The 56,893-nt window shown below is 37.8% G+C and carries 58 protein-coding genes, 1 pseudogene and 2 riboswitches (1 of these 61 running past the window's edge); of the genes and pseudogenes, 38 read left to right on the top strand and 21 right to left on the bottom strand.

Going from position 1 to position 56,893, the window contains the following annotated elements:
• The first annotated feature begins 100 nt into the window (after positions 1-100).
• Together ACLHDF_RS10600 and ACLHDF_RS10595 are read left to right on the top strand one after the other, a co-directional pair.
• On the top strand, positions 101-817 hold the full coding sequence (locus ACLHDF_RS10600; protein ID WP_413918803.1) for a DUF554 domain-containing protein: 717 nt from the start codon (positions 101-103) through the stop codon (positions 815-817).
• Positions 818-874: 57 nt separating this feature from the next.
• A complete protein-coding gene (locus ACLHDF_RS10595) occupies positions 875-1,192 on the top strand; it encodes a hypothetical protein (RefSeq protein ID WP_413918802.1) in 318 nt (105 codons plus the stop codon).
• Positions 1,193-1,246: 54 nt separating this feature from the next.
• Here ACLHDF_RS10595 and ACLHDF_RS10590 read toward each other — a convergent pair whose 3' ends face one another.
• On the bottom strand, positions 1,247-1,564 hold the full coding sequence (locus ACLHDF_RS10590; protein ID WP_413918801.1) for an iron-sulfur cluster biosynthesis family protein: 318 nt from the start codon (positions 1,562-1,564) through the stop codon (positions 1,247-1,249).
• Between the two features lie 515 nt (positions 1,565-2,079).
• Between ACLHDF_RS10590 and ACLHDF_RS10585 the strand changes: the two genes are divergently transcribed.
• Genes ACLHDF_RS10585 through ACLHDF_RS10570 form a run of 4 tightly spaced genes read left to right on the top strand, consistent with a single transcriptional unit; the run spans position 2,080 to position 6,858 of the window.
• Positions 2,080-3,774, top strand: a complete 1,695-nt coding sequence (locus ACLHDF_RS10585) for a hypothetical protein (protein WP_413918800.1) — start codon at positions 2,080-2,082, stop codon at positions 3,772-3,774.
• A 14-nt stretch (positions 3,775-3,788) separates the two neighbouring features.
• Positions 3,789-5,012 (top strand): ABC transporter permease, encoded by a 1,224-nt coding sequence (locus ACLHDF_RS10580; RefSeq protein ID WP_413918799.1) that lies wholly within the window; start codon positions 3,789-3,791, stop codon positions 5,010-5,012.
• Positions 5,009-6,151, top strand: a complete 1,143-nt coding sequence (locus tag ACLHDF_RS10575; protein WP_413918798.1) for an ABC transporter permease — start codon at positions 5,009-5,011, stop codon at positions 6,149-6,151. The genes ACLHDF_RS10580 and ACLHDF_RS10575 overlap by 4 nt, the downstream gene beginning before the upstream one ends.
• Entirely contained in the window at positions 6,148-6,858 is a 711-nt protein-coding gene (locus ACLHDF_RS10570; protein WP_413918797.1) for an ABC transporter ATP-binding protein, read from the top strand. The genes ACLHDF_RS10575 and ACLHDF_RS10570 overlap by 4 nt, the downstream gene beginning before the upstream one ends.
• Positions 6,859-6,910: 52 nt before the next feature.
• On the opposite strand, the gene ACLHDF_RS10565 is transcribed toward ACLHDF_RS10570, so the two are convergent.
• The 3 genes from ACLHDF_RS10565 to ACLHDF_RS10555 form a co-directional block, all read right to left on the bottom strand.
• Positions 6,911-8,266: a hemolysin family protein gene (locus ACLHDF_RS10565; RefSeq protein WP_413918796.1), complete on the bottom strand. Its 1,356-nt coding sequence runs from the start codon at positions 8,264-8,266 to the stop codon at positions 6,911-6,913.
• A gap of 59 nt (positions 8,267-8,325) precedes the next feature.
• The gene (locus ACLHDF_RS10560) at positions 8,326-8,691 is read right to left on the bottom strand and encodes a MerR family transcriptional regulator (RefSeq protein ID WP_413918795.1); all 366 of its coding nucleotides are present in this window, start codon (positions 8,689-8,691) and stop codon (positions 8,326-8,328) included.
• Between the two features lie 227 nt (positions 8,692-8,918).
• A complete protein-coding gene (locus tag ACLHDF_RS10555; protein ID WP_413918794.1) occupies positions 8,919-9,119 on the bottom strand; it encodes a hypothetical protein in 201 nt (66 codons plus the stop codon).
• 147 nt (positions 9,120-9,266) lie between these two features.
• Here ACLHDF_RS10555 and ACLHDF_RS10550 point away from each other — a divergent pair, with 147 nt between their 5' ends.
• The gene (locus ACLHDF_RS10550; protein ID WP_413918793.1) at positions 9,267-9,665 is read left to right on the top strand and encodes a VOC family protein; all 399 of its coding nucleotides are present in this window, start codon (positions 9,267-9,269) and stop codon (positions 9,663-9,665) included.
• 5 nt (positions 9,666-9,670) lie between these two features.
• Complete coding sequence (locus ACLHDF_RS10545) at positions 9,671-10,537, top strand: gamma-glutamylcyclotransferase (protein ID WP_413918792.1); 867 nt, start codon at positions 9,671-9,673, stop codon at positions 10,535-10,537.
• A gap of 41 nt (positions 10,538-10,578) precedes the next feature.
• On the opposite strand, the gene ACLHDF_RS10540 is transcribed toward ACLHDF_RS10545, so the two are convergent.
• Positions 10,579-11,454, bottom strand: coding sequence for an aldose 1-epimerase family protein (locus tag ACLHDF_RS10540; protein ID WP_413918791.1), 876 nt, complete (start codon positions 11,452-11,454; stop codon positions 10,579-10,581).
• 139 nt (positions 11,455-11,593) lie between these two features.
• Here ACLHDF_RS10540 and ACLHDF_RS10535 point away from each other — a divergent pair, with 139 nt between their 5' ends.
• Positions 11,594-12,040: a YndM family protein gene (locus ACLHDF_RS10535; RefSeq protein WP_413918790.1), complete on the top strand. Its 447-nt coding sequence runs from the start codon at positions 11,594-11,596 to the stop codon at positions 12,038-12,040.
• 35 nt (positions 12,041-12,075) lie between these two features.
• Here the strand turns inward: ACLHDF_RS10535 and lepB are convergent, their stop codons facing one another.
• From lepB to ACLHDF_RS10520, 3 genes are all read right to left on the bottom strand, one after another.
• Positions 12,076-12,627: a signal peptidase I gene (gene lepB, locus ACLHDF_RS10530; RefSeq protein WP_413918789.1), complete on the bottom strand. Its 552-nt coding sequence runs from the start codon at positions 12,625-12,627 to the stop codon at positions 12,076-12,078.
• A 190-nt stretch (positions 12,628-12,817) separates the two neighbouring features.
• Positions 12,818-13,153 carry a lipopolysaccharide assembly LapA domain-containing protein gene (locus ACLHDF_RS10525; RefSeq protein WP_014461129.1) on the bottom strand — a complete coding sequence of 112 codons (336 nt, stop codon included), beginning with the start codon at positions 13,151-13,153 and terminating at the stop codon, positions 12,818-12,820.
• 377 nt (positions 13,154-13,530) lie between these two features.
• On the bottom strand, positions 13,531-13,869 hold the full coding sequence (locus ACLHDF_RS10520) for a YmaF family protein (RefSeq protein ID WP_268577513.1): 339 nt from the start codon (positions 13,867-13,869) through the stop codon (positions 13,531-13,533).
• A gap of 261 nt (positions 13,870-14,130) precedes the next feature.
• Here ACLHDF_RS10520 and ACLHDF_RS10515 point away from each other — a divergent pair.
• Positions 14,131-14,512, top strand: a pseudogene (locus ACLHDF_RS10515) (DUF1259 domain-containing protein).
• Positions 14,513-14,801: 289 nt separating this feature from the next.
• Here ACLHDF_RS10515 and ACLHDF_RS10510 read toward each other — a convergent pair.
• Positions 14,802-15,554 carry a M48 family metallopeptidase gene (locus ACLHDF_RS10510; protein WP_413918788.1) on the bottom strand — a complete coding sequence of 251 codons (753 nt, stop codon included), beginning with the start codon at positions 15,552-15,554 and terminating at the stop codon, positions 14,802-14,804.
• 253 nt (positions 15,555-15,807) lie between these two features.
• On the opposite strand from ACLHDF_RS10510, the gene ACLHDF_RS10505 reads away from it, so the two are divergent.
• The 5 genes from ACLHDF_RS10505 to ACLHDF_RS10485 all read left to right on the top strand — a co-directional run bounded on the left by ACLHDF_RS10505 (position 15,808) and on the right by ACLHDF_RS10485 (position 20,509).
• Positions 15,808-16,050 carry a hypothetical protein gene (locus ACLHDF_RS10505; protein ID WP_413918787.1) on the top strand — a complete coding sequence of 81 codons (243 nt, stop codon included), beginning with the start codon at positions 15,808-15,810 and terminating at the stop codon, positions 16,048-16,050.
• A 201-nt stretch (positions 16,051-16,251) separates the two neighbouring features.
• Positions 16,252-16,758, top strand: a complete 507-nt coding sequence (locus ACLHDF_RS10500) for a GNAT family N-acetyltransferase (protein ID WP_413918786.1) — start codon at positions 16,252-16,254, stop codon at positions 16,756-16,758.
• 47 nt (positions 16,759-16,805) lie between these two features.
• Positions 16,806-17,960 carry an amidohydrolase gene (locus ACLHDF_RS10495; RefSeq protein WP_413918785.1) on the top strand — a complete coding sequence of 385 codons (1,155 nt, stop codon included), beginning with the start codon at positions 16,806-16,808 and terminating at the stop codon, positions 17,958-17,960.
• 63 nt (positions 17,961-18,023) lie between these two features.
• A riboswitch (SAM riboswitch) is annotated at positions 18,024-18,125 on the top strand.
• 67 nt (positions 18,126-18,192) lie between these two features.
• Complete coding sequence (locus ACLHDF_RS10490) at positions 18,193-18,435, top strand: hypothetical protein (RefSeq protein WP_413918784.1); 243 nt, start codon at positions 18,193-18,195, stop codon at positions 18,433-18,435.
• Between the two features lie 460 nt (positions 18,436-18,895).
• Positions 18,896-20,509 (top strand): M20/M25/M40 family metallo-hydrolase, encoded by a 1,614-nt coding sequence (locus ACLHDF_RS10485; RefSeq protein ID WP_413918783.1) that lies wholly within the window; start codon positions 18,896-18,898, stop codon positions 20,507-20,509.
• Positions 20,510-20,527: 18 nt separating this feature from the next.
• On the opposite strand, the gene ACLHDF_RS10480 is transcribed toward ACLHDF_RS10485, so the two are convergent.
• A complete protein-coding gene (locus ACLHDF_RS10480; protein WP_413918782.1) occupies positions 20,528-21,325 on the bottom strand; it encodes a VOC family protein in 798 nt (265 codons plus the stop codon).
• Positions 21,326-21,478: 153 nt separating this feature from the next.
• Complete coding sequence (locus tag ACLHDF_RS10475) at positions 21,479-21,901, bottom strand: CotG/ExsB N-terminal domain-containing protein (protein ID WP_413918781.1); 423 nt, start codon at positions 21,899-21,901, stop codon at positions 21,479-21,481.
• Between the two features lie 120 nt (positions 21,902-22,021).
• On the opposite strand from ACLHDF_RS10475, the gene ACLHDF_RS10470 reads away from it, so the two are divergent.
• On the top strand, positions 22,022-22,471 hold the full coding sequence (locus ACLHDF_RS10470; RefSeq protein WP_413918780.1) for a GNAT family N-acetyltransferase: 450 nt from the start codon (positions 22,022-22,024) through the stop codon (positions 22,469-22,471).
• 11 nt (positions 22,472-22,482) lie between these two features.
• Here ACLHDF_RS10470 and ACLHDF_RS10465 read toward each other — a convergent pair whose 3' ends face one another.
• On the bottom strand, positions 22,483-23,652 hold the full coding sequence (locus ACLHDF_RS10465; RefSeq protein ID WP_413918779.1) for an MFS transporter: 1,170 nt from the start codon (positions 23,650-23,652) through the stop codon (positions 22,483-22,485).
• 175 nt (positions 23,653-23,827) lie between these two features.
• Between ACLHDF_RS10465 and ACLHDF_RS10460 the strand changes: the two genes are divergently transcribed.
• Entirely contained in the window at positions 23,828-24,022 is a 195-nt protein-coding gene (locus tag ACLHDF_RS10460) for a hypothetical protein (protein WP_413918778.1), read from the top strand.
• Between the two features lie 30 nt (positions 24,023-24,052).
• Here ACLHDF_RS10460 and ACLHDF_RS10455 read toward each other — a convergent pair whose 3' ends face one another.
• A complete protein-coding gene (locus ACLHDF_RS10455) occupies positions 24,053-25,354 on the bottom strand; it encodes an NCS2 family permease (protein WP_413918777.1) in 1,302 nt (433 codons plus the stop codon).
• A gap of 296 nt (positions 25,355-25,650) precedes the next feature.
• Positions 25,651-25,965: a GHKL domain-containing protein gene (locus ACLHDF_RS10450; RefSeq protein ID WP_413918776.1), complete on the bottom strand. Its 315-nt coding sequence runs from the start codon at positions 25,963-25,965 to the stop codon at positions 25,651-25,653.
• Positions 25,966-26,612: 647 nt separating this feature from the next.
• On the opposite strand from ACLHDF_RS10450, the gene ACLHDF_RS10445 reads away from it, so the two are divergent.
• From ACLHDF_RS10445 to msrA, 3 genes are all read left to right on the top strand, one after another.
• Positions 26,613-27,113 (top strand): MerR family transcriptional regulator, encoded by a 501-nt coding sequence (locus tag ACLHDF_RS10445; RefSeq protein ID WP_413918775.1) that lies wholly within the window; start codon positions 26,613-26,615, stop codon positions 27,111-27,113.
• Between the two features lie 202 nt (positions 27,114-27,315).
• A complete protein-coding gene (locus ACLHDF_RS10440) occupies positions 27,316-27,744 on the top strand; it encodes a MarR family winged helix-turn-helix transcriptional regulator (RefSeq protein ID WP_413918774.1) in 429 nt (142 codons plus the stop codon).
• A 154-nt stretch (positions 27,745-27,898) separates the two neighbouring features.
• Positions 27,899-28,861: a peptide-methionine (S)-S-oxide reductase MsrA gene (msrA, locus tag ACLHDF_RS10435; protein WP_413918773.1), complete on the top strand. Its 963-nt coding sequence runs from the start codon at positions 27,899-27,901 to the stop codon at positions 28,859-28,861.
• 27 nt (positions 28,862-28,888) lie between these two features.
• Here the strand turns inward: msrA and ACLHDF_RS10430 are convergent, their stop codons facing one another.
• Genes ACLHDF_RS10430 through ACLHDF_RS10420 form a run of 3 tightly spaced genes read right to left on the bottom strand, consistent with a single transcriptional unit; the run spans position 28,889 to position 32,646 of the window.
• Positions 28,889-30,013: a GerAB/ArcD/ProY family transporter gene (locus ACLHDF_RS10430; RefSeq protein ID WP_413918772.1), complete on the bottom strand. Its 1,125-nt coding sequence runs from the start codon at positions 30,011-30,013 to the stop codon at positions 28,889-28,891.
• 12 nt (positions 30,014-30,025) lie between these two features.
• Positions 30,026-31,111, bottom strand: a complete 1,086-nt coding sequence (locus ACLHDF_RS10425; RefSeq protein WP_413918771.1) for a Ger(x)C family spore germination protein — start codon at positions 31,109-31,111, stop codon at positions 30,026-30,028.
• A 14-nt stretch (positions 31,112-31,125) separates the two neighbouring features.
• Positions 31,126-32,646 carry a spore germination protein gene (locus ACLHDF_RS10420; protein ID WP_413918770.1) on the bottom strand — a complete coding sequence of 507 codons (1,521 nt, stop codon included), beginning with the start codon at positions 32,644-32,646 and terminating at the stop codon, positions 31,126-31,128.
• Positions 32,647-32,848: 202 nt separating this feature from the next.
• Here ACLHDF_RS10420 and ACLHDF_RS10415 point away from each other — a divergent pair, with 202 nt between their 5' ends.
• The 5 genes from ACLHDF_RS10415 to sigI all read left to right on the top strand — a co-directional run bounded on the left by ACLHDF_RS10415 (position 32,849) and on the right by sigI (position 41,329).
• On the top strand, positions 32,849-34,504 hold the full coding sequence (locus ACLHDF_RS10415) for an alkaline phosphatase (RefSeq protein ID WP_413918769.1): 1,656 nt from the start codon (positions 32,849-32,851) through the stop codon (positions 34,502-34,504).
• 755 nt (positions 34,505-35,259) lie between these two features.
• Positions 35,260-35,982 (top strand): LytR/AlgR family response regulator transcription factor, encoded by a 723-nt coding sequence (locus ACLHDF_RS10410; protein WP_413918768.1) that lies wholly within the window; start codon positions 35,260-35,262, stop codon positions 35,980-35,982.
• Between the two features lie 160 nt (positions 35,983-36,142).
• Positions 36,143-39,166: a PAS domain S-box protein gene (locus ACLHDF_RS10405; protein WP_413918767.1), complete on the top strand. Its 3,024-nt coding sequence runs from the start codon at positions 36,143-36,145 to the stop codon at positions 39,164-39,166.
• 75 nt (positions 39,167-39,241) lie between these two features.
• A riboswitch (yybP-ykoY riboswitch) is annotated at positions 39,242-39,336 on the top strand.
• A 97-nt stretch (positions 39,337-39,433) separates the two neighbouring features.
• Entirely contained in the window at positions 39,434-40,249 is an 816-nt protein-coding gene (locus ACLHDF_RS10400) for a TerC family protein (protein ID WP_413918766.1), read from the top strand.
• A gap of 369 nt (positions 40,250-40,618) precedes the next feature.
• Positions 40,619-41,329 (top strand): RNA polymerase sigma factor SigI, encoded by a 711-nt coding sequence (gene sigI, locus ACLHDF_RS10395; protein ID WP_413918765.1) that lies wholly within the window; start codon positions 40,619-40,621, stop codon positions 41,327-41,329.
• Between the two features lie 51 nt (positions 41,330-41,380).
• Here the strand turns inward: sigI and ACLHDF_RS10390 are convergent, their stop codons facing one another.
• From ACLHDF_RS10390 to phaQ, 3 genes are all read right to left on the bottom strand, one after another.
• The gene (locus ACLHDF_RS10390) at positions 41,381-41,578 is read right to left on the bottom strand and encodes an alpha/beta-type small acid-soluble spore protein (RefSeq protein ID WP_303530707.1); all 198 of its coding nucleotides are present in this window, start codon (positions 41,576-41,578) and stop codon (positions 41,381-41,383) included.
• Positions 41,579-41,719: 141 nt separating this feature from the next.
• Positions 41,720-42,232, bottom strand: a complete 513-nt coding sequence (gene phaP, locus ACLHDF_RS10385) for a polyhydroxyalkanoic acid inclusion protein PhaP (protein ID WP_413918764.1) — start codon at positions 42,230-42,232, stop codon at positions 41,720-41,722.
• A 168-nt stretch (positions 42,233-42,400) separates the two neighbouring features.
• A complete protein-coding gene (phaQ, locus tag ACLHDF_RS10380) occupies positions 42,401-42,841 on the bottom strand; it encodes a poly-beta-hydroxybutyrate-responsive repressor (protein ID WP_413918763.1) in 441 nt (146 codons plus the stop codon).
• A gap of 392 nt (positions 42,842-43,233) precedes the next feature.
• Between phaQ and phaR the strand changes: the two genes are divergently transcribed.
• The 6 genes from phaR to ACLHDF_RS10350 all read left to right on the top strand — a co-directional run bounded on the left by phaR (position 43,234) and on the right by ACLHDF_RS10350 (position 48,030).
• Positions 43,234-43,833 carry a polyhydroxyalkanoic acid synthase subunit PhaR gene (gene phaR / locus ACLHDF_RS10375; RefSeq protein WP_413918762.1) on the top strand — a complete coding sequence of 200 codons (600 nt, stop codon included), beginning with the start codon at positions 43,234-43,236 and terminating at the stop codon, positions 43,831-43,833.
• A gap of 81 nt (positions 43,834-43,914) precedes the next feature.
• A complete protein-coding gene (locus tag ACLHDF_RS10370; protein WP_013055938.1) occupies positions 43,915-44,658 on the top strand; it encodes an acetoacetyl-CoA reductase in 744 nt (247 codons plus the stop codon).
• Positions 44,659-44,734: 76 nt separating this feature from the next.
• Complete coding sequence (locus tag ACLHDF_RS10365; RefSeq protein WP_013055939.1) at positions 44,735-45,823, top strand: class III poly(R)-hydroxyalkanoic acid synthase subunit PhaC; 1,089 nt, start codon at positions 44,735-44,737, stop codon at positions 45,821-45,823.
• A 220-nt stretch (positions 45,824-46,043) separates the two neighbouring features.
• On the top strand, positions 46,044-47,432 hold the full coding sequence (locus ACLHDF_RS10360; protein ID WP_413918914.1) for a TrkH family potassium uptake protein: 1,389 nt from the start codon (positions 46,044-46,046) through the stop codon (positions 47,430-47,432).
• Positions 47,433-47,695: 263 nt separating this feature from the next.
• A complete protein-coding gene (locus tag ACLHDF_RS10355) occupies positions 47,696-47,854 on the top strand; it encodes a hypothetical protein (RefSeq protein WP_413918920.1) in 159 nt (52 codons plus the stop codon).
• A 2-nt stretch (positions 47,855-47,856) separates the two neighbouring features.
• The gene (locus ACLHDF_RS10350; RefSeq protein WP_413918761.1) at positions 47,857-48,030 is read left to right on the top strand and encodes a hypothetical protein; all 174 of its coding nucleotides are present in this window, start codon (positions 47,857-47,859) and stop codon (positions 48,028-48,030) included.
• Positions 48,031-48,056: 26 nt separating this feature from the next.
• Here ACLHDF_RS10350 and ACLHDF_RS10345 read toward each other — a convergent pair whose 3' ends face one another.
• Complete coding sequence (locus tag ACLHDF_RS10345) at positions 48,057-49,826, bottom strand: B12-binding domain-containing radical SAM protein (protein ID WP_413918760.1); 1,770 nt, start codon at positions 49,824-49,826, stop codon at positions 48,057-48,059.
• 193 nt (positions 49,827-50,019) lie between these two features.
• On the opposite strand from ACLHDF_RS10345, the gene ACLHDF_RS10340 reads away from it, so the two are divergent.
• The 7 genes from ACLHDF_RS10340 to ACLHDF_RS10310 form a co-directional block, all read left to right on the top strand.
• The gene (locus tag ACLHDF_RS10340) at positions 50,020-50,739 is read left to right on the top strand and encodes a FadR/GntR family transcriptional regulator (protein WP_413918759.1); all 720 of its coding nucleotides are present in this window, start codon (positions 50,020-50,022) and stop codon (positions 50,737-50,739) included.
• 138 nt (positions 50,740-50,877) lie between these two features.
• Positions 50,878-52,398, top strand: a complete 1,521-nt coding sequence (locus ACLHDF_RS10335; protein ID WP_413918758.1) for a nicotinate phosphoribosyltransferase — start codon at positions 50,878-50,880, stop codon at positions 52,396-52,398.
• Positions 52,399-52,433: 35 nt separating this feature from the next.
• Positions 52,434-53,264, top strand: a complete 831-nt coding sequence (gene nadE / locus ACLHDF_RS10330) for an ammonia-dependent NAD(+) synthetase (protein WP_413918757.1) — start codon at positions 52,434-52,436, stop codon at positions 53,262-53,264.
• 185 nt (positions 53,265-53,449) lie between these two features.
• A complete protein-coding gene (locus ACLHDF_RS10325) occupies positions 53,450-54,169 on the top strand; it encodes a (Fe-S)-binding protein (RefSeq protein WP_413918913.1) in 720 nt (239 codons plus the stop codon).
• Positions 54,170-54,186: 17 nt separating this feature from the next.
• Positions 54,187-55,626 carry a LutB/LldF family L-lactate oxidation iron-sulfur protein gene (locus tag ACLHDF_RS10320; protein WP_413918756.1) on the top strand — a complete coding sequence of 480 codons (1,440 nt, stop codon included), beginning with the start codon at positions 54,187-54,189 and terminating at the stop codon, positions 55,624-55,626.
• On the top strand, positions 55,604-56,317 hold the full coding sequence (locus ACLHDF_RS10315; RefSeq protein ID WP_413918755.1) for a LutC/YkgG family protein: 714 nt from the start codon (positions 55,604-55,606) through the stop codon (positions 56,315-56,317). Before ACLHDF_RS10320 ends, ACLHDF_RS10315 begins: the two co-directional genes overlap by 23 nt.
• A 188-nt stretch (positions 56,318-56,505) precedes the next feature.
• Positions 56,506-56,893, top strand: the start of a protein-coding gene (locus ACLHDF_RS10310) for a PAS domain S-box protein (RefSeq protein ID WP_413918754.1). It continues 1,775 nt past the right edge of the window; only the first 388 of its 2,163 coding nucleotides appear in the window; it begins with the start codon at positions 56,506-56,508; the stop codon falls past the right edge of the window.

The raw sequence follows: 56,893 nt of genomic DNA, 5'->3' as shown, positions 1-56,893 counted from the left end.
TGTGTTAAAATTTACTGTGTTTGATACAGCTAGTGCGGAGCAGAGAGGGAGTAGAAAGCATGAAAAAAGAAACGGTATTATTCACAGTAAAGGTGACGACATGTTTATTATAGGAGCATTAGTGAATGGACTAGCAATTGTGGTAGGGACATTAATGGGCAAGCTTGCTCACCGCATTCCTGAAAAGGTCAGCGTGACGGTGATGCAAGTAATGGGTTTATCCGTTATCACGCTTGGTTTGCAAATGGGCTTTAAAAGCCAGCAGTTTTTAATTGTGATTTTGAGCTTAGCCATTGGAGCGGTTATTGGTGAGTTTATTGATTTAGATGAAAAGCTAAACCTTTTAGGCAATATGATTGAACGGAAATTTCAATCACAGCAAAATGACAAGCAAACATTCAGTATTTCACAAGGCTTTGTGACAGGAACGTTAATTTTTGTGATTGGAGCGATGGCGATTGTAGGGGCATTAGACAGCGGAATACGCGGCGATCACAGCGTATTGTTTACGAAAGCGGTAATGGATGGATTTATCTCATTATTATTAACGACTACGCTTGGAATAGGCGTCATTTTCTCAGCGGTGCCTGTGTTTCTTTACGAAGGCATCATTGCGTTATTTGCCACGCAAATTAATGCGGTCGTACCGCAAGGCTTAATGAATAGTATCATTGCCGAAGTCACAGGAGTAGGCGGCGTGTTAATTTTAGCGATTGGGATTAATTTATTAGAAATTATTAAAATCAAAGTTGCGAATTTACTGCCTTCGATTTTAATTGCGGTTGTGATTGTAGTTGTTCAGCATACATATTTTTAAAGTATAGTATACTAACAAGAAAACCCTAAAGAAATGAAGTAAGGAGAAATACTACTTATGAAAGAGAATCAGCAGATTACAGCTCTTATTGCGGCACAAGTAGAGAAGTTAGCACGTCAATTCGGGTATGATTTTTTATCTGAAAAACAAGGTGATCAAACGCTTTGTCAAATTCTTCAGCGAGATGAAGACGGATCTATTTTGGCGACACCGCTTAGTTTTCATTTACATATTAATGAAGATAAAGGAACGGGAGATATCATTTACTACCATGAACAAGGAGAATTTAAGCGCCAGCAGATAAATGTATATGAAGAAAATAGCCTTGTGAACGTTTTATTATTTATCCAAGAGCGGTTGAAGGTCAATCGATAGAAGCGAGTTTACGAACATATGCAAAGAAAAAAGCAGGGGACTTCCTGCTTTTTTCTATGAATTGATATAGCGCAATCCTACGCGGTTATTAAAAATTTGGTTTTGATTTTTGAAGACAAAAGCGCCGGCTGCGTGATCAATCACCAGCTCATTATCGTACACTTCTTCCATGTCATCATCCACAATAAATTCTAAACCTTCAACCGTCACTACTTTTTCGTAGGATTGAAGGCTGCGCTTTGAGATGACTTTCATTTCATAAATCGTATTAACAATATCGCAGCTTCCCCGATCAAAAGAAAGCTGAATCATTTGGTTTGGTTCCACCTTCTGCAAAGCTTCTTTTGCAGAAGGAGTTACGCGTATGTTCATGAGTGTATCCTCCTTTTTCTGTTCTCAAATTAAATTGTATAAAATGTATTTGCGAATACTATATTTGATTTTTATATCATCGGCAAGAAAAAAGCTCTCTTACTATTATTATTTCCCTTTCGACACAGAACAAAACGCTGATTTTTTTATCATGTTTCCATGAAGACTTACATAGATATCACCTGTATGTAAATAAAAAAAGGAGCCTAAATACAGAAAAATTGCACTTAATAACCCTTAGGTGTAAATGCTTAATTGAAGGAATATATTGTAAAAATATAAGAAGTTAAGTCATTCATCTATTTTAATAGATATTGAAATAGTTTTGAATAATTGGTTTTATTTTCAATATATTAGGTGCTTAAGTATAGTGCTTTGCACACGATATTGTACCGAAAGACACCGGTTTATCGGACTAATTATTGTCTTATTTTGTCGAAGTAGTAGAATTTATGGAAACCATTCCTTATCATGTACAAAGTGACTAACAAAATACATAGGAGGTTCTGGTGTAGATGAGTGAGAAAGATCAAAACAGGACAACAGACGAAACAGCGGCTTCGCTAGAAACAGCGCCCGCTCCCAAAACAGCGCCGGCTAAATGGATTATCATTTTAGCGGCTCTAATTGTAGTTATTGGAGGAGCAATTACATTTGCTGCGGTATTTAAAAAATCTCCTAAGCAATTATACTTACTTTCTGAAGTGAATGCGTATCAAAAAGCAGCAGATGAACTAGAAACGAAGTACAGTGAAACGATGGCTTATCAAGAAAAAGCGATGAAGCAGCCTTCTAGCACAAATGCCACCATTAAAGGCGGCTTCAGCATGGATTCACTTGCGTATGATCCAAGCTTTAAAATGATTCAAGATCTTATCAGTAAAGCTGAAATTAAAATTAAAGCGGAACAAGACCCGAAAAAAAGTGAAGGATACGGTTCACTGGCTCTTAATATCGGAGGCTCAAAAGCGCTTGATCTAGAAGGTTTTCAAACGAAAGACAGAATAGGCTTTAAAGCACCGATTCTGGCAAATGAATATTTCTATTTAAACTTAGATGAATATGGACAGGTAGCGCGAAAGTTTGATCCTTCGTATTCAGGTCCTGAAACGCTTGATATTAACACGAGCAATGTGAGTTTAGAAGACTTAAAGTTAACGGAAAAAGAAAAGACATACATTGCAAAAGAGTACGGAACGTTTATTTATGACGAGTTAGACAGCGATTATTTCACAAAAGAAAAAAATGTAGACTATAAAACAAATGGCAAAACGCTTCAACTAACAAGCGTGACGCTTAACATGTCTGATAAAGAAACAAAACAATTTATGGATAAACTCATTGCAAAGGTAGCAAAAGATGACAAGCTTCATACCATCTACGCAGACCATGTATCTAAGCTATTTAAATCTTCGGCAGCGACGAATCCAGAATTAAAAGATATGGCGGATCCAAAAGAATTAAAAAAATCAGTAAAAGAAAGCCTTCAAGACTTCCAAAAAGAAACAAAAGATACGACTTATCCTGGCGGTGTCAAATCGACTGTGTACGTTCAAGATGATGTTGTGGTAGCTCGCGATATGAAAATGGGCGTGAAAAATGCTTCTAATGATAAAGGCGAACTTGACGTAGTGACTAAAAATATTCCATATGAAGATAACAAAACGGCTAAACAGTTCAAAGCAGTCCTAACGGACAGCACTACGGATGATGCGTTTACGTTTGATATGAAAAATAACGTAACGACTGAAAGCGAAAAGCGAAAAGAAAACATGTCTATTCATTTGATAACAAAAGATTCGAAAGATGAAGATACGAATATGACGTTTAAAATGAATTCGGTTATCAACGGTAAAACTGATGCGAAACAAACGGCTGACCGTACGTTCTCTCTAGACTTAGGCAATCAAGAAGACTTAGTATTTAACGGAGAAGTAAAGCAAAATCAAGCGATTAGTGCTTCAAAAGGAAAAGCAGATTATTCATTTGATATTCGTACAAAAGTTGGACCAAAAGCAGATCCAGCAAACGTTACGTTAAAAATTGACTCTGCTTCTCAATTAAAAAAATCAGCAGCTATTCCAGCGCTTGACGCATCTAATGCAACAAATGTAAAAGATGTAACGCCTGAAGATATGCTGTCGATTCAAGAAAATTTTGCTAAAAATGTTCAAGGTCTCATGATGAATATGGGAACCGCTGGTTACTAAAAGGTGCAAAGCAGATGAAGATATATTTCTCTTTGACTCTTTTTACATGTAAAGCTCTATTGAAAAATATAAAATCTCTCATACTGCTATTTATGATCCCTGCTCTGTTTTTACTTGGAGCAGGGATCATTATTAGTCAGACCATGCAAGGTGAGGAGAGAGTCAATCGATTTCCGATAGCGATTGTGGATAACGATCATACCGCGCAAACGAAGTACGTCATCGAACAGCTGGCTGAAGGTAAGCTCCGCAGAATCATGAAGCCTCTTTACACGAATGAACAGAGAGCGAAACAGCTGCTGCAGCAAAATAAAGTGGCAGCCATTGTGACCTTGCCAAAAGGTTTTAGTCACGATATCGCGCTTGGAAAGAATCAGCCTTTACACGTTATTGGAAATAGTAATAAGCCGCTTCAGTCACAGCTGTTTCGCTACGTGATGGAAAGTGCAGCCGACTACACGTCAGCCGCTCAAAGCGGTATCAATACGGTTGATTTCTTTTTAGAAAAAGGAAATGTCTCTGATGAAAATCGACGGGCAGAGTTTAAGAAGAGCTTAGTAACGTTTGGGCTTCATGTATTAGATAGAGGAAGTTTACTTGATGAACAAGTAGAAACAAGTTTCTTTCAACGAGATATGAAGCAATATTATGTCGTGTCTTTTGCTGCTTTGCTGCTTATGATTTGGAGCTACGGGGGATGGCTGCTTGCTAGTGAAACGCAGACTCCTCCTGTGCTCGCGAGAATGCAAACAAGAGGTGTATCTTTTGTCCACATTTATTTAGCGCAGCTGACCGCTCTGTATGTTCTTTTGCTACCGGTATCCATCGTTGTATATAGTGGTCTCATTAAGGGATTAAAACTGCCTGTAACGGGTACGTACGGAGAACTTTTTTTGGCGATAAGCGGAAGTTTGTTTGCTTTTTTATGTTTGTTTTTACTGCTGTTCGTTCTCTTTTTATCACAAAAAGCTTATCAAATAATCGGTTTGCTGTTCATTTTGCTTAGTGCGATTTTAAGTGGACATGTCGTGCCAGTCGTCTATTTACCAGACTGGGCGATCGGTTTTCAGAAATGGTCACTCAATACCCGCGTTTTAGAGCTGTTATTTTATGAATTTGATGGATATAACACAAACGAAGCTTTTCTTTACCTTAAGCCTATTCTCATTACGGCAGCAGGAAGTTTTGCTATTGCTGTTGGCTACGTGATGACCCTACAAAGGCGGTGGAGAAAATGATAAGTGAAAAAATAAAGCAGCTGCTGAAGCGTCCTGTGCTTGTTGTCATGATCTTCTTTTTACCTCTGATAGGAACGATTATTAGCAGCTCGGTTTTAGCAAAAGTAGAAAGTGATTCAAAGATACCTGTTGCTCTTGTCGACCAAGATCATAGCAAAATGTCTACACAAGTGATCCATCGGCTTCAGAAAACAAAAGAAATTCAGTTTCTTTCTGTCAATGAAGAACAAGCTAGAAAGCAGCTGGAACAAAATAAAATTGACAGCATTTTTGTGTTTCCTAACGGATTTCAACAAGAAGTAGAAGCAGGGAATTATCAAGGGGGAATGGATTTGCTTACGCTTCCTTCTTCTATTGCTACAGAAGCGGTTCGAGAAGTCGTGGCGAGTGAAGTGACAAGATTAACGACAAATGTCAAAGCGGCGAATGAAGTGCGTTTTTTATATAAAGTCTATAACATTCATGAAGCGCCGGAATTATGGAAAGAAGCGTATCGTTATACAGATAACCAGTGGAAGCCACAGCCGCTGATGACAATTGATTACGAAGCAGAAGGAAGGAAGAGTACGAAGCAAGCAGGCGTTCAAATGACCGGATATGTCCCGCTGTGGGGGTTCTTTACGCTTTTACTTTGCTGCATCACATCAGATTGGATGATTAAAGAGCGGAGGCATCTTTTTAAACGAATGAAAACGATGCAAAAAGGTCTTCGCGGTTATATTCGAAATGTCAGCGCGGCTTATGTTGTGTTATACGTACTTCAAGCTCTCATCAGTTTTGCTCTATTTAAATGGCTTTATGGATTAGAATCTTACGGTGTGCTGCTGTATATGTGTATCTATGTTATTGTATGCGTTGCTTTTAGCACCTGGCTTGCAAGTGAAAGTCAGCGAGTTGGATCTTATTATATGATCAGCGTCATCATGGTCACAGGACTCAGCATCATAGGGGGGAGCTTTTTTCCGGTAGGAGAGCTTTCTGTAACGATTGAAAAAATAAGTCAGTGGCTTCCGCAGCATCTGCTTCTGTATCAGCATGCATTACCATTTACGTTCATTTGGAAAGAGATAGCTTTTTCCATTGTATGCATAAGTTTGTGCTGGTTTAAAATAGTGTGGAATGTGAGGAGCATCAAATGATTGAAATTAACAATGTTAGTAAAACATACGGAAAAAAACGGTCGTTGGCAAATGTTACGCTGACCGTAGAAAGTGGAGAAGTCATTGGTCTTTTAGGATCAAACGGCGCGGGTAAATCAACGCTTCTGTCTATTTTGTCTACCATTACAGCTCCTTCAAGCGGGAATGTCACGATTGGGGGCTTATCGCTTAAGAAGAATCAAAAAGCGATTCGAGAAGTCATTGGCTACGTGCCACAAGACGTAGCGCTATGGGAAGAGCTTAGCGTAAAAGAAAACATGAAGATGTGGAGCAAAATGACTTCAGGCTCCGTGTCGAATGAACAGCTTCAGTCTCTTTGCTCAGCTGTACAGTTAGAAGGAAGATGGAAGGAAAAAGTGAAAAACTTATCAGGAGGCATGAAGCGAAAGTTGAATATAGCTGTGGCGCTTATTCATGAACCGTCCGTTTTGTTAATGGATGAGCCGACAGTCGGAATTGATTTACAGTCCAAGCTTGAGATCATTCGTTATATCAAACAGCTGGCTGCAAAAGGAAAGACGATTATCTATATCACCCACGATTTGAATGAAATCTTAGACGTGTGTCATCGGTTTGCGGTCTTAAAAGAAGGAAAGCTGGAATTTGTCGGCACGATGGACCAAGCGAGGGAAAAGACGGGAGAAGATGCAGAAGAAAACGTTGTATATAAGCTGCTGCATAATTGAGATCAAGCAATGATAAAAAAAGAGCCGCTTCAGGAAGAAGCGGCCCTTTCTATTATGCTTGTGTAACTTCTTGTTCCGGTGAATGACTTTCAGACTGCACGCGTTCTTCTTCAGGAAGGGCACGTACTTCTACTTCTTTCATTTGATGACCGTCCATTTCTTTTGCGATAAACTCGTATCCAAAAAGTTTGAACGATTCGCTTTCTTGGATATCAATGTTTTGCATTAGCATCCAGCCGCCAATTGTATCAATATCGTCGTTTTCAATTTCGATATGAAGCACTTCGTTGACTTCTTCAAGGAGTACTTTTGAGTTAAAGACAAAGTGCTGATCGCTGATTTTTTGAACAAGCGGCTTTTCATCTGTATCAAACTCATCTCGAATTTCTCCAACGATTTCTTCTAAAATATCTTCAACGGTAACGATACCAGCCGTACCGCCGTACTCATCAATCAATACAGCCATATGCGTCCGTTTCTTTTGCATCGAACGCAATAGGTCTTGAATCGCTACGGTTTCAATTACTTGAATAATAGGGTTCATGTATAGCTTCACGCTTTGCTTTTTTAATGCGTCGTTAATCACGACATCGTTTAGAATTTCTTTAACGTTGACTAAGCCGATAATATTGTCTTTGTCTCCGTCAACGGTAACAGGGTAACGAGTGTAGCGATCTTCTACAGCAAGCTTTAAGAAATCTTCAATGCTATCATCTTCCGAAACAGCTGAAATTTCTGTTCTTGGTACCATGATTTCGCGAGCAACACGATTATCGAATTCAAAAATGTTGTTCACGTACTTATATTCAGACTGGTTAATTTCCCCGCCTTTAAAACTCTCTGATAAAATAATGCGCAGCTCTTCTTCACTGTGTGCAAGCTCATGCTCTGAAGCTGGCTTTAATCCAAACATTCCAGTTAATAAACGGGCAGATCCATTTAGTAACCAAATGAAAGGGAACATGATTTTATAGAATAAAATTAACGGACGAGCAAACAATAACGTAACTGTTTCAGCTTTTTGAATTGCAAATGTTTTTGGCGCTAATTCACCAACAACTACGTGAACAAACGTCACAAGCGCAAACGCGATAATGAATGAAAGAATATGTGTTAAAGATGCAGCAATACCCATTTCTTCAAACAGCGGTTCTAAAATCTTCGCAACAGTCGGTTCTCCTAACCAACCTAGTCCTAAAGCAGTAATCGTAATACCAAGCTGACACGCAGATAAATACTCATCTAAGTGTGTCGTTACGGTTTTAACCGCATTCGCTCCTTTTTTTCCTTCAGCAACAAGTTGATCTACCCGTGAACTACGAAGCTTCACAATTGCAAACTCTGAAGCAACGAAAAAGGCAGTGAGTACAATTAAAATCGCAAAAATAATTAAGTTAATGGTTATCAATGAATATACTTACTTTATAGTGCTATAAAGTAAGTAAACACCTCCTGTAAATAATAAATTTACGACAGCAGCATCAGTAAAGAGTGCAAAAGAGTGACGCTTTCTGGTGAAAGCCGATTCATCATTACTTTTCGATCTTCTTCATTAAGCTTTTCCATAAGCGGTGCAACTTCTTTTAAACTGTCGTTTAGTACGTAAAATTTGGATGCCAATTCGTCTTTGGAGTGGCTATTCTCGGTTTGCTCTACAGAAAATAGAGAAGAAATCTCTTCAAGAGAACGGCCCTCGCGTTTTAATTTTTCAATTAAGTAAAGACGTTTCAGCGCTTCTTCGTTATAAAAGCGATAGTTAGAAGCAGAGCGTTCTGCTTTTAACAAACCAATGTTGGTATAATAGTCAACCGTACGTTTCGTTACATGTGCCATCTCTGCAAGTTCGCCAATTTTATATGTCGCAACCCCATCAGAATACCACCTCCTTTAACTGTATCAACCATCACGTGATGGTTTTTATCTACGTAACTATTTATCTTTTATCCTATCGTAATTAAGTATACGCGTGTAAGATCAAAAAGTTTCATTTTTTTATTAGCATTCAGTATATCTCAAAATAAGGTAGTTTGACAAAGATTTTAAGAAAAAACTCGCTTGTATTAAGCGAGTTTTTTAGTGGGATGACGTACGATAATGTGCATGCGTTCATACATATATTGAATACGTTCTGTATATTCCATGAACTCAGGGCTCATTGGAGATAGTTGATCAGCAATACGATGCATAACAGCAGCTTCTTTCTTTAATGCATCTAAATTTTGAGTTCGGTCGATTCTTGTTTTGAATGTTAACGAAATCATGTTATTTACCTCATCGTTATATTACTTGTTTTGAGGTACTATGTCCGTGACTTTTATCACTCTAGTCAAAGGTGCTAACGTAATTATTTGATGTTTGAAGTCATTTTGTGTAGGATGATTTAAAAAGGGTTTTTATGGGAGAATTAAATGAACTTAAAACGAATGCACCACGTAGCCATTATAGGAAGTAATTATGAACGTTCAAAAGCTTTTTATGTAAATGTATTAGGATGCAAGATTATAGAAGAGACATATAGAAAAGAAAGAGATTCATATAAGCTAGATTTAGAAGTAGCTCCTGGCTATCAAATTGAGTTGTTCTCGTTTCCAAATCCGCCAAAACGTCCTTCAAGACCTGAAGCGTGCGGCTTACGCCATTTAGCTTTTGCAGTTGAAAGCGTCGAAGGTTCCAAACGTGAATTAGAGCAGCGAGGGATTGATGTGGAACCTATTAGGGTAGATGAACTAACGGGAAAAAAATTCACATTTTTTGCTGATCCGGACGGGTTACCGCTAGAGCTTTATGAAGAGAAAAAGGGGGAATAAGTAGTATGTGCAATTATTTATTTGTATACGGAACGCTTCTTGAAGGAGAAGGTAATCATGGATTGCTGCATCATGCGCGCCCTATTGCCAAGCAGGCAAAGACGAAAGGGAAATTATATGACACAAAGCAAGGCTACCCTATGCTCGATATTGACAGTGAGCATGTTGTGTATGGAGAAGTATATGAAGTAACCGATCAGCTTATGTGGAAGGCGCTTGATGAATTAGAAGGGTACATTCACGAAGGTCATGAAGATAATGAATATGATAGAGTTGTTCAAACTGTCGAAACGGACCAAGGTGAATTTGAAGCTGTTGTATATGTAGCAAGAGATCGTTCGCTGCTGCAAGAATTTATCCCAGGCGGAAACTGGCGCGTATGGAAAGAAGACCTATTAACAGGCATGCTGTATTTTGCTTACGGTTCATGTATGGATAACGACCGTTTTATTCAGCACGGCGTTAATCAGCATTTCCAAGACTGTCTCGGCAGAGCTGTTTTTAAAGGCTATACGCTTCGATATAACCACGTTATTCATGACGGAGGACGTGCAGACATGGTTGAAGAAGGCGGAGTTGTTGAAGGGAAGCTATACCGCGTGCCTCCTGAAGCGATTACGTATCTGTATGGAAGAGAAGGGGTAGATAATAACGGCTATCGTCCTGCCATTATCTCTGTGGAGCATGAAGGAAAGATTGTAGATCATGTTCTTACTTTTTTTGTGTTAAATAAAGAAAAAGAAGTCGCACCTCCGGATCATTATTCGACTGAAATTATTCGAGGAGCGACAGGCGTACTTAGCGAAGAATACGTTCAGAAGCTAGTAGAGCAAGTTCATGCGCTAAAAAATAGTGATGTTGTAAATAACTAATATAAAAGCCTATTTGGAGATGTCCAAATAGGCTTTTTGCATTAGCTAAAGGAAACAGAGAACTCTGTTTGAAATACACCGTCTTTTGATAATCGATTAATGCCTAATTTTTCTTTGAAATTTCCGTTATGATCATGCGTATCTGCAATTCCAAACCAAGGCTCGATACAAAGAAACGGAGCGATTGTATGATTTTCTGCATTATACTTTGACCAAATACCTACATACGGGAAATCATGAAACTGAACGTTAATTTGATTCTCATTGACCGACGATTTAATTGTAATTCCGTCAATATGACTAAAAATTAGCGCATCATTTGCAAACAAATCGGCGCTTAGCGGAAGCTGATGCAGGTTTTCTACAGCTCCTTTTTCATGAATAAGCGCATCTTTTAGCACAAATTCTTTCGGCGTAGTTTCAGAAGGCTCTATTTCTAAAAAGTAATCAGAAATCTGCTCGTTTTTACGTAAAGGAATACGAAAAGCAGGATGAGCGCCAATTGAAAAATACATATCGCCTTTATCTTCATTCACTACCTTCCACTGAAACGTTAGGCGGTTGCTTTCCAGACGATAGCTAATTTCAATTGAACATTCAAACGGATATACGTCTTTAAAACGACCGTTTGTGGCAAATCGCAGCCGTGCCGTTTCGGTGGTTTGCTCGATCACGCTGAAAGTAGAATCACGCAAAAAACCGTGCTGAGGCAAAGAGTATACGCGCTGATCAACGGTATACTGATCATTTTTTAATCTGCCGACAATGGGAAACAATACGGGCGATACTCGTCCCCAATAAGCGGGATCTCCGCTCCACATAAACTGCAGGTCTTTTTCTTTATGAAATACTTCTACAACTTCCGCTCCTTTTTCTTGAATGCTGACTTTCATTTCGCTGTTTTCTAGTACAATCATTACAACATCTCCCAAATTATTCTTGTACGCTAGAGCTGTGTCAAACGTACTGGCTTTGCTTATATTATACCCTTCTTGGCAAAAAAGGTATTAATTTCCCTATTTTTGTTCAAATTAAATAGAAAAGGAGGGTTCAGATATGAATCATGCAACATTATTGCTCATTAAATTTGCAGCCGCACTTATTGCGTTTGGTATAGGCATTGATTTGTTTTTTGATGCAACCATCGGAGACATTATTTCCTTTAGCTTACTAACGACAATTTTGACATATCTAGTAGTGGATCGAATTGTACTGCCTCGAGTAGGCAATCGTGATGCCATTATTGTTGAATTTGTTCTAACATATATGAGCGTATGGATTTTTGGAACATTGTTATTAGACAGTTACGTTCAAATTGCTTGGGGAAGTATTATTTCTGCAGCTATTATTACGTTTGCTGAGGTTTTTGTTCACCGCTACTTATCCAACCATATTGAAACAAAAAATATAGCAAGAGCGCGCCCGGCTTTTAAGCGAAAACTAGCGTATGACACAGAATTTGCAGAAGAACAGCATGTAGAAAACAAGGAAAATCCAAAATAAAAAGAAAGCTCAAAAGTGAGCTTTCTTTTTATGTGTTAATGCATAAAAGTCATTTCCTTTAAAGGCCAGTATTTCATATTTACTTCTCCCATGATCGAAGAAACCGGAGTGAGGCCAAAATGCCTTCCATCTCGGCTAATGCGTCTGTTGTCACCTAGCACTAATACGTATCCGTCCGGTATTGTGCCGTCTGGAGACAGTTCGTACGTTGAAAAATTTTCAGTAAATCGCTCGTAAACGGGGACTTTGGATAAATATTTATGAAGATGCGGCTCTTTTTTGACTTTATTATTTATATACAGAACATCATCTTTGTATTCGACGGTTTCTCCTGGTAAGCCGACGATGCGCTTTACTAGAAAATCATTGCTATAGGGAGCTTGCAAAACGACAATGTCAAAGCGCTCTAGCTTGCTGTGTTTATTAATAATAATGCGATTGCCTTCGTGCAAAATAGGCTTCATAGAATCACCTTTTACAGTATAGGGCTGAAACCAATAGTGCTGAATGACCACAGAAAGCAAAACAGTGCCCAGGATAACGCTTGTGTATGTAAGAATTTCACGCTTTAATTTTTTATTGATCATAATGGATGAACACCTTCTTAACGGTAAGACTATCAATTTAAGTTTTTCATAGAGATATAACAGTGTTGATTGTACCATTCAGAACTAAAGTTTTCCATATCTATCTGTTTATGCGTGTATTCCAAGAATATGCTTGACGAAACAAAAAATGAAAAAAGCCATTATCCTAGAGAATAAAGGCTTTTCTTTATTATAACTGAGCGCGCTCAGTTCGAGTAGCTGGTTGATTTGGTTCTTCTTCAACCACAGGCTCAACAGGCTTATGCTGCTTGATTTCTTCTTCTAGTTCAGCAATTCGCTTGTTTTTCTGTTTCACTTGTCCCCTTAATTGAACAATTTTTACAAAGCTCAATGAAGCAGCAACAACTCCTCCAAACACAGCCGTTGTTAAGATGATTAAAATAAGAGGCCATTTTTGTGAACCAAATACATAGTTGAATTGTACCGGATCGTTATTAATTACAGCTAAAACAGCGATGATAAGAGCAAATATAAGTCCTAAAATAAAAAAGCTCTGTCCTTTCATAAGCTGCACTTCCTTTCTTTGCATGGTCATTACAACTTTTATAGCGAAACCATCTTAAGTGTTTGCTATCTTGCTTATAGGTATACGTATCCAGATTTAAACAAAATCAAACATTTTATTGATTATATATATATCTTTCTTTTAAAACACAATATATCTATTAGTGTAGAAGCTTTTTACATATCCAAAGACCTGTTATGGAAGAGTTTTTGGAGGAAAGACCTCGTGTATTCGTTTTTTTGCTTAAGCAGAAGGGGAGGTTTTATTTGAGTTATATATACACAAAGAGACCTTTATCCATTAAAGGTCTCACTTTTACTAAAATAAGAATTAGTACAGAAGCTGAGAAGCTGGCTTAATTCCCATAAATCACTTCATTATCTATCGCCCGGAGCAGGATGGTCTACACCTTTAACATGATGGCGATGCTGGTTGTCTTCACTGGTGTAAAAGTCATAATAGTGAACGTGCATACCGTTTCCAATGGGAATAGCTGGACCGGAGTAAGCTTTGTAATGATGGGTATGTCCGTCTTCAAAAACAACATAGCCCTCTGTGTAGTGAATGTGACTTCCGTCCTCGCTTGGAATTGGAGGAGACGTTACATCGAGGCACTGATGGACATGTCCTGACGCAACAGAAGTGTAGTCCACTGAACCATGGTTATGATGAGGAACAAACCCTGAAATAAAATCGTCTTTTCCTATCTTCTTCATTCTACTTCCCCCTATAAATTTAATTAAAATAAACTGCTTAAGTAAATTTTAAAATCTTTAAATAGGCATTTGAATGTCTCTTTTAGTTAAATTTAAAAATACATGCTATTGATATGAGCAAAGAAAAATAAATATGACATTTTATAATCCGTATTTATAAAATGGGTAGTTTTCCTATGTGTTTTGCCGTTTCTCATAGATAGATTTTGCATATATTTATTTAGGAAAGGACAAGTTATTATACGAAAGGAAGTCAGCGTAATGAATTGGGAAAATAGAAAAAGTCTATGTCAGGAGTTTGCAGGAGTTTGCTAGAATTCTAGGTGGACAAGGCAGCTTAGATGAAAATGGTGTTTGTTTGGTACAAAAGTTTCGTACGCTTCGGTTTAAAATTTTAGGGCGGCCAACACGCTTTCCATTAGTCACTCCTTAATTCTTCACTTTTGAAGATGTAGATAGCAAAGGAAGAGCCTTAAATCTGGGTAAAACCGTGCTTTTGCAAGAAGAGGTAAACCCATTATTAACTGAGCTGAGAAAAAGAGACATTAAGGTTACTGCCGTTCATAATCATTGGTTGTTTGAAGAGCCTAGAGCAATGTATATGCACTTTAAATCCGTAGAGCCACCGTTAGATTTTGCATGAAAGGTAAGAGAAGCATTTAAAGTATTAAAGGGATAAAAATCAGGTTTTTTATAGAACAAGTGTAGCTTTATTATTTAAATGTAAGATTAATAAAAATTTAAACATGTATATTATATATTGGTTTATAAGGTGGAGGGGAATAAAGTTCATAGGTTTTTGATCTGTAATTTTATTTCTACCTCTATCGCTAACTGTAACTTTTGTTATACGAACTTATAAAAAATATTCAAGCATTCCTATCAAAATAAAAAAAGCACGCGTTCACCGCGTGCTTTTTTTATGTATAAACTTAAAATGCATTTAGGTTGTTATCGCTTAACCACTGTTTGCGTTCAGCTGCATCTTCGAATAACTCATCTGCATTTGTAAATTGAGAAGCAATGACATATTCAATTGTTGCAAGAGGAGCTGTTAGCAAACGCCAGTTTAATACAATTGTATTGTCTTGAGTCGTAGCGTATTCTTCACCCAATTCGTCCCACTTAACAGATTCAGGAGCATTGTCTGCTGCTTTTTTAACAGATTTTAAAGCTTCTTGGAACTTTTCATCTGCGCGGCCTTGATACCACTCTGTTAATAGTTGTCCTATGCCTTCATTTGTTTGCTGCTCGTTCCAGCTCTCAGGTACTGTAGCAATGAATTTTGCACGGAATGTCATTTCAGCCTTTGTTACATCTCCGCGAACGATGTTTAAGCGGTATTGACGTCCTAGGTAAGGGAATTTGTCTCCTTCTTCAAAAGAACCAGTTTTAGCTGCAGAAGCTGCTGCTTTAGGAGCCTCTTTTTTAGCTGTTTCTTTTTTTACTGCTTCTTTCTTTGGAGCAGCTGGCTTTTCCTCAGATGGTTGTGAACCGTTTAGTTGTTTTAAAATCCATGTTGCTTTGCGTGCGATGATTGAACGCACATTGTTTTCATTAAGACCTCTCGGGACAATAACTTTTACCCCTTCTTTGTCACAAATTTGCACCGTGATATCGGTTCTATTTGGAACGACTTCAATTTTGTAGTCAATTGTTTGATTGCGTGTTTGATACGTATACATAAAATTTTTCGTACTCCTTTCTACAAATCTTCATTTTATAAGCAAAGGTAGAGTTTGGTCAAATGAAAGAATAATCAGACAGTTATCAACTGCTGTTGCAGCGCCTTGCAGAATGATATGTATTCCAATATTTAGTGGAAAAGCGCCGATAATAATTGCTTCAATTCTTCTTTAGTTTTTACAAAAAAATATAAAAATATGCCGATACTACTAATATAGATTAGACATTCTATGTCTTTAGATGGTATAGGTAATGAAAAAAAAGAGCGTTTCAAAGTTTACATGTGAAATGCTATATGTGATGTTCATAACACTTACTGTAATTGAAGTGACAAATTATTATCTTATTATGAAACAAGAGCAAGCAGCTTCGATTATGCTAGTGATTACATTTCTGTTTGCTTTTCTTACAACTACCGTGTTCTATTTTATCATACGTCGCTCTATAATTGCGGTTGAAAATTTAACGAAAGTAATGAAAGGGGTTTTTTCGTAAGCGGGGATTGATATTTGCTGAGTATAAGAAACTGTAAGTATTGGTTTTTATGATAGCCTTCATAGAAAGAAATAATGAAAATTGACACGTTATAAAAGCAGTTGTATAGTGAGTACGCAAGGCGGCAGTCTGTCTTTTTTAAATCTTAGTAAACTTATAAGTTAAATAAAACATTCAAGCACTACATAAGGAGACGAAGAGATGAAAAACAAATTCCGTTTGGCAACAAATGATGACGCAGATAGCTTGTTGAACTTAACTATACAAGCGTATAAGCCTATTCGAGAGCTAGGTATTCCTTTTTTAGCAGCTACTGCTAACCTTGCCCTCGTCAAAAAAAACATTTCTCAAAACTTTTGCTATGTATATGAAGAAGATGGAAGAATTGCTGCTACAGTGTCTATACGAATGCCTTGGGGAGAACATCCAGGTCCGTTTGCTGTTCCACATATTTGGTGGTTTGCAGTGGCCCCGTCGTTTGCCAGGAAAGGCGTTGGATCTAAGCTGCTGCATCTAGTAGAACAAGAAGTAATAAAAAATATGTTTAAGTCACCGGCTGTGTCTTTAGGAACAGCAAAGGAACATCCTTGGTTAGTTGAGATGTATGAACGAAAAGGATATGTTCAAGCTAAAGAAAAGCCTCTTACAGAAGGTTATACGACCGTATTTCTTTATAAAAAATTCAATGAGGTACACTCTTTGTCGTAAGAAATAGAGTATTGTCCCAAAATAAGAAATGTGAAAGAGTGATAAATATGACAGATCAATTACTACTAAACACGCTAATAGACGTACGCCGTGAGCTGCACCGATTTCCAGAGCTTTCAATGAAAGAGTATGAAACAACTAAACGTATTAAAAAATGGTTAAAGAACTACGATATTTCTGTAGTAGATGCATTCCAATTAAACGTAGGAGTAATAGCAGAAATTGTGGGAGGGAAGCCGGGACCTACTATTGCTATTCGAGCTGATATTGATGCGCTGCCAATTGAAGAAAAAACCAATCTGCCGTTTGCATCTGAAGTGACCGGTGTTATGCACGCATGCGGCCATGATTTTCATACAGCTTCTATAATCGGAGCAGCTATTCTTCTTAAACAGCGTCAACAAGAGCTTTGTGGTACGGTTCGATTTATCTTTCAACCGGCTGAAGAAACGGCTTCTGGGGCGAAAATGCTAGTTGAAAAAGGAGTGCTCGAAGGAGTAGAGGCGATATTTGGAATGCATAACAAGCCGGATCTTCCTGTAGGAACCATTGGTATCAAGTCGGGACCTTTAATGGCAAGTGTTGATCGTTTTGAAATGGATATCAAAGGAGTAGGAGGTCACGCAGGTATTCCTGAAAAAACTATAGACCCGATTGCAACTGCTGGTCAAATTGTTACTAGTTTACAAACCATTGTCAGCCGTAACCTCAGCCCATTTCAAAATGTTGTTGTCAGCATTACTCAAATCCATGGAGGGAGCTCGTGGAACGTCATTCCTGACAAAGTAACGCTTGAAGGAACCGTCCGTACATTTCAAGAAGAGGCGAGAGCAAAAATACCGGCTCTTATGAAACGAACTGCTGAAGGAATTGGAGCAGCTTCTGGAGCTTCAGTAGACGTTAAATGGTACCCATATCTTCCTGTAGTAAAAAATGATGATACGCTAGAAAAAATGGCTATTAAAGCGGCTGAAGACCTTAATTATCAAGTTGTGAAAGCTGAACAATCGCCTGGAGGAGAAGATTTTTCTGTATATCAGCAGCATGTACCAGGCTTTTTTGTATGGATGGGTACGGCCGGTGAATATGAATGGCACCATCCTTCTTTTTCATTAAATGAAGAGGCATTACTTGTAGCAGCTTCTTATTTTGCAAATATAAGTCTTGATTTTTTAAATTCATCTCATTACCCGAAAAATTAAAATATTTTAATTTTTCTATTTACGCGAACGCAATTATTTGATAAAATAAATTTTAAATTAATAAAGTTATCACGAGTGGACGAGAGATCTGGCTCTTTGACTCCACAGCAACCTACGAATGTAAGGTGCTCCTACCAGCAAAGCATGTGCTTTGGGTGATAAAACGGGTGAAAAACTCATTTTGCATCAAAGCAAAATGAGTTTTTTTATTTTTCTAAAAGGAGAGGATTTTATGAGTCATACAGCAGTTGCAGCACATAAAGGGGAAAAAGCATTAAAGGAAGCCGTGAAATTATTAGGAAAGCATTATCAAGTAGCTTATCGTGAATTAGAAACATTCTACGAAATTATAGTCGAAAGCCAAGCTCGTACATATGCTGTAGGCATAGATATTAAGGATGTACAAAAAGCGAATGAACTAGAAATTTATTCATCATGTTGTTCCAAGCTTGAGCGAGTAGGCTGTCTTTTATAGAAGTCTGCTCGCGCCTCTATTTTTTAAGTATTTTTGAATGAAAAGCATGGTTTTTGACAAGTAAAGAATTCCATGGGTATAATCTATATTCACTGAGTTTAAGTATTAATGATAAATTGTCGAAATTTTTACATAAATTAAAGGTTACATTCAAAATGAATTGTGGTATGTTATAAAACAAGAATATTTTATGAAAGGAGCATTGAAATGGAAATGTCTCTTGAACACGGAAACGATGCAGGAAGCGAACAGCTTATTGATCGTATCCTAGACTTTTTAGAAGATGACGAGAAGTAAAACTGAGAGTGTGCGGTCTAGCCGCGCACTCTTTTTTTATCACGTGCGCAAAGTCAGTGCCATACTATGATACATAGGGATAGAATGAAAGGGTCTCTGTCAAAGGGATTGACGAATGGTTTTGTTTGATAGAAAATTTAGAAAAAGGAAAGAGATGAAGAGCATGTTGAACAAAACATCTTTGTATCAAACAAAAGAACAGTTAAAAAAGCTTGTAAGCGAGTTGGTATCTATACCTAGTGTGACAGGAACCATGGCAGAAGTGGAGATGGCTGAATCGATCGTGTCGTACTTATTAAAACTGCCTTATTTTCAAAAAAACGAGCACGTCGAGCTTCATTCGACAGGAGACGGGCGATCGATTGTCACGGCTTTTGTCGAAGGGAAAGATACGAATAAAACTGTTGTACTAGTAAGTCATTACGACGTAGTGGATGTACAAGATTATGGACAGTGGAAAAAGGATGCTTTTCAAGCTGATACATTAACGAGTACATTTTATAAACATATGGAGCAAGTTCCGGCGCACGTACAAAAAGATATGATAAAAGGAGACTGGCTTTTTGGCCGAGGAACGATGGACATGAAAGCGGGTATTGCCCTGCATATCAGTATGATTGAACGAGCGTGCAACGGGGAGTTTGACGGGAACATCCTGCTTCTATCAGTGCCGGATGAGGAAGTAAATTCACTTGGGATGAGAAAAGCAGTACCTGTTCTTTTAGAACTTGCGTGCAAATATAAGCTGGATTTTTCTCTTATGCTAAATGCAGAACCGGTGTTCAGCCGCTATCCTGGAGACCAAACGAACTATGTGTACTCAGGTTCTATTGGCAAGATCATGCCAAGCTTTTTATGCTATGGAAAAGAAACTCACGTAGGGGAACCGCTAGCGGGTTTGAATGCTAATTTACTAGCTTCTTATTTAACAAAAGAAATAGAATTAAACGTTGATTTTTGTGAAACCATAAGAGATGAAACGAGTCCGCCTCCTACGGTACTGATGCAAAGAGATCTAAAAGACGAGTATTCAGTTCAAGTCCCGCACTCTGCCGTTGTATTGTTTAATTTATTTATGCTAAATCGCTCTCTTAAAGATGTAACAGATCTGCTGCTAAAATCCGCCAGCAAAGCGGCTTTGAATGTGAAAAAACATTATCAAAAAGCTGCTAGGCAGTATGCTGAGGGGATGAAGGGGGCATCTCTTGACGTGAACGTATGGACGTATGAAGAACTTTATACTCATGCAGTAAAACAGCACGGGGAAAAATATGTACAAGAAATGGAAGCGGAACTTTTAGCACAAGAGGATGATGACAGAAATAAAACCATTAAATTAGTAAACTCTTTAGCCGGTTTATGTAAAGAAGCAGCTCCGATGATTGTCTTATTTTTTACGCCGCCTTTTTATCCTGCCGTTTGTTCACATAATGATCCGCTTATACAAGGGATTTTGTCTAACGTACAGGCAATTGCAAAGGAACAATTCCAAGTGAAGCTAGTTGAGCAAAGTTATTTTGGCGGGATTTCGGATTTAAGTTATGCTAGCCTGCAGCATCCGCTTTATACTTTTAACACGTTAGTAGCCAATATGCCGCTATGGAATAAAGGATATCATATCCCCTTAGAAGAGCTAGAGAAGCTAAGGATGCCGGTGCTGAACATTGGACCACTGGGAAGAGATGCACATCAATGGACAGAAAGATTAGACGCTCAGTATTCTTTTGAGATTTTGCCTCACTTCATTTATCAAGCTATAAAAGAAGCTCAGAAATAAACATCCGCCTGCGGATGCTTATTTGTTAAATTTAAAAAAGGCTCCTTGTACAGTAAATTGTTGTGGTGTTAGGGCGTGATCCAATTCAACTAAAAATGGGCGCTCTCCAACTTTTTTTAAAGTATCATGGACAATTCCTTGAGTTCCGCTGCAAAAGATAAGGTTTCCCCCATTGATATGTAGCTTTTGACAACATGCATTAATGGAAGAGTCTCTATAGCTTTCTCCAGGCCGAACGTCTAGTAGTTTTGTCCACTTGTTGATAGATTCTTCAAGGTTATGTACAGCACAGTAAATGTTTTTTAGCTGCAGCTGACCGGCTTGGTGGGAAGAAAGAGCCGCTAGCTTTGGTTTGCGCTTTTCTTCCAGTTCACCCCACTCAATAAAGAAAGGAAGAGGAAGGGAATCGAGGTCATCTTCAATAAAACACATTTTCCATTGAAGCTGTTCTCCATCACTGGTTTGACGAGAGCCTTCTACAGGACCTTTTATAGTATAGTTCTTGCGCTGCAGCTCGTTTATTAGCAAATCCATATCATCTGTACGAAGTGCAAATCGACCAAAATGACCAAACGGTGTATGTTCGTTAACAAGCTGCTGAATAAGATCATTATCTGTAATGGTTTGAGCTAATGCCAGATCTCGGAGCCCGAGCCACTCGATATAGCTCAGGTTAAAATAAGCCAACGTATTAAAAGTCCCCCATTTTTCATGGATACCGCCTTTAATGACATTCATTCCGTATTCGTTTAGTTCTTTCTGAGCGCTAATAGGATTAGGTGAAAAATGAACAAGGTGATCAAAAGATAATTGCATGAATAGGCCTCCTTTTAAGAGAGATGCTTTCCATTATTATACTTTATTTTCTCTTTCAAGAAGAGCAAAACGAATGATTATGTAAGATGTAAAATAGAGAGCTTAAAAAAAGCAAGCCGTGTACGTTTGAGACTCGACTTGCTTTTAAGTTATTTAGCGGCGGCAACCATGTCCTTTAAAGTAGCAGCCACATGATTTATTAAACCATGGATATGAGCAGCAAGGCGAACCGCATTGACAGCGGTGACGACGGCTAGAACGGCGAGTAGAGCGATAAGTAGAACGACGGCTAGAACGGCGGGTAGAGCGACGGTTAGAACGACGGCTAGAATGGCGAGTAGAGCGATAAGTAGAGCGACGGTTAGAACGACGGCTAGAACGGCGAGTAGAGCGATAAGTAGAACGACGGTTAGAGCGACGGTTAGAACGACGGTTAGAACGATGGCTAGAACGGCGAGTAGAGCGTCTTCTAGAACTTTTACGTCGAGAAGTTGGCTCTTGATACATAAATGTTTCGAGCTCCGTACAAGAGAGAGATTCTGCTGCTTCTCTAATTTTTTGAGCAGTGATATGCATACAAACACCTCCTTAGGATCTAATCAAGTAGTACATAATACAATATGTACAAGGAAGGCGTTTGGATATAGTGAAAACATGGAATTTGTCTAAATTTACGAATGAAATGGGGTGGGTTTGATGCTTCAAATCCTAGAACATAAAAGAGTGGACATCGCTCTTCAAATAGTAGCTGTGCAAGTAGAAGCCTATCAAGAAGAAGCAAGGCTCATTGGGTTTTCAGACATTCCTCAGCTTACAGAAAACAAAGAAAATATTATGAAAAGCAAGGAAGTGTTTATCGGAGAAATGATTGAAGGTAAGCTAGCAGGTGTGCTATCGTTTGAAAAAGAACATGGGAGATTAACAATTTGCCGCCTCGTTGTGCTTCCCCAGTACTTTCGAAAAGGCATCGGAAGCCGTCTTTTAACACATGTACTTCAAAGATATTCAGAATGTGAATGTATGGTGTCCACAGCCGAGCGAAATACACCTGCGATTAAGTTATACGAAGCCCATCAGTTTTCAATTATAAAACATACTGTAGCTGCTGATAACCTTGTATTAGTGACAATGAAAAAAAACACCTAATACAGGTGCTTTTACGATGAAAGTGTTTGCTCAGAATAATCTAGGGCCGTATGGCGCTGAATCAGAAGTAAAGCAGCTAAAGCGACAATCGCTCCGATAATAAAAGGCAGCGTCATATTAAGTTTAAAGGCAAATGCACCAAGCAGAGGACCAAAAATACGCCCTAAGCTATCCATTGAAGCAGTTAGCCCCGAAGCAGAGCCGTATCCTACTTTGGTTCTCATCGTAATTAATGAGAGAACACAAGGACGAATAAGGGCATTTCCTGCTGTAAATATGCACAGAAATAAGGTAGCATTAGCGGCATTGGAAGATAACAAAATAGACGTAAATCCTATTGCTGAAACCAGCAGGCCAATAGCCATCAGTTTTTTTTCATTTCCTTTTTTAAATCGCTGCAGTACACCGCCTTGAATCAATGCTTGAGTTAAGCCACTCGCCATAAACATCCATCCGATTGTTGTAGGAGTAGCATTAATTTTCGCTATTTGAAAAAATTGAAAAGTAGCTTCTAATCCAGCGAGCGTAAAGGTTGCTAAAAAAGAAAGAACATATAAATACTTCATGGCTCCTTGAAAATCTGACGTGAAGTCATGCCATCTGGATGTCTGTACCTTATCAGCCGTCTCTTTTCGTAAAGATTCTTTTAACGTAAAGAATGAGAACGCTGTCATAATCAGTGACAAGATACCAGAGATAACGAAGGGAACAAACAGGCCGAAAGATGAAAGGACACCGCCTAATGCCGGTCCAAAAATAAAGCCTAAGCCAATCGACATTCCTAATAGTCCCATTGCCCTCATGCGGTTTTCTTCATCTGTACTATCAGAAGCATATGCAAAAGCGCAAGGAATAACAGCTCCTGCAAACAAACCTCCGATGATGCGTGAGGTATACATCAGGCTTAGAGAGTTTTGTGCCACCGAAAAAAGAAAAAAGCTTGCGCTAAAGCCAAGTAACCCCCAAAGTAAAATGGGGCGACGGCCTTTTACATCTGAAAGCTTCCCCCAAAAAGGTGCAGTAATAAAAGATGCGATCGAATAGCTAGCCATTAGTATCCCTAAATTAACTGTGCTTGCACCCGTGGCACGAATAACTTCAGGTACGATTGGAATAATCACTCCAAAGCCGACAAATACCATGAAAATGACAAACATTAACGTTCCAAGCTGTTTGTTCATATGCAATTAAGCCCCTTTCTCTGTAGAACATGCCATGAGTTTAGTATATCAAATACAAAGAAGTTTTTTACGTATATTTGGTAAAAAGCTTTTTATTTACACGTAAAGAAAGTATGTTAATATTTAACTGTTTTGCTAATAATGATATCATTAAAGGGAAAGGGAAGTGAAGCGATTGCCAATATGGATTGTATTTGCTGGAATCATAGGCGGTCTTTTAGGATTTGGAGCGCTAGTGGATTATATAGCTAAAAAGAGAAGTATTGAGCTAGATCCAGAAGAAGGGATAAAGAATGCTTCTGATGCAGAACAAATCTATATGGAGAATTATCTTTATCAAACAAAAGAAAATAACAATCACTTTCAATAAAAAAAGCTTGGAGATGATCTCCAAGCTTTTTTAATGCGGTAAAAAGATGAGCTGATAGAGAAATAAAACAGCAAAGACATAAACAAGCGGATGAACTTGTTTACTTTTCCCTTTTACCAGCTTCATTAACGGATAAGAAATGAAGCCAAGTGCAATTCCTGTTGCAATACTTGATGTAAGAGGCATTGCTAGAACAACTAAAAAGGCAGGGAATGCTTCATCAAAGTCATTCCAATTAATTTTAGCTACAGCACCCATCATTAAGCTTCCAACAATAATTAAGGCAGGTGAAGTAATGGCTGCTACGCCAGAAACCGAGCTTACAACCGGGCTAAAGAACGCTGCAACAATAAACAAAATGGCTACCGTCACACCCGTTAGACCTGTACGTCCGCCTGCTGCCACCCCAGATGAAGATTCAACGTAAGCAGTTGTTGGACTTGTACCAAATAAAGCTCCGATCGTTGTACCAAATGAGTCAGCAAGCAATGCTTGACGCACGCGAGGCATCTTATTACCTTTCATAAGACCGGCCTGTTGAGCTACTCCTACCATTGTACCTGTTGTATCAAAAATTGTAACAAGTAAGAACGAAAAGACAACTGTGTACAAATCATGATGAATAACATCTCCAAAAGCAGCAAAAGGATTTGAAATCATTAAGCCGTCTGGAAGGTGAGGAGCAGCAAATAGACCTTTATCAAATGAAAGCTGTCCTCTAAAGAACGCAATTAATCCTGTAATAATCATACCGAAGAATAAAGCGCCGTTTACATTTAGTGTATATAAAATGATTGTAATCGCAAGTCCAATCAGTGTTAAAACTACTTTTTCTGACTGCAAATCACCAAGTCCAATTAAATTTGATTTATTCGCAACGATAATACCAGCTGAACGAAGACCGATAAAAGCAATAAATAAACCGATACCAGCACTAATCGCGTGCTTTAAATTGTTTGGAATAGCTTCAATTAATTTTTCACGAAACGATGTTAACGATAGGATGATAAAGATAATACCCGCTACAAATACAGCTGAAAAAGCAGTAGCATAATCGATACTTCCATTTGAACCAACAACTAAAGCAGCAAAGTATGCGTTCATTCCCATGCCGGGAGCGATAGCGATTGGATAGTTAGCTGCAAGAGCCATCCATAATGTAGCTACGACTGCTGAAATAATAGTAGCTGTAAATACTTGATCAAAAGGAACACCGGCGCTGGACAAAATAACTGGGTTCACAATTACAATATAAATCATTGTTAAAAACGTTGTAATACCAGCTAAAATCTCCGTTTTAGCATCCGTGTTATATTCTTTTAACTTAAACATAAGTAACCTCCAAAAATAACGAACATTAAAAGCAACATGATATATAATATTCGTTTTTTGCTTTAAATGCAATAGATTTGCATATAAAAAATCAAAAACTAAAAAAGTGATGATAAAAGAGCTAAAGCGAGTGTGAAATATTTCTTTTTTTCGGTGCTTTTTATAGTGTGTACGTATAGAAGAGGCTCATACGAAAAAAAGCCGCTTAGGCTACAGCGGCTATGTTGCTTGCTTTGACGAAACAACTATCGGAAATTTTATTTTAATGGAAAGAGTTAAATCCTGATAGGTATATTCTAAGCGCCCATGGTATTTGGAAACAAGTTCAGAAATAATCCACGTGCCAAGGCCTTCGTGACGTTCTTGCTTTTCTGTAACATGAAAAGAAGTAAACAAATGATCTTGACGCTCCCTTGACAAAGGAGAGCAGTAGAATTGCTGATTTCTAAAATGTAAATGCCACTTCGAATCATGCTTGAAACCGTTACTTTCTTCTTTTCGGAAGAATGAGCGGCTTCTAAAGCATTATGCAGTAAATTCATGATGAGATTCATTTGATCAAGGTGCTTTAACGGTAGCTGCAATAAAGGGGAATCTAAGTGAATATTCATATGTATTCCCCATGAATGTGCTTGATTCTTACTTTGATGCACAACAGAAGCAACGTGAGAATATTCACCTTGAATATAGGAAGCTTGTCGATTTGTACGGCTGTTTTATTTGCGATTGGTTATACGATGTTTACCAAAAGCCGCTGGGTGCTTGGTAAAGGGTAAAAGACTGCTGAAAAGCGGTCTTTTTTGTAGGAAAATAGAATGTGAAAGAGAATGTAGAAAGAACGGAGAGTGAGATAATTGCAGCCTATTATAATAGAAGAGATTCCTCATTCTATAAAAAGTATGTAAAGCACCTCATAAAACTGATGTCTCCAAAGCAGGGATGTACGTCAGATGTGGGTATCCTTCATACCGCTACAAGGAGCTATGTTTTAAAGTGAGTAAAAGGGGGAAAATACATAAAATGGTTATATAGAGAATATTTTGTGTTGGGGAATATCCAAGCGCTGATGAACTTTCAAAGCCCGGCTGCTTTTGGTAGAAGGATTGTACGAGTTTTTCTAAGGAATAATGACAGCATTTTCTTCATTTGTTGAACGTCCGCTTTCTTTGACGAATTCATACTAGTTTTGTCACGTATGAAGGGATTTAAAGGTTTCTCTCGAAATGGCTAGTAAATGAAAAAAATGGAGGGATGGAGCATGACGATGAAAACAGTAGATGTGGCAAGGTCGCTGGGAATACATCCAAGTACGGTATTAAAATGGGTTAAGATGGCGGATATCGAGTTAGAAAGAAATGAATCGGGACACTGTGAGTTTTCAGAAGAAAATATTGAGGCACTTAAGAGCTTTCAAAAAAAACGCAATCGTCAAGCCGTTGTCAAAGTGGTAGAAAAAGTAGTAAAGAAAGAGGAAGTTGTTATATCTGATGAACGTGCGCAAGACATGCAAAAGCAGCTTGATCAGCTTTTTTTGAGACTCATTGAAAACGAAAAGCGTACGGAAGAAAAAGCGGGAGAAGTAGTGACATTTCAAATTTTAGAGCATCGCTCAGAAATTGATCGATTAAATAAAGTAATTACGAAATTAGAAAATCGAGTAGTTGAACTTGAAAGTCAGTTAAAAAACGAAGATAGCTTAAAAGCCAAAAAGCCTGTTCCAAGATGGAGAAGCTTTTTAACCGGTATTTTTAGTTATTAGCAGCAATTTACCATAAGGGTAAATTGCTTTTTTTATGGAATTTTATGAAAAATACATCAATTTGTACAGATTTGTGGAAAAAAATCTCAATAATGGTTGACGAAACGCTTAGTAATTTGATAAAACTAATTAAGTTAAGAAAGTAAAATACTTTCATAAATACATATTCGTTATCATGTGATAACGAAAAGGAGAGTGACAAGTGAAAAAAAGAGAAGAGCTCGTTCAAGAAATGGAGACGCTGTTTCGCTTTGTGTTCAGACAGCTTCGCCAAGAGATTAATGAAGTATACAATTCAGAGCTATCAACAAATGAATTTATGGTGCTTCGTATGCTGGTTGATTCAGGCAGACAGCGATCAACTGATTTATCAAAGTACCTTCAAGTGTCAGCAAGCCACATTACTGCAGTAACCGACTTGCTGTTGTCAAAAGGCTACATTATACGTAAAAGGTCTGAAAGCGATCGACGTATTATTGATATTGAACTGACCAAGGAAGGGCAAGATATTTTTAATGTGATTCAAGAAAAAAAACGAGCGTATTTTCTGGAGCGTTTTGAGCATTTTACAGATAAAGAAATTGAAACGGTAAATAAACTGTTCCACAAAATTAAAGATAATAAAAAATAAAGCGCTTTAAATGTGAAAAAAATAATCAGTGAACATTGGCTTTGCTGATTATTTTTTTGTCTTAAAATGCAAAGAGGACAAAGAGCAAGTTAGTTGGTGAGAACATAAAATCAGCGTATAATAATAGAAAGAACACATGAAGGAGGTCATCTTTTTGACAGAAAAATATGAAGTAGCAACTTTTGCCGGAGGCTGTTTTTGGTGTATGGTGAAGCCATTTGATGAACAGCTAGGGATTATAAAAGTTGTATCTGGCTATACAGGCGGTCACAAAGAGAACCCGACGTACAAAGAAGTATGTTCAGAAACAACGGGCCACTATGAAGCGGTCCAAATTACATTTGATCCAGAAGTTTTTCCATATGAAAAGCTTTTAGAACTATACTGGCCACAAATCGATCCCACGGATGCAGGTGGACAATTTGCCGATCGAGGCGACTCGTATCGGACAGCTATCTTTTATCACAATGAACATCAAAAGGAGCTAGCTGAAGAATCCAAACGCCAATTAGAAGCAAGCGGTCGCTTCGCTGAGCCAATTGCTACACAAATTTTACCCGCAAAACCGTTTTATGAAGCGGAAGAATATCATCAAGGTTACTACAAGAAAAATAAATTCCGCTATGCCATGTATCGACGCGGGTCTGGACGTGATCGTTTCATTAAAGAAAACTGGAAAGACTTCGGACGCGACGAGCAGCTGAAAGCGACCTTAACGCCTATTCAATATGAAGTGACTCAAAATGATGCAACGGAACCGCCGTTTCGCAATGAATTTTGGGATCATACAGAAGAGGGTATTTATGTAGATGTTGTATCGGGAGAGCCATTGTTTAGTTCAACTGATAAATATGATGCCGGATGTGGATGGCCATCTTTCACAAAAGCGATTAATAAAGATGAAGTAAAAGAAAATATGGACGTTAGTCACAATATGGTTCGCACAGAAGTACGAAGCAAAACGGCTAACTCTCATTTAGGTCATTTATTTGATGATGGTCCGCAAGATGCAGGCGGCCTGCGCTACTGCATCAACTCAGCGGCTCTTCGCTTTGTTCCAAAGGAAGATTTAGAAAAAGAAGGATACGGGGAATACGCTGTTTTATTTAACAAATAAGATAGTATGAAAAAAGAAGAGTGTGATTCAACTTAAAGTTGGCTCACGCTCTTCTTTTTGTGTTTTCTTTTGTTTTATTTTTGATCGAATTAGACTATAGAGAAAAAGGAAAGGAATGTAGCCATAAATAAAGTAAAAGCCGGTTATGGATAATCTTGTATTAAGCTGATCGATGGTTTCTCGATCATCAAAGAAAATAGAAAAACCAAGAAGGGCAATGAGAACTAATATGAGAAAAATTGTAGGTGGCTTATTAAATGTTTTACTAAATCCACGAATTGTACACCATACGCTGACAGCAATCGTAGGAAGGACAACTATAAGCCACAGAGCAATTAAAATATATTCAAAACGCTGTAAAAATGGAATTTCAATAATTTTGGCCATCGTTAAAGTCGGCCAGATCGTATGCATTAACTGTCCCTGGCTAAAGTAGGCAAATGACACTAATGCTGTGCACAAATATAAAAAAGTGCTAAACAAAACGCCAAGCTGCCCCCATTTTTGGCTAGTAGCGCCATTTTTTATAAAAGGATAGAAAAAAAGCACGGATTCAAATCCTAAATTCTCAAAGGTCATCACTTTAGTCGAAATCAAAAATTCCCATATCGTGTGATCAAACAAGGGAAATAAATTATTAATGTGCCCATACTTTAACGGGTAAATCAAGGCAAGTGCGAGCGGCAAGGGAAGCATGACCCCAAAGAAAGCAATTCCAGTAATTACACGAAATCCACCGGAAACTGTATAGTATATAATAGGTAAGTAAACAAGTGATACAACCCATGTTTCAAGCTGTGGAAACATCCATATTTGTAAAATCTCTACGTACGTTCGGTAAATTGTTAACGCAAAGATGAAGTAATAAACTGACGCCGCAAGAGTTAAAGCTCCTCCAAGGTATTTACCAAAATACAACCGGTGAATATCGATAATATCGCTGTTTTCACGGACTAATATATTAAAAACCATCGCTAATAAAATACAGATGCTAATTGCAGCAAGAATAATGGATATCCAAGCTTCATAACCAGCTCCTTTAATAATAAGACGCTGAAATCCTAGTATCCCAACGCCAATCTGCGTAGAATGCACTAGAAAAAAAAGAAAAGAAGGGGAAACTTGATTTTCTTCTTTAATTGTATTATGCATCTTTTCTTCCTCCTAGTTGCTAATCCCGGTTTGAATAAGATGAACACGAGCTTTTACTTCAATATTCATATCCGGATATTGGGCTTTGAATTCTTCACTGTTAAACCCGCGTGTTTTACTTCGAACATAATCTGTAAAACAAATGGGATCGACTTTATGCTTTTGAAGTTTCTTAATAAATGCGTCTCCATCTTTTTCAATGTCTTTTTGGAGCGTTTTTTCAACCATTTTAATACGAGCCGGGTCTGTTAAATCCACCCATCCAGGAAACTCTCTTACAAGGCCATCGATAGTTAAGTGCGCGACGATACTTGGATTTTGATGATTTCCTTTAATTTCATACTTTGTTTTAGTGCGCAAGTTTTGTAGAACGATTTCGCTTTCACGGCCATTTTCTTTAATTTTTACAGAGTAGCGGCCGTGCTTTGTTCCGCTTGTTAGCAGCTTAAATAAAAATGTTTCTTTCATTCCGATGGTTGTAACGACTTTTTGGTCTTTAAACAGCGCTAGGCCCTTTAATTTGATGGCATCTTTTTGCTGCGCTAAAACAGGCAAATACGGGTCGCGGTCGTCACTAAAAAAACTGAATAAAAAAATTTGTAAATTGGTGTTAGGCAAATTTTCTGTTCGGATATTTTGTTCAATCAAATTAGAAATAAACTGATAGTCTTTAATCTTCTTTTTTGTAACAGAACTCAATAATTCATGTGCGTTGCCATCTACAATGCTTAATTTAATATTACGTCCAAGGTCTGGATTTCTAGCAATTGTATTTACTAATTCATTTACGCCATGTGTTGCAAATTCTTTTCCCATGACGATGCTCCTTAGCTGCCCAAAAGCGATTGGGAGAGATGATTTATTGTTTAAAAGAAGTGGAATATCAAATGATGAATTAGCAGTAGCCGCAATAATACTTGGTTCTTCCGTTGGGCCGTACTTATAGATAGGGTATAAAATGGTTCCTCTGACTTTATTACTTTGAGGAATATAATCATATCCTATGGAGTTGACTACTTGAATTTCGTCAATTGTTTCACGGTCTGCACAGCTCGTTAAGAAAGTAAGGCAAGTGCATAAAATAAGTATTCTCTTCATGACGTTTCCCCGCTTTACTCATTATCTAAATTACTTTTTCTTTTAGCCTTATTCGCTTTATTAGGGTTATAGCGGAAGCGCTCTAAAGGATGCAAGTAGCTTGGGCGCTTAGCTGTATGACTATACGGCAATCTCAAAAAAGTATCACGGTATTCTCTTGGGCGGAATGGAAAGATAGGAACAAGATAAGGCATGCCCAAAGATTTTAAACGAAGCAGGTGAACCAGCAAGAAACAAAAGCCAAACGTGATGCCGACTAAACCAAACGCAGTAGCAAACAAAATAAACGGAAAACGTAATAACCGGATGGTGTTAGACATTTTAAAAATAGGTGTTGTAAAAGAAGCCAAGGCTGTTAGTGAAACAATAATAAGTAAAATATTGCTCGTTAACGCAGCTTCTACTGTTGCTTGTCCAATAACAATCCCGCCTACGATTCCCAGTGTTTGCCCTACTTTTGTTGGAAGTCTGGCTCCGGCTTCTCGAAGCAGTTCAATAGTAACTTCTAAAAAAAGTACTTCGATAACAGGTGGAAAAGGAACGTTTGTCCTTGAAAAGATAATAGGCCCAAGCAGATCCTTTGGAAGCATCTCATAATGATAAGTAACAATAGCCACATAAAGAGGCGTAGCAAAAATAGAGAAAAAGACGCCTAAAATACGAATAACTCGGAAAAATGAACCTAGAACCCACGGTAAATAGTAGTCTTCAGGTGAAATAAAGAAGTCAAGCAACGTTGACGGTCCCGTAACTGCGTAAGGGGAACCGCTCGAAAAGAAGGCAGCTTGCCCGTTTAACAGGCTAAACAAGACACGATCAATGCGTTCTGTTGTTAAAAAGAGCGGAAACGCCGTAGAAGAATTATCAGAAATTAATTGATCAAGCATCGTACTATCGAAAATGACGTCAAAATCTATATCTTCAAGGCGCTGCGTCATAGTGTCTACGTGCTGAGGATTCGTTACGCCTTCTAAGTAAACAAGCACCACGCGCGTTTTCGATTTATTTCCTACGGTAAGTTCTTTAAAAATAAGGTTTTCGGAAATAACCGTTTTTCTCATTAAGTAGAGGTTGACATCTAAATCCTCTACAAAACCAATTTTAGGACCGACGACGCTGAACTCGTTTTCCGTTTCATTTTCTTTCCGAAATCCTGTATCAAAGCTTTGAACTTTAATAAGAGCTACTAGCTTATCGTCTTTATGCAATTGAAACATCACGTAGCCGCGCAGCATCTTTTCTAAAATTTCCTTTGTATCTTTTGTAATTGAAATATCTTCAATAGGCAGAACATTTTCGACTTCATGTACACTGCTTAACGTGAAGTCTAGTTTTTGAAAAGGCTCGAGTATTTTATCTTCAACACTTTGCATGTTGACCAGCTGCTTAAAATAAGTAATGATGTATTTTCGATGCTGCGAGCCAATGGCTAATGTCATAAAATCACTTGATTTTTTAAATTGGTTAATCAGTTCATCCAGTGATTTTTTAGGCTGATTGTCTGCATTTTTTCTTTTAAATAAATGTTTAAACATAACCGTTCCCCTCGCATGACTTTCTATTACTGGTAGTTTGTTCATGTACTTCCTTTTTATTCGACTATTTTTTCTTAAGAAAAAAGGAAGAATATAAAGACAAACTTTACACTCTTTTACAGTGGATAAACATTGGATTTACGTTTGAATGATAACTTTAGAAATGTCAAAGACAATCACATAAAGGAGCGGGTACATTTATATGAGAAAAAAATTAGCAGGTATTACACTGGCAGGGGCGGTAGCTTTGGCTTCGTTTGGTTTAGGGAATTCACTTATTCAAACGGAAGCAAAAGTGGAGCATAAACCAGCTAAGAAGCCCCAAAATGTCATTATGATGGTAATGGACGGGACGAGCTCAAATGCTACTACACTCGCAAGGTGGTACAAAGGAAAACCGTTACATATGGATCAGCTGATGGCAGGAGGAGTCCGTGCGTATTCGGCAGAATCTGCCATTACAGATTCCGCTCCGGCAGCTACTGCTTTAGCAACAGGAAATAAATCAAATTCAGGTTATGTAGGTGTGCTGCCTTCGGTAGTGAATACGCCTGGGGTTAAACCAGTAGAAAAAGAGGAGCAATTTCGTCCGGTAGCAAACGTTCTAGAAGGAGCCAAGCTTTCAGGGCGCGCGACAGGAATTGTGGCGACATCTGAAATCCAGCACGCCACACCAGCTGGTTTTTCAGCCCATAATTATAATCGTGATGATTTTCAAACGCTAGCCGAGCAGCAAGTGTATCAAAACATTGATGTAGTGCTGGGAGGAGGCAAGCAATCTCTTCTTCCAGGAAAAGAGGATAAAAGTCGAAAAGACGGTGAAAACTTAGTCACTGTATTGAACAAAAGAGGATATGACTTTGTGGAAAATAAAAATGAATTAGAGCAGTCAAACGCTAAAAAAATCTGGGGGAGCTTCGCAGATCGAGACTTAGCATATGATATGGATCGACCACAAACAAAAGCGGAACAGCCAAAGCTATCTCAAATGACAAATAAAGCAATAACGACATTATCAAAAGACAAAGATGGTTTTTTCTTATTTGTTGAAGGAAGCAAACCAGACTGGGCAGCTCATTCGAATGATCCAATAGGAATGATTAGCGATGTGTTAGCGTTTGATGAAGCTGTGGGCAAAGCAGTAGAGTTCGCTAAAAAAGATGGAAATACGATGGTTATTGCGATTGCTGATCATGGAAACAGCGGTCTTTCAATCGGTAATGCCAATACAACCAAAGGGTACGATACCACACCTGTTTCCGCTTATATTGATCCATTAAAAAAAGCAAAAATGACATTAGAAGGTGCTACGTCTAAATTAAAAGAAGATTTATCAAATAAAGAAGAAGTAGCTGCTTTGTATGGTTTATCAAATCTAACTCCAGAGGAAGAATCGCAGCTGACTAAAGCAAAGGATAAAAAAGAAATCAGTGCTACACTATCAAAGTTATTAGCCAACCGAGCAAACCTTGGATTTACAACAGGCGGTCATACGGGTGAGGATGTATTTTTATACTCATACGGCGTAAATCGACCAACGGGGCACTTTGATAATACGGATATTGCCAAACATATGGCTAAGTCAATGAACATTAACTTAAATGAGTTAACAGACGAATTATTTATTGAAGCAAATAAAGCTTTTAAAGGCTCAAATGTAGCGGTTGACTTAAAGGACAAAAATAATCCCGTGCTGGTTGTTACAAACAATAAGCGAACGGTACGCTTCCCAGTCAATAAAAATATTGCTGTTGTAAATGGAAAAGAGATTCAAATGGACAGCGTGGTGGTACAAGACAAAAAAGGTCGCTTCTTTGTATCGAAACAAGCACAGCAAATTGTAAAAAATGAGAAATAAGAAATCGATTTAAAACGGGCCGAAGTATCACTTTCGGCCTGTTTTTTTACAAATAATAGATGGATAATTAGGTTTATTTAACCTTTAAAGAGCAATGAATTGATTTATTTTACAAATAAATAGCTTTGAACTCTTAAAGGAATGGAAGTCTGCACCTTTAAATATACGTAATTTATACTATGAAATAGTATAATAATCATAGTTTTAAAAGGAACTAGTTCGGAATACATATGTAAGTTCATAACGTTGTATGCTAAAATTTTTATAATAAAATGAATAAAAAATACCTAAATTATTATGGTGAAATCATAAATACATGGTTATTAAGGATAATATGTAATTAATTACCTTGAATGAAAAGTAAAAAAAACAATAAAAGTACGGGAGAAAGAACGCAGAACATGTTTTAATAGTAAGAGAAGATAAAATGATTGAAAAGAAGATCGTGTCACCTTTATTGGAAATTTCGAATAAAGATTTTTGGCATGCTGATTTACAGGTTATAAAAAGGGTATTAAATCATTGTTAGGAAAATAAATGACAATAGATAAACGGTTTTTATTTCTTCTTCTAGAAAGCCTACAATTATTGCAATATTCCCCATGAACAATCGTTATACGTTTCATTAACGGTTAGCATCCGTGTAGATCATTCCTCTCAAAATAAAAACACTATAATTATGTGTAGACATGCATAAAACAAAATGGGCAATAGTTCGTACAATACTTTAACATTGTATCCTAGGGGGAGTCAGGATGAACAAAATTAACTTAATTATTGCCGATGATAATGAAGATTCGGTTGAAATTTTAGATTATTTTATAGAACAGCTTCCGGAATTTGAAGTTATTGGAACTTGTAAAGACGGAGAGCAGCTTGTACAAGAAGTGATGGCTAAGAGCCCAGATCTTTTGCTCGTAGACATTAATATGCCTACAGTTAACGGCGTAGATGCTATAAAGAAGTGCCTGCGCATTAAGCCAAATTTAAAGTTCATTTTTATCACCGGCTATGATCAATTTGCTGTGAAGGCGTTTGAACTGTCGGCACTGGACTACATTGTAAAACCGATTGAGAAAACAAGGCTTTATATGGCGCTAGAGCGGGCCAAAAACTCCATTGGAAATGAGAAAAATCAATTAAAAAGACTGCCTGTAAAATTTAATGGATCTACTTATTACATTCCAATTGATCAAATTATTTTTATTGAAAAATCTGGGAAAAAATGTTTAATCTATACTCAATCACGTGTCTATGAAACGTATGAAAATATTAGTGATATCTATATGTATTTGAATCCTTCTGTGTTTAGTCAAACACATAGGTCTTATATTGTAAATTTACAAAAGGTTTCGCACATTACGCCAAAAAATGAGACATATCTTGTTTATTTCTTAGAAATTGAGGAATATGCTCACATTTCAAAATTAAAAATTCAAGACGTTCAAAAACAGCTGCATCAGTTAATGACGAATTAAGAGATGCTGCTGCTTCTAAAAATAATCATGTTGATAAAAGGACGAAGCTTGTGTGAGTTTCGTCTATTTTATATGTCTGCTTTGGGAATGACTGATATCCATATAGTTCTTGTGAGGAAAGTTAGATAGAGAAAGTAAAGTTGAATTGAAAGGAAAGAAAATGATTTCAATTACTGGTCACTATAATGAATTTACGGTATTTCTGGCTGTTATTGTAGGGATTCTTGCCTCTTATACAGCACTTGATATTATGAGCAAAATGATAAACAAACAGCGGAACAATTATTTGTGGCTTACACTGTCAGCGGCTTCAATGGGGCTTGGAGTGTGGGCGATGCATTATATTGCGATGCTTGCTTATTATGTTCCTGTTAGCTTTCATTTTGATGTTGTACTTTCTGTCCTTGCTTTAATAATAGCGATTAGCGGATCACTAGGTGCGTTTTGGACATTTTGGAAATGGGGTACGTCGGTATGGTCAGGACTTATTCTGGGAAGCAGTATTCTCGGTACACATTATATTGCAATGGCGGCAATTGAAACAGAAGCGCACATTCATTATGTCTTGCTATCTGTTTTGCTTTCTATTATCGTTGCTCTGTTCGTTGCATTTTATGCTATGCACTTGTTTTTTCGTTCGAAAAGCGTCAAAGCTAATCCCTTTCTTAAACTTGTCAGTTCTATTTTGCTAGGTATTGGTATTTCAGTTATGCACTTCATTAGTATGTGTGGAATGAAGCTGCATATTGCACATTCGGTTGCTAGAAAATGGGGCCAGTGGCTGCCGTATCAAGCACCGTTTTCCAATATTATTGCAAGTATCACGATTACGCTACTCATTGTCTTCTTGCTTGTTGCTGCTTTTAAACGTCAGGAAGAAGTGAGAGACAGTCAATTAAAAGAAGAGTATTATCAATCTCTTTTTAACTACAACCCCAACATTGTGTGTGCGGTTGATTTGTACGGCAATATTCAAACGATTAATCCAAAAGGAACGGAACTAACTGGATACACGTTAAATCAAATGGAAAAGATTCCATTTTCTCATATGTTCAGAGAAGCTGAAAAAGCTGAAGAATATATGTGGAAATCCCTGAACGGAAACTCTGTTTATTATGAGGCAACGCTAATTCGTAAGGATAATCAGCCTGTATACGTTGAAGTAACGCAAATGCCCATTATTGTCCATGATCAAATTAAAGGCAGTTACGTCATTGCTAAAGATGTGACAGATCGAAAAATGGCTCAACAGCAGCTTATAGATTTACAAAAAGATTTAAAACGCACGCTTTCACAGCAAGATGGCGCTATTTTTAAATTTGTGAAAAGCGGTAACGGGTATATTCATACGATGTGTGAAGGTAACATGGTTAGTCAAATGGGATATGAGGAAATGGACGTGGTCGGCAAAACCCTTGATGAGTTTTTACCTGAATGCCATGCGGAAAAAAGTAAAGTTTATTATGATAAAGCATGGGCAGGAGAGAAAGTGTCATATGAAGGGATTTTGAATAATTTTGCTTACTATACAAAGTTAACGCCTCATATTTACGATGGCAAAGTAAAAGAAGTTATTGGTTCTATGGTAGATATTACAGATCTTCACGAAGCGCGAGAAAAGCTGGCCAAAAGTGAAAGCATGTATCGCTCCGTTCTATCTACGATGTCAGAAGGGGTTGTATTTCATGACCTTGAAGGAAATTTAATTGCTGCTAATGCGTACGCTGCTAAAATCCTGAATGTGGCTTACGATGAAATTCTGTCGGTTAATCCGTTTGGTTTAGACTGGGAAATTATTCATGCTGACGGCACGCCTTTTGCATTAGAAGACATTCCGTCGGTCAGGTGTCTTCATACAAAAGAGCCTGTGCGAAATACAGTCATGGGTATTTATTTAAATGAGAAAAAATTGACTTGGCTTTCGGTGAACGCTGAACCTCTTCAAGAAAGCAAATATTATAAAGGCGTAGTTGTGACATTTTATGATATTACGAAGCAGCAGGAACAAGAACAAGATTTGCTTCAGTCCAATCAGCAAATGATTATAGCAAAAGAAGAAGCCGAAAAGGCAAATCAAGCTAAGTCTGAGTTTTTATCAAAAGTAAGCCATGAACTTCGTACTCCTTTAAACAGTATTTTAGGTTATGCGCAGATATTGGAAGAGCAAGGAGAAAAAGATTTAACGGAAAAACAATTAAATCGTATACGAAAAATTTTAAAAGCAGGTAATCATCTTCTTTATTTAATAAACGAAACGCTTGATTTATCGAAAATTGAATCGGGTCATTTAGCTATTAATCTTGAACCAGTGTCGGTAAAAGAAGCGATTGAAGACGCGCTTAAAATTATGAAACCATTAGCAAAAGATAAGCATAGTATACTTTATACCCGCTTTCACGCTTCTCAGGAAGTCTTTGTTAAAGTAGATGAACTTCGGTTTCAGCAAATTTTATTAAATCTGCTTACCAATGCTATTAAATATTCACCTGCTTATCGCGATATAACTATCTATACTGACATCAATCAACATCACGTAACCATTTCGATTGAAGATAGAGGCTTTGGAGTTCCAGCTTCGGAATTAAATCGGATTTTTGAGCCTTTCTACCGTGTGAATAGACTAGAAAAAGACGGAACAGGTATTGGGTTGGCGCTTGTAAAGCAGCTTGTTGTCTTAATGAATGGAACATGCGGAGTGCGAAGTGAAGAAGGAAAAGGCAGTACATTTTGGGTTCGTTTTCCCTTAGTACATTCACCTGTTCCTGAACCTTTGGCTAACGCAGGTGCAGCAGAGACGTTTTTAGGTTTTTCCATGCCGATATCGATTGTGTATATTGAGGATAACGACACTAATATTGAGCTTATGCAATCGATTCTTTCTCCATATAAGAACGTTAAGCTCTTAGTTGCCAAAACAGGAGAAACTGGCATCGGGCTGATCGAGTCCATTTCACCGGATATAATTTTAATTGATATTGATTTACCTGATATGAATGGTTTTGAGGTATGTAAACAGCTTCAGCTGGAAAAAGAGTTGAAGCATATTCCACGAATTGCCCTCAGTGCAAGCGCAATGCAAAGCGATATCGATCAAGCTTTTTTAGTTGGCTTTAGTGAATACGTAACAAAGCCTATTCATATTTCAACGTTTTTAAACGTATTAAAACGCTTAACAAAAGCTTAACAAAAGTTAGAGAGCTTTTAATTGACTTATCATTGGACCTTTTGTAAAATAAAAACAACTTAATACATTTACTTCTTACGGAGTAAAGGGGAGTAGCGTCAGGGAAACCTGAAACAAAGTCGTCATTACATGGAATATTCCATCGGCTTTGTTGGCATAATGATTATGCTTAGCAAGACCTTTGCCATATTTGGCAAAGGTCTTTTTGTGTTTTATTCCGGTAATGAGGATAAATAAACTTATATAAAGAAACGAGAGGGGATTTTTATGGATGCATCGCTTTTGTTAGAGTACGGATGGGTATTGCTAGTACTGGTTGCATTAGAAGGAATTTTGGCGGCGGATAATGCTCTCGTGATGGCTATTATGGTCAAACATTTACCTGAAGAAAAACGCAAGAAAGCATTATTTTACGGATTAGCCGGTGCCTTTATTTTTCGATTTGGTTCACTGTTTTTGATTTCATTTTTAGTGGACGTATGGCAGCTTCAAGCTATAGGAGCCATTTACTTATTGTTCATTTCCATTAATCATATTGTGAAGAGATACGTGAAAAAAGGCGACCATGAAAAAGTGAAAGAAGCAGACGAGAAAAAGGGCTCAGGTTTCTGGATGACGGTTTTAAAAGTAGAAGTAGCGGACATTGCTTTTGCCGTTGATTCGATTTTGGCTGCCGTCGCTCTTGCCGTTACATTGCCAACAACAAATCTTCCTAAAATTGGAGGACTCGATGGCGGACAATTCCTGGTGATCTTTGCCGGAGGAATTATGGGATTGATTATTATGCGTTTTGCGGCAACTTGGTTCGTCAAGCTATTAAATACACGCCCAGGCTTAGAAACGGCTGCTTTTGCTATCGTAGGCTGGGTAGGTGTTAAGCTGGCAGTTTACACTCTTGCTCATCCAGAGTTAGGTATTATTAATGAACACTTCCCTGAATCAAAAGTGTGGAAGATTACATTTTGGATTGTATTACTTGCTATAGCAGCTTCAGGCTGGTTTTTATCTGAAAACAAAGAACAAACTGATCTTGGAGGCTCAGAGAAAGAAAAAGAATCGTTGAAAAAAATTGAAAATCAATAGTGTACAAAAACCGCGCCTTCAATGCGCATTGAAGGCGCGGTTTTTGTATTAAGATAAAATACCTAGTTTAGATTGTTTAGAGAAAGGGTAAAAGAACTAACTATTGTTTAATTACTGTATATTCGAATGTTTTGCTTTTTTGTTCATATTCTGTAGAGAACAGAGCGGGGAGTAATTCAGTTCAATGAAGTTTATTTCAGTTCATAAATATATATTTCAAATGTATGTTAATTGGTAAAATTGAGCTATTTTGAGTTATAATAAAGGGAAATTAAAAGGAGCAGAGGGCTTCTCAACCCTGCTTGTCATTAAAAGAATGGATATTAACATGGTATAAAGCAACTGAGTATAGTAAAAGAGGTGAAGCCAATGCTCACAAAAGTTCAAACGCCTCCATCGCTTGAAACGCTTGTACTGACGATTCAGCAAGGGGATAAACAATTACATAATGAGATGATTCAACAATATAAACCGTTTATTGCTAAAGTTGTTTCAGCTGTATGTAAACGTTATATAAGTGAAGCTGACGATGAATTTAGCATTGGTCTAATTGCGTTTAATGAAGCCATTGAAAATTATACGATCCAAAAAGGACGATCTCTGCTTGCATTTGCGGAACTTATTATCAAAAGAAGAGTAATTGACTATATTCGAAAAGAAAAGCGAAATCAAACGCTGCTCTATAGCCGAATTGAAAATGAAGGTTTTATTCAAGGTAAGGTAGAAAGGGATATATCGCTTTCTAACTATAAGAGGCAAAGCGAAACATCACATATTCAAGAGGAAATGACTTATTTTTCTCAGACGCTAAAATTGTTTGAATTAACTCTTGAAGACATTATTAATACGTCTCCTAAACATAAAGATGCAAGGGGAAATGCGGTAGAAGTTGCATCTTTTATCGTCAATGAAAAAGAATTAAAAGATAAGCTGTTTTTGAAGCGACAGCTTCCTATTCGCTTGATTGAAAAACATGTCAAAGTAAGCAGAAAAACAATTGAAAGAAACCGGAAATATATCATCGCGATGGTTATTATATTGGCTGGGGACTACGTATACTTAAAAGACTATATTATGTAAGAAAAAAAGGCACACGAGGTGCCTTTTTTAGCCATGTTATGAAATTGTGTTTTATTTTTGTGTGCTGCCGCTTAAGTGAGCTTGAGCTTGTTGTACTAAGCGTTTTGTGATTTCTCCGCCTACTGAACCGTTGCTGCGTGCAGCAGTGTCAGAACCTAGAGTTACCCCAAACTCTTGAGCGATTTCATATTTATATTGATCTAAAAATTGTTCTACGCCTGGTATTAATAATTTATTTGTTCTAGCCATAATTAGTCATCTCCTTTTTTAGTTGTACAGCAGTTCACTGCTGTACCTGTATTATTTGTTGTTAACCATTTTGCATACTGGTAATGGTTTGCAAGAAAGTATAAAAAAGCCCAGCTTCTTTGAAAGCTGGGCTTTTTTATATTATTTTACAACTGCATATTGCTCAAGAGACTGAGCAAATGACTTTTGAAGAGATTTTACTTGCTCTACGTATGCATCAGATACGTGTTGGAATTCTTGGCGCGTTTTCTTTTGCTCTTCTACTAATTGTGTTACTACTTGATGATATTGTTCTTGAGCTTGCTTTACTAGAGAATAGCTTGATTTGCTTTGGTTAAGAGAAAGCTCTTGTAATTTATTTAATGCTTCATGCGTGCGGTTTGTCCATTCTTCATAAGAATCGGCAACAGCGTTACCAGCTGTTTTGCGTAAGTTTTCAACAGTTTTTTGTTGAAGCTCTTCTAATTCAGCTTTCCATTGTTTATCTGTTGCTTGAAGTTGTTCAACTGCTTTTGTTACAAACTCTTGCTGTTGCTCAAGTGCTTTTAACGTCCATTGCTCAATTTGTTTGTTTCCCTCTGCAATGTTTTGTAACCCCTTTGTCCATTGCTCCCACATTGCATCAATTACTGTATCATACTTTACTGTTGACATAATCAAATTCCTCCTTGAATAATTTGGTCTGGCGAACAGTTATCGTAATGAACAAAACGTTAAAGAAGAAATTCGTAGTTGTGTAAAAGACCTAACATTCCGCGCTCGCTGATTGACCGTGAAATTTAACATTATATTAGGAAACGCAGGTGTGCTGCGTGAATCCCTTTAATCGTTTTCTTCCTCTTTTGATTCTTTTGACTTTTTAGAAGAAGAAGAGCTAAAAGGGAACAACATGTCGGTATACATGTGAAAAAATGAATCTAACATGTTTTGATACTGTTCAAGTGAATTAGCCCACATGCTTAAATATTGTTCACCGGCATCTGTTAATGAATAAATCCGGCGTGCAGGTCCTTCAGCTGATGTATCCCATTGCGATGTAATCAAGTTGTCTTTTTCAAGCTGTCTCAGCGTGCGGTAGACATTTCCTTGATCAACAGATGTGAATCCAAAGCTCATTAGTTGCTGAATGAGCTTATAACCATGTAGATTCCAACCTCTTAAACTTAAAAGAAGAAAAGGAACCATGAAGTTTTTTGGTGCACCGCTAATCGATTTTTCTAAGTTGTTTGAATTAGAGGTGTTATCTTTTTCACTTGATCCCAAGGTAATCACCCCTTCGAAAAAAGAGAATTTGTTTTCTATATGTGTAATTTACACCTAGATGAAAAAATTGTCAACACTTTAAAATATGTCTTTCAAATACAGGAAAAAAGAACGATTTTTAAGATTTCGACAAAAAACGTCAAAAAAATTCAAAAATAAACAAAGATTTAGAATTGTTTATTTTGGAAAACAAATTTATAATAGTACATGTAGGTAATTTTTATAACATTTATAATTTGTTGGTAAGTAAATTGTGAAAAGATTTACATTATCCAATAAATAAACGCAAAATTGGTTGCGTTTACTTAGAGCTTCTAATATGTCGCTTGTCACATTAAGTGTCTATATTGAAAGCCATCACTTTTAACGTACACAAGAAAGGAGATGGAGTTTTGGAACAGCAAAAAGTATTTGATCCGTTTCAAGCATGGAAAGACGTATATGACAAAACCGAATCTTACTGGGGTAAAGTTATTGGGGACAATATGAATCGTGAAGAATTTTCCCAGCTCATGGGAAATGTGTTAAATATGAACCTTCAATACCAACAGGCAGTAAATGAAGTAACGGGGCGCTATCTGCACCAAGTAAATGTACCAACAAAAGAAGATGTAGCAAATGTTGCGTCATTAGTCATCAATGTGGAAGAAAAAGTTGAGTTGTTAGAAGAGCAATTTGACGATCGCTTTGATGAATTAGAAGCAAAGCAAGAAAGTGCATCTGCTTTGAAAAAAGATGTAACTAAGCTGAAATCTGATGTCAAATCGTTAGACAAAAAACTCGACAAAGTTTTATCTCTTCTTGAAGGACAACAAAAAACACAAGACGAGTTAAAAGATACTATTCAAAAACAAATTAAAACTCAAGGTGAGCAGCTTCAGGCTCAGCTGTTAGAAAAACAAGAAAAATTAGCTGAAAACCCAAAGGCAGAAGCTAAAGCTGAAGCAAAACCATCAAATGCTCAAAAAACAGAGCAGCCAGCTCGCAAGTAAGGTATCGGGGATTTTATAACATCATTAACTGCTGTATTTACAGTAAAAATCATCGCTGAAGAAGCAAAGGGGAAATTTTTCATGACAACATTACAAGGTAAAGTAGCAATCGTAACAGGCGGATCTAAAGGTATCGGGGCAGCAATTACACGTGAGCTTGCTTCTAATGGAGTAAAAGTAGCAGTAAACTATAACAGCAGTAAAGAATCTGCAGAAGCAATTGTAAAAGAAATTAAAGACAACGGCGGAGAAGCTATTGCGGTTCAAGCTGACGTGTCTTATGTAGATCAAGCAAAACACCTAATTGAAGAAACGAAAGCTGCGTTTGGTCAATTAGACATTCTAGTAAACAATGCTGGAATTACGCGCGACCGTTCATTCAAGAAGTTAGGTGAAGAAGATTGGAAAAAAGTAATTGATGTAAACTTACATAGCGTATACAACACAACATCAGCTGCGCTAACGCATCTTTTAGAATCTGAAGGCGGTCGTGTTATCAATATTTCATCAATTATTGGTCAAGCGGGTGGATTTGGTCAAACAAACTACTCAGCTGCTAAAGCAGGTATGCTAGGATTCACTAAGTCATTAGCTCTTGAACTAGCTAAGACAGGCGTAACGGTTAATGCAATTTGCCCAGGATTTATTGAAACGGAAATGGTGATGGCGATTCCTGAAGATGTTCGTGCAAAAATTGTTGCGAAAATTCCAACTCGTCGCTTAGGCCATGCTGAAGAAATTGCACGCGGAGTTGTTTACTTAGCAAAAGACGGTGCGTACATTACAGGACAACAGTTAAACATTAACGGCGGCTTATACATGTAATAGATGCTGGCCCTGACTTTTGTCGGGGCTGTGCTTGTTAACTAACTACTAATGAAATGAAAGGGTGTGTATATTCGTGGCAATTCCTTACGTGCAAGAGTGGGAAAAATTAATCAAATCAATGCCAAGTGAATATAAAAGTTCTGCAAGACGTTTTAAGCGTGCATATGAAATTATGACAACAGAAGCAGAACCGGAAGTTGGATTAACACCAAAAGAGGTTATTTGGAAAAAGAATAAAGCGAAATTATATCGCTATACGCCAGTAAAAGATAACCTTCATAAAACACCAATCTTACTCGTATATGCACTGATCAATAAACCGTATATTTTAGATTTAACACCTGGAAACAGCCTTGTTGAATACTTATTAAACCGTGGTTTTGATGTGTATTTGCTTGACTGGGGAACTCCTGGCCTTGAAGATAGCAATATGAAGCTAGATGATTATATTGTGGATTATATTCCAAAAGCGGCGAAAAAGGTGCTGCGCACTTCGAAATCTCCTGATTTATCTGTTCTTGGTTACTGCATGGGCGGAACTATGACATCTATTTTTGCTGCGTTAAATGAAGATTTACCGATTAAAAACTTAATTTTTATGACAAGTCCATTTGACTTCTCAGATACAGGTTTATACGGAGCATTTTTAGACGATCGCTACTTTAATTTAGATAAAGCAGTGGATACATTCGGAAACATTCCTCCAGAGATGATTGACTTTGGAAACAAGATGTTAAAGCCAATTACGAATTTTTACGGTCCGTATGTAACGTTGGTCGACCGTTCGGAAAATCAGCGTTTTGTTGAAAGTTGGAAGCTAATGCAAAAGTGGGTTGCTGACGGAATTCCATTTGCTGGTGAAGCTTATCGTCAGTGGATTCGTGACTTCTATCAACAAAATAAATTAATCAATGGTGAACTTGAAGTTCGCGGCCGCAAAGTAGATTTAAAAAATATTAAAGCTAATATTTTAAACATTGCTGCTAGCCGTGATCATATTGCGATGCCTCATCAAGTGGCGGCTTTAATGGACGCTGTTTCGAGTGAAGATAAAGAATATAAATTACTGCAAACAGGCCACGTATCTGTTGTATTTGGTCCAAAAGCAGTGAAGGAAACATATCCTTCAATCGGCGATTGGCTAGAAAAACGTTCTAAATAAAATAAAGACTTCTTCTCAATATGAGAAGAAGTCTTTTTGTGTAATTAGACAATGTTGAATGACGTTTCTTTATGCCAGCTGACGGGATTTATGATATCTAATGACAAGTGAGGTGACTTCTTTTATACTAATGTAGTCAGCTTCTTAAGCATGGGATTTTTTACATGGATATTGCTATCTGTATAACAATAAGTATGCTTTGAGAAGAAAGAAGAAAACTATTAGTATTATAACGAAAAAGGAATGTCAGATTATGCCGCAAACATGGAAACGACGAGTAAGGCAGATGTCTTCAGCTCAAATTATTGTTACATTTTACATAGTGGCTGTTACGCTTGGATTTTTATTGCTTAGTATTCCAGAAGCTTTAAAGCCGGGAGTGAAGTTAGCATTTATTGATCGCTTATTTATTGCCGTTAGTGCGGTAAGTGTAACAGGGCTGACGCCTGTCTCTACTCCGGATACATTTAGTACGACGGGCTATTTTTTGCTCGCTTTTATTTTTCAAATTGGTGGTATTGGTGTAATGACACTCAGTACATTTATTTGGATGATTTTAGGTAAAAAAATCGGTTTAAAGGAACGTCAGCTCATTATGACAGACCATAATCAATCCCGTTTATCAGGATTAGTTGATTTGATGAGAAATATTTTATTTATCATTTTTGCCATTGAACTGATTGGCGCCATTGTTTTAGGATTGCATTTTCTCCGTTATTATTCGAGCTGGACAGATGCGTTTCTGCATGGTTTCTTTGCGTCTGTCAGCGCTACAACAAATGCTGGCTTCGATATTACAGGATCTTCATTTATTCCGTATGCCCATGATTATTTTGTGCAAGTGGTAACCGTTATTTTAATTACGCTTGGAGCGATTGGATTCCCTGTATTAATTGAAATTAAGCACTATTTTCTAACATTTAAAGATAAGCGTAAATTTCAATTTTCGCTATTTACGAAGCTCACGACAATCATGTTTTTTCTGTTGCTAGCAGGGGGAACAATCTTGATTCTCTTGCTAGAGCATTCAGGATTTTTAGCAGATAAATCTTGGCATGAATCGTTCTTTTATGCGTTTTTTCAATCCGCTGCCACAAGGAGCGGGGGAGTAGCTACTATGAATATTAATGAGTTCTCACTTCCTACGTTAATTATGATGAGCGCGATGATGTTTATCGGTGCTTCTCCGAGTTCCGTAGGGGGAGGAATTCGTACGACGACGTTTGCATTAAATATTCTTTTCCTGTTTTACTACGTAAGGGGAAATAAGACGATTAAAATCTTTCGCCGCGAAATTCATGAAGATGACATTATTAAGTCAGTAGCTGTATCGATGTTAGCCGTCATTATTTGCTCGATTTCTCTTCTTATTTTAAGTATTACAGAACATTTTTCTCTCATTGAGCTTATGTTTGAAGTGTGTTCCGCTTTTGGGACAACCGGTTTATCAATGGGCATTACAGGAGGGCTTTCTGACATCGGTAAATGCGTTATTATGATTTTAATGTTCATTGGCCGAATCGGTATGTTTTCATTTATCTTAATGCTTCGCCGTCCAACGTCTGGACCGGATTATCACTATCCGAAAGAACGTATTATTATTGGGTAAAAGAGGCTGGAATAAAATTATTTTAGTTGAAGGAAAACTCGAACGAGTTTGATTTTTGATGGAAAATCAAGCTCGTTCGGTTTTTTTTATTACGATGGTGAACGTAGCTTTCATGTATGCAGGTGCTTCTAGCGGTTGATTGGAGTGATTTGGTTATGTTTCAATCGCTTTTTTTACAGCTTTTTCTGCTTATATTGCTTATCAGAAGGTGCATTCTAAGAAAAGGAAGTTCAGTGAGCTTCCAAGCATAGGAGGGATACATGATGGCAAAGCGTAAAGTAGGATATAAATCAGCACTGACTAATAATAATACACCGAAAGAGAGCCTTTCAGACGCAGAATTTGCTGCTGAATATGCTGGCGGCGAGGAGCCGGCTAAAGGCGCGAACCGCAATTCTAAAAGAGGAAAGCAAGGTAAGTAACCATGAGCAAACATAAACAGAAAAATAAGCACATCGCAAGCACCGAAGCAAAACAAAAACAATTACTGCAAGAAGAATTCGGAGCGGAAATGGGCGATCCGAACGCAGCTAAAATATATGAATCCTTAGGAAAGACAAAGTCTGATAAAGAGCGCAACAAGAAAAAAGAATGTTAAAGAAAAAACCTCGGATATCCGAGGTTTTAGCTTACAATTGGAAGGCCAAATGCTTCTACAGGTGCTGAATAAAGTTTTGTGTCGTTTGCTTTTTGATCATAATAAGCAAGAAGAACAGATGGTTTTTCATTGATTTGTCCCGTTTGTTTATAATACATATAATCAAATGGAAGAATCTCTAAAATAGTGTGCTTGTATAATTCTTTTTCAGCAAGCTGTTCAGCTTCAAAAGCCTGTCCCATAATAGAAGGGTTAGCAAGCATTTGCTGATAGTAATGAGAGCGGACTTGCTTTTCTACTTTATCGTCCCACCAAGGCTTACGAGGCTTATGTTTTTGAGTTTGTAAATAATCAATTTTCATAAACCCTTCAATCATTTCTTCATTTGAAAAACCTTCTGTTTGAATATATTGTTTAAGGCGTTTGAATAAATCTTCGAGCTGGTGCCCGATTCGAACCCAACCCATTTCATCCCAATATGTTCCGAAGTTTTGGAAGAAATCAAAAGGTGTATCATAGCAGTGCTCTACTAAAAACTCGATTGTTTCATCCATTCGATGGTCATTCCAAAACTTTTCTAAAATATCTTCTACGTGTTTGATACGTACAACATCTGAAAATGGCAAGACGTTATTGCTTAAAATTTCATAAGGCGACTGATCCATGTATTGATAATTGTAGCGAGGCGCACTTAAACGTAAGCCAGTGCCGCGAAGCATTTTTAAAAAGCCTAACTGAAGCTCTTCAGGGCGAAGTGCAAATACATCATTAAACGTATTTTTAAATGAGTTATAATCTTCGTCCGGCAGTCCCGCGATCAAATCTAAATGCTGATCGATCTTTCCGCCTTCTTTTACCATTGTTACGGTACGCGTTAATTTTTTGAAATTTTGTTTGCGTTTGACTAGTTCATTGACGGCATCATTTGTAGATTGAACGCCAATTTCAAAGCGGAATAACCCTTTTGGTGCATGATCATTCAAGAACTGAATGACTTCTGGGCGCATAATATCGGCTGTAATTTCAAACTGAAATACGGTACCTTCACGATGTTCATCAATTAAAAATTGGAACATTTCCATGGCATAGCTACGGCTAATGTTGAACGTGCGGTCTACGAACTTAATCGTGCGGGCCCCGTTGTCCATCAAATAGCGAATATCTTCTTTTACTTTTTCTCGGTCGAAATAACGAACGCCTACTTCAATAGAAGAGAGACAGAACTGACAGCTAAATGGACAGCCGCGGCTTGTTTCAATATACACAACGCGTTTTGAAAGTTCTTGGCGGTCTTCTTCAAAACGGAAAGGAGAAGGCATTTCGCGCAGATCAATTTTATTTCGCTGTGGATTAACAACGGGTTTTCCTTCCTTTCGGAAAGCCACGCCGCTTACGTTTTCAAACTGACGCTCTCCGTGAAGTTCGTCTAACAGCTGCTTGAATGTTTCTTCTCCTTCACCAATAGCGATAAAGTCAGCTTCAGGAATACGCTCTAGCCAGTGAGTTACATCATATGTTACTTCTGGTCCACCAAATATAATGATGAGCTCGGGGTTAATCTTTTTCAGCATTTGTGCAACTTTAATCGTTTCTTCAATATTCCAAATGTAACAGCTAAAACCAATAATATCAGGGTTGCGTTTATATAAATCCGTGACAATGTTCATAGCAGGATCTTTAATTGTATATTCGGCCATATCCACTTTATAGTCAGGCTCGGCATAGGCTTTTAAACATCGAAGGGCTAAAGAAGTGTGAATATACTTCGCATTCAATGTACTGACAACAATGTTCATTCAAAAAGCTCCTTTTAACTCGTAATATGAAATCAATTTACTATTTTAGCACATTTGAGAAATAAAGTATAAATACCTTTGTACTTTTGTTGTGGAGGAGAAAGGATTTCGGTAAAATGTAACAGAAACGTAAAAGAAGAAAGTGTCACGGTTAATGTGAACCTTGGTGAACGAAAAAAATGAGGTGGAAAACGTGGAATATAAGCGAATTAAGCCAAAAAAAATATACGAAGAAGTAGCCGAAACGCTTCTTGAAAATATAAAAGAAGGCAGCTTAAAACCTGGAGACCGTTTGGATTCAGTACAGCAGCTCGCGGAAAATTTTCAGGTAGGGCGCTCAGCTATTCGTGAAGCGCTTAGTGCTTTACGGGCGATGGGGCTGCTGGAAATGAAGCAAGGAGAAGGCACATTTGTACGAGAATTCAATTCAGATATGCTGTCTTTGCCTGTAACTAGCGCTGTATTGATGAATAAAAACGATATTGAACATTTGCTTGAAGTGAGAAAAGTATTAGAAATTGGAGCTGTTCGAGCGGCAGCTCAAAAGAGAACAGATGCGGACCTCAAGCAGCTGTCTAATAGCTTGGAACAAATGAAAGGAGCGTTTGGCAATGAAGAACTGGGAGAGAAAGCAGATTTTGCTTTTCATTTAGCCATTGCCAAAGCCTCGCAAAACCCTCTTTTGGTGAAGCTTATGAATAACGTATCAGAAATGATGATTGAAACGATGAAAGAGACAAGACGCATCTGGCTTTACGCAGAAGAGAAAACGTCTGAACGAATTTATAAAGAGCATCGGCAAATTTATGAGGCTATTTTCTCTCAGCATGCAGAAGACGCTCAGCATTTTATGATGAGTCATCTTGACAATGTTGAACACGTATTAATGAAATACATACCGGAAGAAAAATAACGCCATTTCAGGTAGAAAAGTGCGCACTAAATAACAGAAAAACTAAAATTCATATACCTTCCGATAATTTATGCTTGCTCTATTGTGAAAAGATTTACATAATAGAAACTAGGATTGTCAAATGGGGGGTTACAAAGTATGAAAAAGCAATATAGAGATGATAGTTTAGCTTTGCATACGGATTTATACGAACTGAATATGGCGCATACGTATTTTAAAGACCACATTCATAAACGTCGTTCTGTATTTGAAGCTTACTTTCGTCGCATGCCGTTTGAAAGCGGTTATGCGGTGTTTGCCGGGCTAGAAAGAGTAATTGATTTTATTGTTAATTTCAGGTTTAGCGAAACGGATTTAGATTATTTATATGAAGAATTGCATTATGAAGCGGAGTTTATCGACTATTTAAAACAAGTTCGGTTTAGCGGCAATGTTCGTTCGGTCGTAGAAGGCGAAATGATTTTTGCTAATGAACCAATGCTGCAAATTGACGCTCCTTTAGCAGAAGCGCAGCTGATTGAAACGCCGCTTTTAAATATTTTAAATTTCCATCCGCTGATTGCGACAAAAGCATCGCGTATTCGCTTAGCAGCGGGAGAAGATAATTTATATGAGCATACGGGTACGAATCAGCTAATGGAATTTGGTTCAAGAAGAGCGCATGAGCTAGATGCTGCTTTTTACGGGGCAAGGGCTGCTTATATTGGAGGCTTTGATGCAACGAGTAATGTAAGAGCGGGAAAAGTATTTGGAATCCCCGTGTCCGGCACTCACGCTCACGCGCTTGTTCAAGTCTATCGTGACGAATATAGTGCGTTTAAAAAGTATGCGGAATCACACCGTAACTGTATCTTTTTAGTAGATACATATAATACATTAAAATCAGGTATTCCAAATGCTATTAAAGTAGCAAAAGAAATGGGAGATCGCATTAATTTTATCGGTATTCGGTTAGATAGCGGAAGACTTCCATATCTTTCTCAAGAGGCAAGAAAAATGCTAGATGAAGCTGGCTATCATGATGTGAAGATTTTTGCTTCGAATGATCTTGATGAGTACAGCATTCTGGATTTGAAAGCCCAGGGTGCCAAAATTGATGGATGGGGAGTCGGAACAAAACTCATGACATCTTTTGATCAGCCGGCGCTAGGAGCTGTGTACAAGCTGGTTTCCATTGAAGATGACCATGGAAACATGGTGGATACCATTAAGCTGTCAGAGAATCCAGAGAAAATTTCAACTCCTGGCCTAAAAGAAGTATACCGAATTGTAAATCAAGCGAATCACAAATGGGAAGGCGATTATATTACGATGCAAGACGAAGCGCCGAATGAAGAGCAGCATTTAAAAATGTTCCATCCTATTCATACGCACGTCAGCAAGTTTGTAACGAACTTTAACGCACGTAAAATTCATCAGCCAATCTTTGCAGATGGAAAGCTTGTGTACGAACAGCCTACAATTGAAGAAATGAGAGCCTACTGTTTACAGAACTTAAAGCATCTATGGGACGACTACAAAGTCATTACAAAATCGAACGAAGATGTATTTCGTCCTACAGAGTATCCAGTAGATTTGAGTACAAACTGCTGGGATAACAAAATGCAAAATATCGAAGAGACTAGAAGCAAGTTACTATCTGATACAGTGCTTGTGTAGGTCCCATCAGCTAGTAATGAGAGGAGAGTTTTTTTATGAAAGAGCTACAAAAGCAAATTATTAAAGAGATGAAGGTACAAAAAGAAATTAATCCTGTGGAAGAAATTCGCCGCAGCGTTGACTTTCTGAAATCCTACATGAACAAATATCCTTTTTTACGTTCGTTTGTACTAGGTATTTCCGGCGGTCAAGATTCTACTTTAACTGGAAAGCTGGCACAGCTAGCGGTTAATGAGTTGAATGAAGAGGCCGGAGAAGATCGCTATCAGTTTATTGCTGTTCGTCTTCCATACGGTGTGCAAGCAGATGAAGCAGATTGTCAAGATGCACTTGCTTTTATTCAACCAACAAAATCTATTTCTATTAACGTAAAACCAGCAGTAGATGCCATGCTTTCTGCTGTTGAAGAAGCGGCAGATGATAAAGTATCTGACTTCAACAAAGGAAATGTAAAAGCACGTGAACGAATGATTGCACAATATACGGTAGCAGGCATGTACAGTGGAGTAGTACTCGGAACGGATCACTCTGCTGAAGCTATTACAGGATTTTATACAAAATTCGGTGACGGAGGAGCTGACTTAGTACCTATTTTCCGTCTGAACAAGCGACAAGGAAAACAGATGCTAAAAGAATTAGGCTGTCCAGAGCATCTATATATGAAAAAACCAACGGCTGATTTGGAAGAAGATCGTCCACAGCTTCCGGATGAAGAAGCACTTGGCGTCACGTATGAGCAAATCGATGATTATTTAGAAGGCAAAGATGTAGGTGAACATGCAAGTAACGTAATTGAAGGTCATTTCTTAAAAACTCAGCATAAACGCCAATTGCCGATCACAGTATTTGATGATTTTTGGAAATAAATAAGAAAGAAGTAATGGGTATCCATTGCTTCTTTCTTATTTTTATGGAAAAAAGATATCAAACAAAGAAAGGTATTTTCGAAAAACTAGTGAAATTAGAAAAACATAGGAGTATAATAGCATTAAGTCATCTGATGACCTGTTAACTAAAAGAAGTAAAATGATCAGCTTGGAGGGAGCAAATGATGAAAGTATCTTTATTTGCGACATGTTTGATTGATATGTTTCAAACAAATGTAGGAAAAGCTACAGTGGAATTGTTAGAACGGTTAGGGTGCGAAGTGGATTTTCCAAAGAGTCAAGTTTGCTGCGGGCAGCCTGCGTATAACAGCGGTTATGTAAAAGAATCAAAAGAAGCGATGAAAAACATGATAAAAGCATTTGAACATGCAGAGTACATTGTATCTCCGTCTGGCTCGTGTGTGACAATGTTCAAAGAGTATCCTCATCTTTTTAAAGATGATGCTACTTGGCATGAACCTGCCGTGAAGCTTGCTAATAAAACGTATGAGCTAACGGATTTTATTGTAAACGTTTTAAAAGTTGAAGATGTAGGAGCCAGCTTAAATGGTACAGCGACTTATCATTCTTCCTGTCATATGACGCGTTTGCTAAACGTAAAAAAAGAACCTTTTACGCTATTAAGCAACGTGAAAGGTCTTGAAATGGAGAATCTTGAAAACAGTCATAACTGCTGCGGGTTTGGCGGGACGTTTTCGGTTAAGATGGGACAAATCTCAGAACAAATGGTAGATGAAAAAGTCGGCTGTATAGCTAAAACAAACGCAGATTACTTAATTGGAGCTGACTGCGGCTGTCTTATGAATATTGGCGGAAGAATTGAACGAAAGGGACAGCCTGTAAAAGTTATGCATATCGCCGAAGTATTAAATAGCAGAATGTAAAGAAAGGAGAATACCGAATGTCTATGAAAATAGGAAACGATCAGTTTAAAAAACGCGTGGACGATGGAGTCAATAATGCGTTTATGCGCTTTGCAGTTTCAAGTGCTCAAGAACGCTTAAGAAACCGTAGATTAGATGCGGCAGAAGAGCTAGGAAATTGGGAAGAATGGAGAGCCCTCGGCGAAGAAATCCGTCAGCATACGCTGGAAAATTTAGATTACTATTTAGAGCAGCTCACTGATAATGTAGCTAAGCGCGGAGGCCACGTTTTTTTTGCTCAAACATCTAAAGAAGCAAATGAGTACATAAAAAGTGTAGCGAAGAAAAAACAGGCAAAGAAAGTCGTTAAATCCAAGTCAATGGTCACAGAAGAAATTCATATGAACGCTGCGTTAGAAGAACTAGGCTGTGAAGTCATTGAAACGGATTTAGGAGAATACATCCTGCAAGTGGATGATCACGATCCGCCTTCTCATATCGTAGCACCTGCACTTCATAAAAATAAAGAACAAATTAGAGATGTATTTCAGGAAAAGCTTTCTTATAAAAAAACAGAAAAACCTGAAGAACTAGCACTTCATGCTCGGGAAATGCTGAGAAAAGAATTTTTATCAGCAGACATTGGCATAACAGGATGTAATTTTGCTATTGCAGAATCTGGATCCATTTCACTTGTGACCAATGAAGGAAATGCAAGGCTAACGACAGCTCTTCCTAAAACGCAAATTACGGTTATGGGCATGGAAAGAATTGTACCAACATTTGAAGAGTTTGAAGTGTTGGTAAGCCTGTTAACTAGAAGTGCAGTAGGTCAGCGGCTTACAAGTTACGTAACGGCACTTACAGGGCCTAGACTTCCGGGAGAAGTGGACGGACCCGAAGAGTTTCACCTAGTGATTGTGGATAATGGACGATCTGCTATTTTAGGAACTGAGTTTCAATCTGTTTTACAGTGTATTCGCTGTGCGGCATGTGTGAATGTATGTCCCGTATATCGCCATATTGGAGGTCATTCATATGGATCTATTTATTCTGGTCCAATCGGAGCTGTATTATCTCCTTTGCTTGGAGGCTATGAAGATTACAAAGAGCTTCCATATGCCTCAACTCTATGCGCAGCCTGTACAGATGCCTGTCCGGTTAAAATTCCGCTGCATGAGCTATTACACAAACACCGTCAGCGAATTGTTGAAAAAGAAGGAAAAGCACCTATTTCAGAAAAGTTGGCGATGAAAGCATTTGGCTTGGGAGCAGCTTCTTCTTCTTTATATACAGTGGGAGCCAAAGTAGCGCCAGCAGCTCTTACTCCTTTTATGTCAGGAAGCAGTATTTCCAAAGGGCCTGGTCCATTAAAAGCGTGGACAGAAAGCAGAGAGTTTCCAGCACCTACAAAAGAGCGCTTACGAGATTGGTTTGATAAAAGGAGTGATGATAATGAAGGGAAGCATTCAAAATAGAGACAGTTTTTTAGACAATATCGCTGCTAATCTTAAGCGAAGCAGGCGAACAAGCGGCGTAGTAAAACCCGAATGGAAGCATGCTCCTCAATATGAAGTTTACCGAAACTATTCGCCGGATCAATTAAAGAAAGAGCTTGAAAACCATTGCGAACGTATTCATACTCGCTATGTAGAAACCTCGTCACAATACTTATCAGCTGCGCTTGAGGAAGCCGTAGCGAACTATGGAAATGGTCTTGTCTGCACGTGGAATGATTCTAGGTTTGCCGAATATGGATTGAATCCGCTGTTGGAGAAATGGGAAACAAACAGTAACCTTCACTTATGGAATTCAGCAAAAGGCGATGAGAATATTAAATTAGCTGAACAAGCAAACGTCGGCATCACATTCAGTGATTTGACTCTAGCGGAGTCCGGAACAGTTGTTTTGTTTAGCAGTGCTGCAAAAGGACGAGCGGTAAGTTTACTGCCCGCCACTTATATTGCAATCATACCTCAAAGTTCAATTGTTCCTCGCATGACACAAGCTGCTGAAATTATCCATGAAAAGGTAGAGCGAGGAGAAACGATTGCTTCTTGCATTAACTTTATTACAGGACCGAGCAATTCAGCTGATATTGAAATGAATTTAGTAGTTGGTGTGCATGGGCCTATTCAAGCAACTTATATTGTAGTGAATGATCGATAAACACTTCACAGCTGTGAAGTGTTTTTTTATTCATACTTCATTTCTAAATAGCGGGAGAATGTGAAGAAATGTCGCATTTTGAATAAACGTGGCTAATTTTAAAAAGGTAAAAAGCAAATCTTGTAGAATACTAAGTCTATAGATAAAAGGTGGGGAAATGGGAAGTGCAAAAGAAAGGAGCAATGAGCATGTCACCACAAAGAGAATTAACATCTGAAGCTGAGCAAAAGAAACAGCAGCGAGGTGAATTGCAGCAGCTACGAGCTATTTTTAATGACGTATTAGATGCCATTGTCGTATTAGATGAGTATTTTCAAGTTATAAATGCGAATGAATCAGCCTGTAGGCTGTTTGAAAAAACAAAGAGCGAATTATTAACCTATCAAATGAAAGATTTTCTTATGTATTTTCCGTATGACATGATTGAAGCGTATTATCCAGCACTTTTAGAGGAAAGCTATTTCAAATATGAAGGCGCGATGACGCTTCGAAGCGGCATGATGAAACATGTTGAATTTACTTCACACAAACATAGCCACATGTCGGGCATTATTGTGTGTACATTTCGAGATATTA

It is taken from the genome of Priestia megaterium, assembly GCF_046599315.1.
In the GTDB taxonomy this organism is placed as follows: Bacteria; Bacillota; Bacilli; order Bacillales; family Bacillaceae_H; genus Priestia; species Priestia megaterium_F.
This window is presented reverse-complemented; position numbering and strand designations above follow the sequence as displayed.

What these genes read in the sequence shown, in the direction of transcription:
- ACLHDF_RS10600 (WP_413918803.1), top strand. Translation starts at nt 101, where the DNA reads ATGTTTATTATAGGAGCATTAGTGAATGGACTAGCAATTGTGGTAGGG.
- ACLHDF_RS10595 (WP_413918802.1), top strand. Translation starts at nt 875, where the DNA reads ATGAAAGAGAATCAGCAGATTACAGCTCTTATTGCGGCACAAGTAGAG.
- ACLHDF_RS10590 (WP_413918801.1), bottom strand. Translation starts at nt 1,564, where the DNA reads ATGAACATACGCGTAACTCCTTCTGCAAAAGAAGCTTTGCAGAAGGTG.
- ACLHDF_RS10585 (WP_413918800.1), top strand. Translation starts at nt 2,080, where the DNA reads ATGAGTGAGAAAGATCAAAACAGGACAACAGACGAAACAGCGGCTTCG.
- ACLHDF_RS10580 (WP_413918799.1), top strand. Translation starts at nt 3,789, where the DNA reads ATGAAGATATATTTCTCTTTGACTCTTTTTACATGTAAAGCTCTATTG.
- ACLHDF_RS10575 (WP_413918798.1), top strand. Translation starts at nt 5,009, where the DNA reads ATGATAAGTGAAAAAATAAAGCAGCTGCTGAAGCGTCCTGTGCTTGTT.
- ACLHDF_RS10570 (WP_413918797.1), top strand. Translation starts at nt 6,148, where the DNA reads ATGATTGAAATTAACAATGTTAGTAAAACATACGGAAAAAAACGGTCG.
- ACLHDF_RS10560 (WP_413918795.1), bottom strand. Translation starts at nt 8,691, where the DNA reads ATGGCACATGTAACGAAACGTACGGTTGACTATTATACCAACATTGGT.
- ACLHDF_RS10555 (WP_413918794.1), bottom strand. Translation starts at nt 9,119, where the DNA reads ATGATTTCGTTAACATTCAAAACAAGAATCGACCGAACTCAAAATTTA.
- ACLHDF_RS10550 (WP_413918793.1), top strand. Translation starts at nt 9,267, where the DNA reads ATGAACTTAAAACGAATGCACCACGTAGCCATTATAGGAAGTAATTAT.
- ACLHDF_RS10545 (WP_413918792.1), top strand. Translation starts at nt 9,671, where the DNA reads ATGTGCAATTATTTATTTGTATACGGAACGCTTCTTGAAGGAGAAGGT.
- ACLHDF_RS10540 (WP_413918791.1), bottom strand. Translation starts at nt 11,454, where the DNA reads ATGATTGTACTAGAAAACAGCGAAATGAAAGTCAGCATTCAAGAAAAA.
- ACLHDF_RS10535 (WP_413918790.1), top strand. Translation starts at nt 11,594, where the DNA reads ATGAATCATGCAACATTATTGCTCATTAAATTTGCAGCCGCACTTATT.
- lepB (WP_413918789.1), bottom strand. Translation starts at nt 12,627, where the DNA reads ATGATCAATAAAAAATTAAAGCGTGAAATTCTTACATACACAAGCGTT.
- ACLHDF_RS10525 (WP_014461129.1), bottom strand. Translation starts at nt 13,153, where the DNA reads ATGAAAGGACAGAGCTTTTTTATTTTAGGACTTATATTTGCTCTTATC.
- ACLHDF_RS10520 (WP_268577513.1), bottom strand. Translation starts at nt 13,869, where the DNA reads ATGAAGAAGATAGGAAAAGACGATTTTATTTCAGGGTTTGTTCCTCAT.
- ACLHDF_RS10510 (WP_413918788.1), bottom strand. Translation starts at nt 15,554, where the DNA reads ATGTATACGTATCAAACACGCAATCAAACAATTGACTACAAAATTGAA.
- ACLHDF_RS10505 (WP_413918787.1), top strand. Translation starts at nt 15,808, where the DNA reads ATGAAAAAAAAGAGCGTTTCAAAGTTTACATGTGAAATGCTATATGTG.
- ACLHDF_RS10500 (WP_413918786.1), top strand. Translation starts at nt 16,252, where the DNA reads ATGAAAAACAAATTCCGTTTGGCAACAAATGATGACGCAGATAGCTTG.
- ACLHDF_RS10495 (WP_413918785.1), top strand. Translation starts at nt 16,806, where the DNA reads ATGACAGATCAATTACTACTAAACACGCTAATAGACGTACGCCGTGAG.
- ACLHDF_RS10490 (WP_413918784.1), top strand. Translation starts at nt 18,193, where the DNA reads ATGAGTCATACAGCAGTTGCAGCACATAAAGGGGAAAAAGCATTAAAG.
- ACLHDF_RS10485 (WP_413918783.1), top strand. Translation starts at nt 18,896, where the DNA reads ATGTTGAACAAAACATCTTTGTATCAAACAAAAGAACAGTTAAAAAAG.
- ACLHDF_RS10480 (WP_413918782.1), bottom strand. Translation starts at nt 21,325, where the DNA reads ATGCAATTATCTTTTGATCACCTTGTTCATTTTTCACCTAATCCTATT.
- ACLHDF_RS10475 (WP_413918781.1), bottom strand. Translation starts at nt 21,901, where the DNA reads ATGCATATCACTGCTCAAAAAATTAGAGAAGCAGCAGAATCTCTCTCT.
- ACLHDF_RS10470 (WP_413918780.1), top strand. Translation starts at nt 22,022, where the DNA reads ATGCTTCAAATCCTAGAACATAAAAGAGTGGACATCGCTCTTCAAATA.
- ACLHDF_RS10465 (WP_413918779.1), bottom strand. Translation starts at nt 23,652, where the DNA reads ATGAACAAACAGCTTGGAACGTTAATGTTTGTCATTTTCATGGTATTT.
- ACLHDF_RS10455 (WP_413918777.1), bottom strand. Translation starts at nt 25,354, where the DNA reads ATGTTTAAGTTAAAAGAATATAACACGGATGCTAAAACGGAGATTTTA.
- ACLHDF_RS10450 (WP_413918776.1), bottom strand. Translation starts at nt 25,965, where the DNA reads ATGAATATTCACTTAGATTCCCCTTTATTGCAGCTACCGTTAAAGCAC.
- ACLHDF_RS10445 (WP_413918775.1), top strand. Translation starts at nt 26,613, where the DNA reads ATGACGATGAAAACAGTAGATGTGGCAAGGTCGCTGGGAATACATCCA.
- ACLHDF_RS10430 (WP_413918772.1), bottom strand. Translation starts at nt 30,013, where the DNA reads ATGCATAATACAATTAAAGAAGAAAATCAAGTTTCCCCTTCTTTTCTT.
- ACLHDF_RS10425 (WP_413918771.1), bottom strand. Translation starts at nt 31,111, where the DNA reads ATGAAGAGAATACTTATTTTATGCACTTGCCTTACTTTCTTAACGAGC.
- ACLHDF_RS10420 (WP_413918770.1), bottom strand. Translation starts at nt 32,646, where the DNA reads ATGTTTAAACATTTATTTAAAAGAAAAAATGCAGACAATCAGCCTAAA.
- ACLHDF_RS10415 (WP_413918769.1), top strand. Translation starts at nt 32,849, where the DNA reads ATGAGAAAAAAATTAGCAGGTATTACACTGGCAGGGGCGGTAGCTTTG.
- ACLHDF_RS10410 (WP_413918768.1), top strand. Translation starts at nt 35,260, where the DNA reads ATGAACAAAATTAACTTAATTATTGCCGATGATAATGAAGATTCGGTT.
- ACLHDF_RS10405 (WP_413918767.1), top strand. Translation starts at nt 36,143, where the DNA reads ATGATTTCAATTACTGGTCACTATAATGAATTTACGGTATTTCTGGCT.
- ACLHDF_RS10400 (WP_413918766.1), top strand. Translation starts at nt 39,434, where the DNA reads ATGGATGCATCGCTTTTGTTAGAGTACGGATGGGTATTGCTAGTACTG.
- sigI (WP_413918765.1), top strand. Translation starts at nt 40,619, where the DNA reads ATGCTCACAAAAGTTCAAACGCCTCCATCGCTTGAAACGCTTGTACTG.
- ACLHDF_RS10390 (WP_303530707.1), bottom strand. Translation starts at nt 41,578, where the DNA reads ATGGCTAGAACAAATAAATTATTAATACCAGGCGTAGAACAATTTTTA.
- phaP (WP_413918764.1), bottom strand. Translation starts at nt 42,232, where the DNA reads ATGTCAACAGTAAAGTATGATACAGTAATTGATGCAATGTGGGAGCAA.
- ACLHDF_RS10370 (WP_013055938.1), top strand. Translation starts at nt 43,915, where the DNA reads ATGACAACATTACAAGGTAAAGTAGCAATCGTAACAGGCGGATCTAAA.
- ACLHDF_RS10355 (WP_413918920.1), top strand. Translation starts at nt 47,696, where the DNA reads ATGGCAAAGCGTAAAGTAGGATATAAATCAGCACTGACTAATAATAAT.
- ACLHDF_RS10350 (WP_413918761.1), top strand. Translation starts at nt 47,857, where the DNA reads ATGAGCAAACATAAACAGAAAAATAAGCACATCGCAAGCACCGAAGCA.
- ACLHDF_RS10345 (WP_413918760.1), bottom strand. Translation starts at nt 49,826, where the DNA reads ATGAACATTGTTGTCAGTACATTGAATGCGAAGTATATTCACACTTCT.
- ACLHDF_RS10335 (WP_413918758.1), top strand. Translation starts at nt 50,878, where the DNA reads ATGAAAAAGCAATATAGAGATGATAGTTTAGCTTTGCATACGGATTTA.
- nadE (WP_413918757.1), top strand. Translation starts at nt 52,434, where the DNA reads ATGAAAGAGCTACAAAAGCAAATTATTAAAGAGATGAAGGTACAAAAA.
- ACLHDF_RS10325 (WP_413918913.1), top strand. Translation starts at nt 53,450, where the DNA reads ATGAAAGTATCTTTATTTGCGACATGTTTGATTGATATGTTTCAAACA.
- ACLHDF_RS10320 (WP_413918756.1), top strand. Translation starts at nt 54,187, where the DNA reads ATGTCTATGAAAATAGGAAACGATCAGTTTAAAAAACGCGTGGACGAT.
- ACLHDF_RS10315 (WP_413918755.1), top strand. Translation starts at nt 55,604, where the DNA reads ATGAAGGGAAGCATTCAAAATAGAGACAGTTTTTTAGACAATATCGCT.